We start from the raw sequence: 46,868 nt of genomic DNA, 5'->3' as shown, positions 1-46,868 counted from the left end.
TGCTGAAATGCACAAGCAAAACGGAAACCGCCGGCACCCCGCACCAAAAGAAACCGCCGAAACTCAAAAGCCAAGCTCGCCCCAAGTCAGAAACGAGTTTTGCAACACAATCTCTATGATAGTGGACATGCCAGGGTTTTCGCTGCACGTCGGCCCAGGCCCAAGCAGATGCTCCGTCGAACGCACCTTTCGGTTGCAATACACCCGTATTGAGTGCATAATCAAACGATCCAAACTAGAAGCGCCACCCTTGAGCGCGTGCAAGCTGCCTGTTTCGTGACGAGGTAACCTGTACGCATGGGGACCGCATGCCCGTTCTCGACGAGGACATGGTCATGAGATTGTCGCCAAGCTTTGTCGCACCATCGGCCGTCGCTGTCTTGTCAACTGTCTTGCTGTGCGGCCCGGCAGCGTCGCAAACCGCAACGGGCTCCGGCGCCCAGATTCCTCCCGTCACCGTCGAAGCGCCGAAGCCGGTGGCAAGGCCACATGGGCCGAACCCGGCGGCAAGCACAGTGGCATCTCGCCGGAGATCGCCGACCGCTCAAACGTCATCGTCAACCGCTCGAACGCCATCGGCTGCGCCAAATTCAATATTGGGGAGGCTTGCCACGCTGGAGAAAGCCAGCAGCAGTTGCAACGGTGGTTGCGAAACAAGCTTCAAATCCGGGAACGCCCCTTGGGTTGGATGTAGCGAGTCGGGGGGGTATTTTTCAACTTTCTCGGCGACGTGCAGAGACACACTCACCTACACATCCTACGCGGATTGCAAGGAGACCAAAGTGTTCTTGGGCTGGGACAATAATAGAGCCTGGTGGTATTGCACCAGCCTGCTCGCCGGCGGGAAGTTTCAGGTCGCCGAACTCAAGCGATCAAGACGTTCGCGCTAGCCCAAACCTCCCGCACGCTTTCTGTTTCAGTTGAACTTAGGCCCTGATCTCGGCCCACGCTTGCCGAAGGTAGCCTCGCCTCGCCCGCCGGTTGCTGCGCGCGTGCGGCCAGCGGCCACGTCGCCGCTGCCGCGCGACCCAGCGTGATGAACTCGCGCCGCTTCATTTCAAAATCCTGCCCTGATGCTCTTAACGGCAGCGCAGGCAATTTTTTGGCACGGGTCCAAGCGATCAGATGCCCGCTCTGGGGCCATAAGCTGCCTCTCCGTGACCGTCCCTTTTTGCCGCGTCGGGACATTTCTTGCGGATCGTCTGTCAGGGTATAACAGTGCGACGTGGACCTGAGTTGAACCCCTGCAGAGGGTGATTGCGATGGCGTTGACGGCTCTTGATCTCGGCCTCCGCGGTGCGGTGGTCGCGCTATTCCTCGTGGTCTGCACAGTCCTGCTGCTGCGCTACACGACGGTTCACCGTGCAGCGAGCCTGGGTGCCGCCATGGGCGTGGCCGGTGCGGCCTACGCAATTTCGACGGCTCCCTTCTTTCCCACCTGGTCGTTCGGCTGGAGTTCGCCCTTCGTTGCGCTCGCCATGAGTAGCCCTGTCATCCTTTGGCTGTGGGCGCGCATGATCTTCGACGAGCATTTCACGTTGCGTCCCTGGCATGCGGCCATTTGGGCGATCCAGGCCAGCCTCGGCGTTGTGGCTTACAACGGCTGGACCGCCTGGCCCGGCGTTGCAGCAACAAGCGGGCGGCTGCTGGCGGCATTGTCCATCGGGTTCGCCCTCCTGGCGGTCGGCCAGACGGCGAAGGGATGGGGCAAGGCAATGACGACCGCGCACGGCCGGCTGCTGGTCGCGCTGGTGATCGGCATCAGCGGTCAGATCGTGCTGAGCGCCGGCGCAGGGCTTGCCGCCATTCCGACGCGCTCCATCAGCCTGACCGTCGCGTGTGGCCTTGGCGTCTCCGCGCTGATGTCGATCTGGATGATGCTGTTCGATCCGCCCGAGAGTCAGGCGGCCGTTGCCGGCGCGCATGCCGGGAGCGGTGACGCCAGCCGGGTCTCCAGATCGCTCGTGCGCGTCAGTCCGTCGGCGCCGGACCGCGCCTCGCTCAATCGCCTGGAATACTTGATGACGACCGAGCGGACCTACCGGAAGGAAGGGCTGACCATTGGCCTCTTGGCTGCCAGGCTCGGGATGCCGGAATACCGGCTGCGAACGCTCATCAATGATGGACTCGGCCACCGCAACTTCAATGCCTTCCTCAACCGCTATCGGCTCGACGAAGCCAAGGCCGCGCTCGCCGACCTCGGCCAGGCCGAGGTACCGGTACTGACCATCGCGCTCGATGCCGGATTCCAGTCGCTTGCGCCGTTCAACCGCGCGTTCAAGGCCGATACCGGATTGACGCCAACCGAATTCCGGCGAAGGGCTGCGATCGAGGCGCAAAACCGGGGCGTCGAGCCACCAACCGCGCCTTCGAGCTGATATTCGATCCTCGATTTCATAATTCGACAAGCCTGCCGCTGCGCGTTCCGGATAATTTTCCCGTGACGACACGGCTTCGGGACCTCCAATGAGAGACTTTGTCAATGCGGCGCGGCTGCTGCTGCTCGATCTCGCGTCAACCCTTGCTTTTCTTCTGCTGTTCCTGCTGACGCACAACACGATGCTCTCGGTCTGCCTAGGCGTCACATTCGGCGCTGCGCAGATCGGCATCCAGCTCGTCAGCAGGAGGCGGATCGACGTCATGGAGTGGCTGAGCCTGTTCCTGGTCGTCGCTGCCGGCAGCGCGACGCTGTTGACCAATGACCCGCACTTTGTGCTGATCAAACCGAGCATCATCTACGCGATCGTCGGCGTCGTAATGCTCAAGCCTGGCTGGCTAAATCGCTACCTGCCCGACACCGCAAGGACCGTGGTGCCCGACGTCGCGGTCATGGTCGGCTACGCATGGGCGGCCCTGATGTTCGTCTCCGCCGCCGTGAATGGATTCGTCGCACTGACCTGCGACCTCGCGACATGGGCCGTGGCGATGCCAATCTACGGCATCGTGAGCAAGCTGGTTGTGTTCGTCGGCGGATTTGCCGCTATGCGCATCATCGCCCGGCGGCGCATCACAGCCATGCCGGCCACTGAACGCGACGCGCTGCTGGCCGCTGCGGGGCGATGACCTGAACGCCGCCTGCTGATGAAACCAAACGCGAGATTTGAAACCAATAAACTGGATACGCCATGGACAAGTTGATCTTGCTTGTTGGTCTGCTTTGCTATGTGACCAAGGCGGTGGTGGTTGTGAGCGGCCACTTCTCGTCGGCCACAACACCGCGGGAGGTCCGATTTGGCATCATCGCCTCCTATTTCGGTGTCGGGGCGTTCATTTACCTGATGCTGCGGGACAACCACGCGATCGGTACGCTCGTTGCCGCGCTTTCGATCTTCGTGGCGGGCCTCGCGCTCTTCCTCTGGGCGGCAAAGACGAGCCGATCAAAACGTCTGAAACTCGCATTCGACCCGGAAGCGCCTGGAATTGTTTTGCGAACCGGTCCTTATCGCTACATCAGGCATCCGTTCTATGCGTCCTACCTCCTGTTTTGGCTCGGATGCGTTGTCGCCACTTTGCACCCTATCATGCTGCTATTTCTGGTCGCGTTCAGCGCAATCAACATAACCGCCGCCTATCGCGAGGAGCGCTCGTTCGAAACGTCACCTCTCGCCCAGGAGTATATGAACTATCGCAAGACCGCCGGAATGCTTTGGCCAAAGCTTGGAGCGGCGGAGCGGCACCCGGCGAAGAATCCGCAATGTAAAATCAGGATGTGCCTTCTGCCGCAAGGCCATTGCCTTCTCGTGCATTTTCCATCTGCCCCGTCGGCCGGTAAGCCGAGATCAGACCTATGTAAGCTTGAAAGTCCGTGCCGGTCATATTCAACGAGCGGCTACACTGCTCGATGGCCTGCTCATATTGACGGAGGTGCAGGTGTGCAACGCAGAGAAGCCGCGCCGTGATGTTACCCTGCAGGGCGGCCAGATGTGTTCGCTCGCCGTCGAACCGATCTGACCAGACGTCGCGCGCGGTCTGAAGATCGGTCAGCGATACGTTGATCCGCACCTGGTCTCCATTGCGTCTCACCGCGCCGTGCACGGCCCAGCGGATGCCGAGATCCGTCCCGAGCTGCTTCAGGTCGACCGCCTTGTTCCTGTAGGTAAAGGCGGTCTCGCGTCCAACAACGAAAATGGCGGGCGTTCGCGCAAGACCGGTCGTCAACTCTGTCGTGACGGCGTCGGCAAAGTGGTCCTGCTCCGGATCGTTGTTGAGGTTGGCGAAGGGCAACACGACCAGAGAGAGACGAGGCGCGATCTCGGGCCTGACAGTCGGTTGTGCCTGGATCCTTTGAGCTTCCCGAACGACGTCGGTACGGATCGTCTTCCAGACATTCCAATAGCCGATAAGGCCGCCTGCAATTGCGCCAATAGTGGCAACCCACGCCAGCGCCGCGCCGACGAGCTTTATGCGCCCTCTGTGGCGACCCAGCCAGTCATCGAATCGCCGTTTGCCAACGACTCTTTCAGCGGCATCTGGAATCGAAACCGTCGCCCTGCCCGCCTCGCATGCAAGCTTCGACGGTTCTGCGAGGGCGCCTGAGATCACCGCAGCGCCTGGACGCTGATCCTCATCGTGTACAGCGGCAACGAAACGAAAACCCCTTCGCGGAAATGTCTTGATAAGACGTTGTTGGTCGCCGGAGTCGCCGATCGCGCGTCGGGCGGCGTTCAGCCGCGTCGTCAGCGCCGCATCGGATACGATCCGGCCGTTCCAAATCGCGTTGACGAGATCGTCCTTGCTGACGACGCGATCCCTGCTGCGGATCAGATATTCGAGCAGATCGAGAACCTGTGGCGTCGTCGGTACAACATCGGACCCGCGTCGCAACTCGCGCCGGTCGGTGTCCAACGCACAGTCCACGAAGAAATAGCGCATGGCACCATTCCCCAGGGCTAGCCCTCTGTCCCCGGAGAGCGCGGCAACGATCGTCCTGCGAGAATAAGCCCTCGGTAAGGAAAATGTAAGCCGAATATCAAGCGCGCCCGGTGATGGTGTGGCAGCGTCGTGCCGGTCGATCAATCAGCGGAGTTGCCGCGATGAGCTCAACCTACGACACGATTGGATTGCCACGGACCGTCGCACCGGTCAGAACCATCGGATTTTTTGAGAGATTTCGGGTTGTGTTTCGAAAATGGCGCGAGCATCGAAAGGTACACGCGACCTTGTCCGGTCTCAGTGACTGGGAGCTACAGGATATCGGCACCACGCGCAGCGAGATCGACTATGTCGCCTCACACCGGGATACCGACCCCCGGGGGATCCCATCCGGCGAATAGAACCAAAATCTGCGACCAGAGGAGTCGTCGGCAGCTATTGCAAGCCGCACAAATCCGACACGGTGATGATCGCTGCGCAGCAGAATTGACGCTGGCGAGAGCGTAGCGGGTCACGAACCTGGCGCCGCCTGTCGCCAGAGTTCGTGATCCGCAAACAAGCCCACTACCGGCGTACGCCAACGCGATTGACGCCCCCGTTCAAATTAGTTGCGCTCGCCGTGCCAGCCCGGACGGCAGCGCGTGCCACGGGACGCGGCCGGAGCACGACGCCGGCCCTGGCAACGCAACTGGGGGGATAACCAATGTATTGGCAATATACGACCGCCCCGGCGGGTGTCGGATTGAGTGTGATACCCGCAACTCCCAGGAGGAGGCTGGCCGCGATTCCTGCAACTGTCACTGACTTGATCGAGAGGTGCTTGCTCCGGAACATGGTGATCCTCCTCATCGCGCTGACGAACAATTAGGTGATGGGGCCGCGTCAGTGGCGGCTGACGACAACGTGAGCGCCGGAGGCAAGGTGATATTGACGTAGATCAACGGTGGATGGGGCGACGGGCCCGGCGAAGTGCACCTGATCGGGCGGTTGAAGCAGGTCTCGACATCGTCACGGACCGCCCTGCCCTCGTGGCGGGCATGGCGGTCTCGCCCTACCAAGTGGGCGAACGGCCAGCGGCGGACCACCCGATCTCGTCGCGAAGATAGATCTCCGCCTGTTCGAGCAGATGATCGATTGAACCGCTGGCCGTATCGAGCACCAAACGGTCTCGATCCCACGGCTCGTAATGTCGGCTGACTATGTCGTTCCAGGTTGGCAGTTTGAGGCCAACGATGTCAGACGTACGACCTTCTACCCGCTGCAGGTGCAAGGCCACGTTGCTGCAAATCACTTCGATCTCGGCGATGCGTGCCGATCTTTGCAGAGCAGTTTGCCGCCAGCCGTCGCGGCTTGCCAGTACCGGATTTACGCAGTCCGCGACAACCACACCGCCGAGCTTGAGATTTTCAGCTGTCAAGGCGTTGGCTATGGCGTAGCCCATCGGACCGACTTCATGGCCCTCCGCGCGCAAGGTCTGTTCAATGGCGTCGACACGGAGATACGTAGCCGCGAGCCGTCTGGACAGCTCCCGAGATAGTGTAGTCTTCCCGGTGCCGGGAAGACCGCCGAAGACTATGAGCATAGCTGGTCGGTCAATCATGCCTCATCGTCCCTCCATGCTATCGGCCGACGCCCAACCGCGATACCGCTGGACGCCGACGGGCGCCTCTGCTCACTCCTTCTTCGTCCGATAATCCCCGAACGTCGTGTCGCGCTGGTCGAGTTGGGCTTTCACGCTAGCGCCATCGCGGCGGAAACCGGCCATGTAGGCCTTGCTCGCCTCGGTCGTGAAGGCCAGAGCCTGTATCTCGGTGCCGGCGCGGATGGCGGCGCGGGCACCCATGATCTCCATCGCACGGTGCACGCTGCGCTTGTTGAGCTGCTGCAGCTCGACCGGCACCTTGGCAGCGCGCTCGGCGAAATCGAGCGTCTTCTCGTCCAGCTCCGCGAGTGGGAAGGATCGCGTCGCATAACCCCATTCGGCGGCTTCGCGGCCGGACATCGCATCGCCTGTCAGCATCAATTCCATCGCGCGGCGCATGCCGACCAGCCAGGGATGATACTGCATGTCGGGCGGGCTCATCAGCCGCACCGGCGGATAGCCGATCTGCGTGTCGTCGGCGACGTAGACGACGTCGCAGGCGGTGGCGAGCTCGGTGCCCCCGGCGAGGCAGTAGCCGTGCACCTGCGCGATCACGGGCTTGGCGAGATCCCAGATCTTAAACCAGCCTTCGACCACGTGGCGCGACCATTGGCCCGGTCCGGACGCCGAGTGATAGGGCTGGTCGACGCGATTGTCGGCGGAGAGATCATAGCCTGCCGAAAAGCACGAGCCTGCGCCACGCAGAATCGAAATCGAAACGTCGGGATCGCGATCAGCCTGCTCGAGCACCTCGAAGATTTCACTGCGCAAGCGATTGTTCAGCGCATTGCGCTTCTCCGGACGGTTCAAGGTGATGCGCCGGACGCGCGGACGCGGGTCGTCGACGATGATGTGCTGGTAGCTCATGCAGTCCTCCCGATCTCGAGGCATTTTTGCCCTTGCCAGGGTCATGCCCGAGTTCAGGAGGGTTGTCATCGGCGGCTAACGCAGATCACCCCGCCGGCACCCGCGAGGGTGGAAGCTCGGCCGGCCGAGAGCGCGCATTCGCAGAACGCGGACCGGGTGCCCCATTTGGCCTAAACTGCATAGTGCCTCGGATGTAGATCCTCCGCGCCACTCGCTCTCCGTGTTGTGACTAGACAGGCCGGAGATTTGGGCGTGCACATGCCGCTTGGTCACGATGAACGGATCGATTGGCAAGTCACGCAAATCTGTTGCCGAGACACACGGTCTGCCAGATCGCTTCACTTGCCCAATCCCGAACTACAATTTCTGATGCGGCCAGTCGCCAGACATAATGCGGCTAGCGTGACCAAGCCGCAGCATCGGAGCCAAGGAGACAACTCACCTCACAACCAAAAGCAAAATGGAGAGATCGCATGGCAACCAATCTCATCGCTGTTGTGATGCAGTTCCTGACCCCTGACATGATCGCAAAAATCGCTTCTGCGCTAGGCGTTGATCGCAATCTCGCGCAAAAGGCAATTGGAGGCGCCGTCCCCGCTCTGCTTGCAGGTCTCGCGGATGTGGCCTCCACTCCCAACGGGGCGCGCCAACTCTCCAACACGTTGGCGCAGCAGCAGCCTGGATCGCTGGAGAATTTCAAGAGCCTCATCGGCGGTTCCGGTCAGAACACGCTCGTGGAAACCGGATCGAGCCTGTTGTCCGGCCTGTTCGGCGGCGGAGCAACGGACGCGATAGCGCAGTCGATCGGCAAGTTCGCAGGATTCGACGGGGGGGTCCAGCAAGTCGCTACTCGGTATGCTCGCCCCCGTAGTTCTCGGGACGTTGAGTCAACACCAGCGCAGTGCGGGCCTCGATGCAAGCGGGCTGGCCTCGCTCCTCGGCTCGCAAAAAAATCAGATCACCGCGGCTATTCCCTCCGGCCTAGCCGATCAGTTGAGCGCTGCCGGCCTCATCGACAGCGCAGCGGGAACCGTTCGCAGCGGTGCCGCAGCCGCTTCGGCTGCCGGAAGCCGAGTTGCCGACGCCTCGGAGCGTACAATTGCCGGAGCCAGTCGGGCAGCTCAGGCCGCATCGAGCGCAGCATCGTCGCAATGGCCGTATTGGTTGGCCGCCCTGGTCGTATTGGGTGGAGTTCTCTGGTATGCCACCGGGCGCCAGGCCAACGAAACCGTGGCCGACTTGCCGCGTCCTGCCGCAGTGCAGTCCCCGACCGGAACCGTGGGTCTGGCGCCGCCAGATCTGACGATTGGAGGAGTGAATCTGGCGAGCCAGGTCAACTCGTCGATGAGCACCTTGCGATCCGTGCTGCCAACCATCACGGATGCCACCTCCGCCCAGGCCGCCCTTCCCAAGCTTCGGGAAGCAGCGACCCAATTAAATGACGTCGGCGACCTCGCGACGAAGCTCAGCCCCGAAGGCAAGAGCGCTCTTGCCAAGTTGATCGCGGCAGCAACGCCGACCATCAACCAGATGTGCGACAAGGTGCTGGCGGTCCCCGGAGTTGGCGACATCGCGAAGCCAACGATCGATGAGCTTCGCGGAAAGCTCGATACGCTCTCACGCGCCTGATCGTGAGATGCTGTTGGCGCGGTCTGCCCGAGGCGGACCGCGCCAAAAGACAACAGCAGCGTCCGCACTTGCGGCCAACTGACAACTCTCACCCTGCCATTACGCCGCCGCGCTTGATCAGCTCCTTGCCGACGGCGGCGAGATGCACCTGATCGGGGCCGTCGCCAATGCGGATGAAGCGGGCGTAGACATAGGCGCGGGCGAGGAACGTGTCCTGCGAGACGCCGGCGGCGCCGTGGATCTGGATGGCGCGGTCGATGACGCGGGCGGCCATGCTGGGCACGACGATCTTCGCCGCCGCGATCAGGTCGCGCGCGGCCTTGTTGCCTTCGCGGTCCATCTTGTCGGCGGCTTGCAGCGTGAGCAGCCGCGCCTGCGCGATCTCGCAGAAGGAATTTGCGATGTCCTCGCGCACCGAGCCCTGCTCGGCAAGCGGCTTGCCGAAGGCGACGCGCGAGACCGACCGCTGGCACATCAACTCCAGCGCGCGCTGAGCGCAGCCGATCAGGCGCATGCAATGGTGGATGCGACCCGGACCGAGCCTACCTTGCGCGATCTCGAAGCCACGGCCCTCACCAAGCAGAACGTTTTCGGCGGGCACGCGGACGTTCTCGTAGACGATCTCGGGGTGGCCAACCGGCGCATCATCGTAACCATAAGTGAGCATGTCGCGGACGATGCGGACGCCCGGCGTGTTTCTGGGCACCAGGATCATGGATTGCTGGCGATGGCGGTCGGGATCGTCGGGCGCGGTCTTGCCCATCACGATCAGGATCTCGCAATCCTCGTTCATCGCGCCGGAGGTGAACCATTTCCGGCCGTTGATGACGTAGTCGCTGCCGTCGCGCCTGATCGCGCACTGGATGTTGGTGGCATCGCTGGAGGCGACCTGCGGCTCCGTCATCGAGAAGCCGGAACGGATGCGCCCCTCCAAAAGCGGCTTCAGCCAGCGCTCCTGCTGCGCTTTCGTGCCGTAATTGGCGAGCACCTCCATGTTGCCGACGTCGGGCGCCGAGCAGTTGAAGACCTCGGGCGCCCAGAGGATGCGGCCCATGATCTCCTTCACGGGCGCATATTCGAGATTCGAAAGACCCGGGCCGTGCTCGCCCGACAGGAACAGGTTCCAGAGCCCCTGCTCCCGCGCGATCCGCTTCAGGTCCTGCAGCACCTGAGGCGTCTTGTAGCGCGCAGCTTCCGGCTTGACCTGCTCGTAATATAGCTCCTCGACCGGCTCGACATGCGTCCGCATGAACTGGCGGACGCGCTCCTGGAGCTCCAGCGAACGCGCGGAGTGTTGAAAGTCCATGGTGTTCTCCTGTTCGCCAAGGGTGATCTCACTTGGCCTTCCGCGGTAGGTGGAGCGCACGCCTCGCCCTTCGAGACGACCGCTTCGCAGTCTCCTCAGGGTGAGGCTGAGCGGTATTCGCGCCTGTTGAACCTGCCCCCGCGGACTCCGCCCTCATCCTGAGGAGCCCGCGAAAGCGGGCGTCTCGAAGGATGCGCCGTCAGAGACCGCTTCTCAACCTCGATAGCCAGTCTGCGTCTCACGTCCCGCGCAGGAGCTCGCTCGCCACGATCCAGTCGTTGCCGTCGAACTGGAGCATATAGCCGTCCTTGATGGGGCGGAAATCCTGCGGCGTGGTGTTGAGCGTGATGCCGGGCATCAGCAGCGACAGCGGCACGTTCTTCAGGTTGGTTGCCTGCGACATGATGTTTTCGCGCGTAAGATTGTCCTTGCACTGCTTGAGCAGGACGACCAGCGCCTCGGCGACGGTGTAGCCATAGAGGCCGGCGACATTGTTGACGTCGGCGTTGGGCAGCCGCCTCTTCATGAAGTCGATATAGGCCGACATCGCCGGATCATCCTTCGGCTCGGCCACGAACGGCTTGAGCGAGCCGAGCGACAGCACGCCTTTGCCGGCATCGAGGCCCGCAGGAACCATCACGGTTGCCTTGTTGGCGCAGCCGCTGGCGAGGAAGCGCGTCGCCTGCCAGCCGACCTCATGCGCCTTGCGGATCGCCTGCGCGCAGGCGCGCGGCGTCACCGAATAGATCATGAAGACGTCGGCCTTGGTGTTGGCGAGCGTCAGCACCTGGGAATCGACCGTGGGGTCGGTGACCTCGAAGCTCGACGCCATCGCGATCGCCTTGTCGGCCTCAGTGCCGAGCGCCTCCTTGACGCCGCGCAGATATTCCTTGCCGGCGTCGTCGTTCTGATAAAGCACCGCAAAGCGCGCATTCGGGTTCTTGGCGCGAGCATAGGCAACGTCGATGGCGGCCTCGCTGGTGTAGTTCGGCGCCCAGGGCAGCGCCATCGACCAGGGCATGTTGGCGGGATCGTTCCACTTCGAGGCCGAGCTGATCAGGAAGAGCTGCGGCACCTTGTTGCTGTTGAGATATTTTGCGATCGCCGAGCTCGGCGCGGTGCCCATGGTCGCAAAAATGAAGGCGACGCCGTCGCCCTCGACCAGCCGCCGCGCCGCTTCCATGGTCTTCGGCGGCGAGAACGCGTCGTCCAGCGACAGCAGATTGAGCTTGCGGCCGTTGACCCCGCCCTTCTCGTTGACCTCGTCGAAATAGGCCGCGATCACCCTGCCGGTGATGCCGAGCGGCGAGGCAGGGCCGCTATAGGGCATGGTGTTGCCGATCTTGATCTCGGTGTCGCTGACGCCGGGACCGTAGGATTTTTGCGCGGAAACGCGCGTGGACAAACAGGCAGCGGCCAACGCTGCGGCCAGGGCCAAAGCGGCTTTCATGATTTCTCCCCGATGATTATCGTCGCGCGACGTCATGAGGCGAACGCGCGGCGCGCTGCTTCTTGTCAGCGCGTCAGCTCAGCGGAGTTCCGCAAGATGGTCTTGCGTCGAGTTGCTGGTTCATTCGACGCTTCGCTGCGAACCCGTGTACGAGCGCCGCAGCAGGGCGAACACGCTGCCGCCGGTCGCAGCGCCCAGCAGATAGACCACGATGGTCTGGACGGCGAGCGGGAGGCTGAGATTCATCCTGAAGAACGAGATCGTGACAGTCTCGAAATTCTGCGCGGCGAAGATGATCGTCGCCGCGGCAAATAGCACGATGACGGCCAGATAAAGCCAACGCATGAGTGATCCCCTTCCGGGCGAGCCCTAATGGCGTCGCCGCAGGCTGAAGCCCAGGCTGACCCAACCGACTCCCGCCATGACCAGGTCGATGCCGAGGAACAGGCCGAGGATGTAGACGCTGTTTACCGGCCAGCGTGCCACGATCAGCAAACCGAGCAGCAGCGTGATGGCGCCTGACAGCGCCACCCACACCCACGGGCTTTCACGCGTCATGCTGAAGGCCAGGAACAGCCGGACCACGCCCGAGGCGATCAGCGCGGCCCCCAGAAAGAGCGTCAGCAGGACTGCCGCGAGCAGCGGGTTCTCGAAGGTCAGGAAGCCGGCGACGACGTAGAGCACGCCGAGCAAGGCCCAAATCAGGAACTTGCCCCAGCTTTTCAGCTGGAATGCGCCGATGATTTCGAAAATGCCAGCGACGATCATCATCGCGCCGACCACGATCACGCTCGCCACCGTCGCCATCACCACGCTGCCGAGCGCAATGAAGCCGGCGATGAGGTAGACGACGCCAAGGGCGACGATCCAGCCCCATTTGCCACGCACCGCGGCGATGCCGGAGCCGAGGCCAAGATGTTGAGGGGTATCCGAAGCACTTGTCATGACGCCACTCCTGCATGTGAAGCCCGGAGGCACAATTCAGGATAGCACGGGCGTGCGCCGGGACAATAGCCAGCAGAGCAGCCCCCGCCGGCAGCAACATTGACGCAAATCAAGAGAAAATGCGTCTCAGACCCGTGATCGCTCCATCTCGAGCTCGGCCTTGAGATTGTCGAGATCGCGATAAATCGAAGCAATCGCGAGCACACGGCCGCCCTTGCGGTATTTCAGCAGGCAATCCTTTCCGGAAATGCTGCCGTCGATCGCGATGTCGTCAAAGCTCTCGGCATGGCCGACATAGTTGATCGGAACGTCGTAGTGCTGGGACCAGAAGAACGGCACGGCGTCGAACCGCTCCTGCCGTCCCAGCATGTTGCGCGCGGCGGCCTGCCCCTGGCGCTCCGCCACCACCCAGTGCTCGACGCGGATGTTTTGGCCCGAATGCGGGTCGGGCCAGCGTGCGATGTCGCCGGCAGCGAAGATGCCCGATGCACTGGTCTCGAGATATTCATTCACGCTCACGCCGCGATCGATCGCAAGCCCTACCTGCTCGGCGAGCGCAAGGCGCGGCTTGACGCCGATGCCGACCACGACGAGGTCCGCATCGATCACACGCCCGCTCTTCAGCGTCGCGCGCGTGCCTTCGAGCTTCTCGACCGTGTCCTTGAGGTGAAAGTTGACGCCGTTCTCTTCGTGCAACGCGCGAATGAAGTCGCCCATCTCCGATCCGAGAACGCGCTGCATCGGCCGTTCCTCCGGCGCGACCACGTGCACCTCGAGCTTGCGCGCCCGCAAGGAGGCCGCAACTTCGAGGCCGATGAAGCTGGCACCGATCACCAGCGCGCGCTTCGCACTGCCGGCCGCCTTGATGATCGCACGGCTGTCGGCGACGGAGCGCAAGGTGTGGACATGCGGCTGGTCGGCACCGGGGATCTGCAGTTTGACCGGCTCGGCGCCGGTCGCGAGCAGCAACCGGTCGAACGGCAGCTTGGCGCCGTTGCCCAGCGTCACGCTCCGCGCCTCCGGATCGATCGCGAACACATTCGTGTTGAGCCTGAGGTCGATGCCCGCGTCCTGATAGTAGTCCTCCCCCCCGCAGCGGCAGCCAATCCTCCGGCGCGTTACCGGCGAGATAGTCCTTGGAGAGATTGGGCCGGTCGACCGGCATCGCACCGTCATTGCTGAGCATGGTGATGGCGCCGGAAAAACCCTCGCGCCGGAGCATCTCGGCCGCAGCGAAACCGGCGGCGCCGCCGCCGACAATCACGAATTTTTCGGGCGTTGGCGCGCTCCGATGAGATGCTGATGGCTTCGGCGCTTCACGCTTGCGCTCGACGACGATCCGGTCCCGATCAAGCGTGACCTCCCAGACCGCAAGCGCGTTCAGCGCCGGCGGGCGGGCCGCCTCGCCGGTGCGCAAAGAAAAGCAGGCGTGGTGCCAGGGACAGCGGATGGTGTCGTCGACCACCAGCCCATCCGCGAGCGGGCCGTGGTAGTGGCTGCAAGCGGGCTCGATCGCGAAGATCTCGTTGCCGGCATGCACCAGCAGAACATCCTCCTCGCCGACATGACCGAGGAGCTTGCCGTCCCTGAACTCGGTCAGCGACACGCCCTTGGTCAGGTCGGGGCCGCTCGGTTTGCTTTCCTGGCTCATGGACATCTCCCTGGCAGCTTAACGTGCAGCTAAGGATTTGGACGACGGGACGCGCGAAAAGTTCCTGCGATTGCGAAAATCAGGACCGTCCGGCCGCTTTGCGTATGTCGAGCACGGCTTGCGCCCATTCGGCGGGCCGCTCCTGCGGCAGATTGTGGCCGGCGCCGGTGAACACGCGCCGCTCGAAAAAAACCTCGAACTTGCGCGCATGATGGGAGGTGCCGGGGTTGACGCCGTCGCTGTCGCCGTCGATCGCGATGGTCGGGACGCGGATTGGCGGTTGCGCGGCAAGCTTCGCCTCGATCGCGGCATAGGCGGGATCGCCCGCAACCAGCGCGTAACGATGGCGGTAGGAGTGGATGACGACATCGACGAAATCAGGATTGTCGAACGACACCGCGCTCTTCTCGAACGTCGCGTCGTCGAAGGTCCATTTCGGCGACCACATCGCCCAGAGCTGGCGCGCGAAACCGCGCCGATTGCTTTCCAGCGCGCGGCGGCCGCGCTCGTTGTGGAAGAGATATTGATACCAGAGCGCTGCCTCCTCCGACGGTGAAGCCGGCTCCATGGCGCGGGCGATGTTCTGGATGTTGTAGGAATTGCCGGAGACGAGCCCGATCACGCGCTCGGGATTGAGCACCGAGACCACGCAGGCCGCGCGCCCGCCCCAGTCGTAGCCGCCGACGACCGCACGCTCGATGCCGAGCGCATCCATGAAGACCAGGAGATCGGCGCCAAGCGCCGCCTGCTCGCCGGAACGCAGCGTCCCTGGGAAACGAAATCGCGTCGCCCCGTAGCCACGCAGCCAGGGCACCAGCACCCGCGCACCCGCCCGTGCGATGATCGGCGCGGCCTCGGCATAGGCGTTCACATCATAGGGGAAGCCGTGGCCCATGATGCAGGGCCAGCCGTCCGGCGCGCCGAATTCGAGATAGCCGATGTCGAGGATATCAGTGGTGACGGCTTTTTGTTGCATGACATAGTCACGAATTTGCGCACCATCGTAGCACGACCCTATCCGGCTGCTACTTTTGCGGGCCCGACAGCGGGATGTCGCGTTCGGCACGGAACACGTTGCTGTAGAGATTGGCAATCCATTGCCGGCCGATCTCGGTCTTGTTGAGATAGCCGATCTCGGTCTGGATGTGCGGTGCGACGCTGTTCCAGTAGAACTGCGGATAGCGGTTCACGATGTCGGCGGGCGAGTCGTAGCCGAGCTGGCGGTTGATGCCGACCTCCTCGAACTCGTAGTAGAGCGCATTGGCCTTGCGCAGATAGTTGGGATCGCCGAGTTGGCCGATGAAGTCGGCGGCGCGCAGGATCGAGGCTTCGCAATCGTACTCCTGCCCTTCGAGGGCCGGAAAGCGCGTCCCCTCGATAGCGCGGGCGACGCGCTCGCTGTCGATACCGCGGATTGGCGGCAGCCGCCGCCTCACGAAAAGTATCGAGCGATCAACATGATACATCATCAGGCTGGCATCCGAAGCGCCGCGCGGCAGCGACACCTTGGTCCCGGCCTCGTCGATCACGAAGCCGTCTTCGTCATCCTCCGGAAACAGACCGCGGACATAGCCGATGTCGTGCGCAAGACACGCGATCAGGACATGGATGTAGTCCTCCGCCGCAAGGTGCGCGTGAAGATTGCGTCCCATGAGGATCGCCTGGGCGGCCAGCGTCACCAGCATCGTATGCTCGATGTTGTGATAGAGCGCGTCGCTGTTGCCGATGCATTCCATCGCGGTGCGCGTCGAGCCTTCCAGCACCCTGGCATAGGACTCGTCGAACCTGCGACGCATGAACGAGCCCAGCAACTTCTCCAAGGATTCAGCCGCCAGCCTCGGTAACGTCAACATGGATGCAGCCCCGCTTGTCGGTGGTTTCCCACGGCAGCTCCCGACCCTATCATTCTCGCCCTCGACGCACGCGCCAGCATAGCCCATCTTGGGCCGAGTGACCAAACCCCGGGACGAAAATACGTAAATATGTTGCAGTCCCGCTTCGCAACATCACGGTTGCGGTCACGGCCCGTTACTCCTTGGGAGCGGGCGATGCGCGGGGCCAGCCGGGCCAATGGCCGACCATAGAATTCCTTTACAGGGAGAGCCGTGCCAAGCGGGCATCGTTCACACAAAACGGCGCTGAAACTATTCCACCAGCAGCACGTCGACGGCCACGCCGAACTTCTGTTTCGGCGAGCCGACGATGATGCCGTCGACCGGCGAGACGTCGGAAAGACAAGGCGGCGGGATGAAATTGGTCAAGCGACGACTTCTCGTCTGATCCTCGATGTCGTCGCGCACAAGCACCGCCCTGACCTGTCGCCTACCAAGCCCCAACGGCAATCAAAACGATGGTGCTCAAGAACAATACACAAAGGATGGTCGCAGGAAGGGTAAGCCAATCGGGGATCATCGTCGCCTCCCGAACGGTTGTCTCAGAGCTTATAAGCCTCAGGATTGACCTCCACTATGAACCGGCTAACACTTTGCAACCACGCTGCATTTTCAATCTTGAGAGATGAGAGCCATATCATGCCCTCCTAGCGCGAAAGCTGACTCAAGATCGTGATGCGCGGGGCGGACAAGGAAGATCGAGTGACGCCCGGCTAAGCCGCTCCGCGCTAAGGCCGTCAATGATTACTCCGCCGCGCCAGTTCTATAGAACGGCAATTGTCGTCGAACCTACACGCAGGAAAGGCAACATCATTATCTCGCGCGGCCGCGGCGCGATCCAGAATACGCTTGCGACCAATAGGGATTGTCCAAGCACATGGCCGGAAGTCCCGACGCCGACGCTCGACACTGATCCCATGATGTAAACTTGCACTCGAAATATGTGCTGCCACCCCAGACCCATCTTTGCAGGCAAACCGGATATCTGGGATCGTAGGTTTGCGCCGTGGCGGGCACGATTACGGACATTGCCGCACCGCCAAGCAATAGCAAAGGTAGCAGTTTGCGCATCGCTCGCCTCATTTTCGATCGACCATCTTTCCTGATAGACGCACCAACAGGCAAGTCGGTCAAGGCAGGCCAGCGTGCCGATGGGTTTGAAGACATCAGCAGAAAGGGGCACCTGATGACCAGAAGGATCAAATGGTGGGCGGTGATCGGCATCGCGATGTTCATCATCGGCGCGCTGCTTGTGATCCACTACTCGCTGAGGATCGCCGCCCTGATGGGGTTCGCCCACTAAATGAGACAGCGCACCGGAAAGCGATCAGCTATGTCGCGGTGCCGACAGCTAGCGATATCAGCGCGGAGTCAAGGCCGCTAACCAGCTTGCCGATTTCATCGGCGGTCGATCATGCAGGCGCGTGTCGCCCGGATCGGGGAACGGTTGGGAAGGTTGCGCCGGGCTGTTAGCCGCCGGACGGAAGCAAAAACGTATCCACGGACGCAGCTAATCGGTTCGCCGCTTGCACGGCAGCCGGCGTGGACTGCTTTTCGGAAGGCAGCGGGCCGACAGAACTGACTGCCAGCCCAGTACCAGCGGCGAGAACTGCTATCACAATCGCGGTGAGATATTTGGTCCTCATGGCAATGCTCGCCTTTATCGGACCCTCCCCACAAACTAACCGGGCACTCTCAGAAATGGTTCCCTAACGCTGCGGCCGATGTCTTGCGAAATTGCCGCCATGGCGCCCCCCGGGGTTCCTCGTTCCGAATGGAACATCTGCGTCGAGATCAGAAATCTTGGAGGCGGAGGTCTCCCCATCGGCTGTGCAGTGCACAGAGCGTGCTCCTTTCAGAACATTCCGAGCAGGATGAAAAACCCGATCTCGATCAGAAAGGCGGTGCTCATGATGGTGACAGTCAGAAATACGTCGCTCGCTGATATCGGGTCCATGACCAGCCTCGCGCTTTGCGAAGCCCCTACGCTAATCATCTAGGTCGGAAAATGTTTCGGCTTCAAGCGGCAGAACGCGTGTAGTGCGACCGCAGACCTTAGCGTAATTCGAGTTCCCATATCGCCAGAGCCGAAATTTGTGCGGCGTCTTTGACGCCGGATTGGGGTCGTCGCGGTCCTTGACGCAGAGCGTATGGAGCGCTTGCTCGTAAGCAGCTGTGATGCGGCTAGCCTCTTCTGGCCCGATCGTGCAGCCTTGCAATAATCGATAAATAGCCATTTCTTAGGCCCCGCCCATGCGCGGACAATTGTACTATGGGAACCTGTTCACGGCCGGAGAAATTGCGGCCCTTAGGCTGCCGGTCTCAAACGCCTCACGGGTCGCGAGCCCCACGGTAAATTCACATATGATAGAAAGATTTCGGCTCCACCGGATCGGGCAAGTCCGATGCGCGTTGTGATAGCGGTGGCAGGTAAGCCGTGCGCACGCAAGGAGGCTGTGCACCAAGCCGGAGGTGGCAGTCATGACGCCCCCCTTTCCGCCCCAAGACCCTCACCTGATCGAAGCTTTAGAACCAAAGCATTGCCGGGCGATCTGCGGGGTGATCGGTAAAGAGCTTCGGCATAGCCTCACGCGCGACGCCTCACCCGTACCGACGCGCTTGCGAAAATTGGTCGATCGACTTGCCGAACTGGAAGGTGACGCGCCTCTAATCATTCCCGACTGCGAAGACGAACGAGCTGCCCGGGAACGCCCGAAGCGGGGGCTGAGGCTTTGGTGGTTCCACCGGGGCCCATAAACCGGCGCGGGGCACCGCCCGGCATCCGCATATTCGGCACCAGCCGCGGAGGTCTTACGCGGCCGATGTCAGCCGCTGCAGGAACTGCGTCACCTCGCGCCTGAGCGTCTCGACCTCGCCATGGACGCGTTCGGAGGCGCTGTTGACGCGGCTCGCGACGCGCCCCGTGTCAGCGGCGGCTTCGCTGATGCCGGTGACGTTGGAGGAGACCTGCGAGGTGCCGGCGGAGGCTTCCTGCACGTTGCGGGCGATCTCGCGGGTTGCGAGCCCCTGCTGCTCGATCGAAGTCGCGATCGATGCGGTGATCCCGTTGATCTCGGTGATGGTCTGCGCGATCGCCTCGACGGCCGCGACCGAATTCGTCGTCGATTGCTGCATCTCGCCGACCTTGGCGCTGATCTCCTCGGTCGCCTTCGCGGTCTGGTTGGCGAGGCTCTTGACCTCGGACGCCACGACCGCAAAGCCGCGGCCGGCCTCACCCGCGCGGGCCGCCTCGATGGTGGCGTTGAGCGCCAGCAGGTTGGTCTGCTCGGCGATCTCGCTGATCAGCTTGACGACGTCGCCGATCCGGAGCGCCGCGTCGGCAAGCGTGCGGATCTCGCTGCCGGCGCGATTGGCCTCGTTCACCGCGCGGCCCGTGCTTGCAGTCGAGCCGGTCACCTGGCGGCCGATATCGGCAATCGAGGATGCGAGCTGCTCGGCGGCGCTGGCGACGGTCGCGACATTGCGCGAGGCCTGGTCGGAGGCGCTGAGCACGCCGGAGGTCTGCCGGCTGGTCTTCTCCGCCGCTGCCGCCATCTGGCCGGCGTCGGACTCAAGATCGGTCGCCGCGCCCATGAGGGTGCCCGCAACCTCGTCGAGATGCGTGCCGAACTGCTTTGCGAGACCGGCAATCTCGACGACGCGGCGGCCGAGGCTGTCGGTGCCGGAATTGATGACGGTGGACGAACGCCGGAACGAGCCGGGCAATCCGCGCGCCAGGATCTTGCGGAAATGCTTGCCGCGGCTTGCATAGTCCATCGAGGCCGAAGCCTCGCGCACGAAGGCGTCGGTGATGTCTAGCATGTCGTTGACCGACTTCTGGATCGACCCGATCCGCCCGGCCTGCCGATTGCTCAGGATGCGCGCTTCGAGATCGCCATGCGCGGCCTTGCGGCACACATCGGCCACCTCGTCGACGGCTACTGCCGTGCGATGCTGGCACCAGGCAGCGTAACCGAGCAGCACGACCGTCACGCCCTGCAACACCGCGCCGGAAATTCCCGTGACGCCGGTGAGCGAGAGAACGAACGCAACGATAGCAAGAACACACGCGAGCGCGGTCGCTCCCTGCGCCTTAGAGAGAGAGCACAAATTCATCGTAACCGACACCCTGTTGCTTGAGCCGTCCCACCATCGCATCGAAGCTCGCACGCATGCCATCCTTGGCATTGGCATGCCGCGCCTCTTCCGCGCACAGCGTCTTGTAGATCGGCTTGATGCGCTCGATCTGCACGGCTTCGGGCTTGCGACGGTTGGAGTGGTAGCCGACGATATTGCCGCGCTCGTCGAGCGTCGGCGTGACATGGGCAAGCACCCAGTAATGGCTGCCGTCCTTCGCCAGATTGACGACGTAGGCGAAGATCTCCTGCTTGGACTGCAGGGTGTCCCACAGCAGCTTGAAGACGCAGCGCGGCATGTCGGGATGGCGGATCATGCTGTGGGGCGCGCCCATCAGCTCAGCGTAGGAATATTTGGCCATGCGGACGAAGACGTCGTTGGCGTAAGTGATGCGGCCCTTGAGATCGGTCTTCGACACGATCAACTCCTCTTCGCCGAGGAAATTTTCCACGCCGTTTGGCCGTATCGCATGCGTCATCGTTGACGAATCCTCACGAAGGGCTGCGCCCTCGAAGGAGTGGCCCGCATCGATAATGGATTACAACGTGAATCATTAATCATGCGTGACCGCGGGACCCGCACGATCACCTGACGCCTCCGTAGGATTACCTACGGGTCCCGTTCGTCCTGCATATTTCGGCAGCGAGGTGCGCTGCGCGCCATCACATCGTCGCGCCGAGCACCCAGGGCGCGAACTCCGCGCCGCCGAAATCGAAGCTCTCGCTCTTGGTCGGTTGGCCGGAGGCCGTCTTCAGGATCAGATCGAAAATGCGCTGGCCGCACTGCTCGACGCTCTCCTCGCCTTCGAGGATGGTGCCGCAATTGACGTCCATGTCGTCTTCCATGCGCTTGTACATGGGCGTGTTGGTGGCGAGCTTGATCGACGGCGCCGGCTTGCAGCCGAACACGCTGCCGCGGCCCGTGGTGAAGCAGACGAGATTGGCGCCGCCGGCGACCTGGCCGGTCGCAGCGACCGGATCGTAGCCAGGCGTGTCCATGAACACGAAGCCGCGCTTCGTCACCGGCTCGGCGTAGCGCAGCACGTCGACGAGATTGGTGGTGCCGGCCTTCGCCATCGCGCCGAGCGACTTTTCCAGGATGGTGGTGAGGCCGCCGGCCTTGTTGCCGGGGCTCGGATTGGCGTTCATCTCGGCGCCTTCGCGCTCGGTATATTCCTCCCACCAGCGCATGAGATCGACGAGCTTCTCGCCGACCTCGCGGCTGACGGCGCGGCGCGTCAGCAGATGCTCGGCACCATAGGTCTCCGGCGTTTCCGACAGGATCACGGTGCCGCCGTGGCGCACGATGAGGTCGCTGGCAGCACCGAGCGCCGGATTGGCGGACACGCCGGAATAGCCGTCCGAGCCACCGCATTGCAGCGCGACCGTCAGTTCGCTCGCCGGCACGGATTCGCGCTTGACCTTGTTCGCGTCCGCCAGCGCCTCGCGCACGAAGGCAACACCCGCCTCCACCGTCTTGCGGGTGCCGCCGACCTCCTGGATGTCCATCGCGCGCAGGCGGCCGGCGAGCTTCTGCTCCTCCATGAGGCCTCCGATCTGGTTCACCTCACAGCCGAGACCGAGCACGATGACATGCGAGAAATTGACGTGCCGCGCATAGCCGCCGAGCGTGCGGCGGAGCAGCGCGAGCGGTTCGTTCTGCGTCATGCCGCAGCCGGTCTTGTGGGTCAGCGCGACCACACCGTCGACATTGGGGAATTCGGCCAGCGGATTGTCGCCGGTGAAGGGATTCTTCTTGAAGACGTCGGCGACGAGACTAGCGACATGCGCGCTGCAATTCACCGAGGTGAGGATGCCGATATAGTTGCGCGTGGCGACGCGGCCGTCCGGGCGGCGGATGCCCTCGAAGGTCGCCGGCAGATCGAAGTTCGGCGTCGGCTTGACGTCGGCGCAATAGGCATAATCCTTGGAGAAGTCGCCCATGCCGCAGTTCTGCGTGTGCACGTGCTGGCCCGGCGCGATCGGCACTGTCGCAAAGCCGATGATCTGGCCGTAACGCTTCACCGGCTCGCCCACGGCGATCGGCTTGATCGCGACCTTGTGGCCGGAGGGAATGCGATCGACCGTCGTTACGCCGTCGGCAACCACCGTTCCCGGCGGCAGGCTCGCGCGCGCGATCAGCACGCCATCATCGGGATGCAGGCGGATGACTGGGCTGATGGTCATGGGTATCTCCTTGGGTCTTCAAACTATCGTGCCCCGGACGCAGCGCAGCGTGAAACGATGCGCTGCTGAGCCGGGGCCCACGTGTGACGTCATTTGTTCCGCGAGCGACTGGGTCCCGGCTCTGCGGTGCACTGCTACGCACTGCACCGCGTCCGGGACACGAGAGATCAGGCTTTCCCGGCCGAATCCTTGCGGGTCTGGTTGACCTGCATCTTGGCGTAGGTCGCCATCAGGCCGACCTCGTTCGACAGCGTCACCAGCTTGAAGCCCATGTTGATGGCGCGCGCCGCGCCTTCGGCGCCGCTGCAATGGATGCCCGGGTTGAGGCCGCGCTTGCCGCACTCCTTGATGATCTTCTCGTAGATCGCAAGGATTTCGGGCTCGCTGCGATCGAGCTTGGGCTCGAGGCCGTAGGAGAAGCCGAGATCGGACGGGCCGATATAGACTCCGTCGATGCCCTCGACGTCGAGGATCGCTTCCATGTTCTCGACCGCGGTCCTGGTCTCCATCATCGGCAGCAGCACGATCTCGTCGTTGGCCGTCTTCTGGTAGGAGCCCGCGGTGCCGTACATGCCGGCGCGGATCGGGCCGTTGGAGCGCACGCCCTTCGGCGGGTACTTGGAATAGGAGACGAGGTTCCGGGCTTCCTGCGGCGTGTTGACCATCGGGCAGATCACGCCATAGGCGCCGCCATCGAGCACCTTGCCGATGATGCCGGGCTCATTCCAGGGCACGCGGACCATCGGGGTCACCGGATGCTTGTCCATGGCCTGGAAGCACTGCACCATCGACAGATAGTCCTGCACGCCATGCTGCATGTCGACGGTGACGCTGTCGAAGCCGCATTGCGCGACCATCTCGGCCGAGAAGCCCGAGGGAATCGCCAGCCACGCGTTGACCACGGCCTTGCCCGACTTCCAGATTTCCTTGACCTTGTTCGCCACGTTGCCTTCCTTCTTTGTTGTTTGGACCGTCGCTGCCACGCCGAGCGCCACGACGGGACAACCCCGTTGTTACCGCCAACCGGATCGCCGCGCTACGCTCGCAATGACGCAAGAGCTATGCAGTCGCCCTCTGGATGCTGACTTCACTGACGCCGACCTCGCGGGCGGTGTTCACTATCGCCGCCCAGGTGTCATCCGGCAAGGGGATGCCGTTCCTGGTGAGTTCGGCCCGGGTTTTCCGCTCGGGATCGCCCGGAATCAGCACCTGATCGACCCCGGCCGCCTGAGAGGAATCCGCGTGACCGAACACCTCGGCGACGAAATCGATGAGGTTCTGGACCTGGATCGCGACCATGGACGGGTTCCCCGGTCAAGCACTCGCCTTGGCATGGCCGCCGAGATAGGCGGCGCGGATGGCCTCGTTGCCCCAGAGCTCGTCGGGCTTGCCACCGAGCACGATACGGCCGGTCTCCAGGACGTAGCCATAATCGGCCACGGACAGGCCCATGCGCGCATTCTGCTCGACGAGCAAGACCGTCGTGTTGCGGCGGATCTCGGAAATGATCTTGAACACGGCCTGCACGATGACAGGCGCAAGGCCGAGCGAGGGCTCATCCAGCAGCAGCAGCCGCGGCTTGGCCATCAGCCCGCGAGCGACCGCCACCATCTGCAACTGACCGCCTGACAGCGTCCAGCCGAGCGCGTTGGTGAATTTCCTGATGTCCGGGAAGAGGTCGAACATCGCGTCCGCCTCGCGCGAGATCTCGGAGGTCGATGCGCGGCGATTGGACGCGCCGAGCATGATGTTCTCTTTCACGGTGAGACCCGGGAAGACGCGGCGGCCCTCCGGCACATGCGAGATGCCCATGCGGACGATGGCTTCCGGGCCGAGACCTGCGATGGACTTGCCGTCGAACAGGATGTCGCCGGAGGTCGGCTTGGCAAGGCCCGAGATGGCACGCAGCGTCGTCGACTTGCCGGCGCCGTTGGCCCCTAGCAGCGTCACCACCTGTCCCTGCTCCACGGTGCAGGTGACGCCGCGCAGCGCCTCGATCTCGCCGTAGCGCACCACGAGATTGCGGATTTCGAGCAACGGCATCATTCGCTCCCGAGATAGGCGGAGACGACGTCGGGATGACGCAGCACGGCCATGGATTCGCCGTCCGCGATGCGGCGTCCGAAGTTGAGCACGGTGATGTGCTGGGCCGCTTCCGAGACCAGCGTCATGTCGTGATCGATGATCAGGATCGTGAGTCCCTGCGCTGCGATGCGCTTGAGCAGCTCGTGCAGCTCGAGCTTCTCGGTCGAGTTGAGGCCGGCCGCAGGCTCGTCGAGCAGTAGCAGCGTCGGGTTCGAGGCGAGCGCGCGGGCAATCTCGATCAGGCGCTGATGGCCGTAGGAGAAGCTCGAGATCAGCTCGTTGGCGCGGCTGCCGAGGCCGACGAAGGTCAGCGCCTCCATCGCACGCTCGGTCAGGGCGTCATCGCCCTTCCCGACCATGGTGTTGCCGGGCCGCTCCGCGCCGATCTCGACGTTCTCCAACGCCGTCATCGAACGGAACAGGCGGATGTTCTGGAACGTGCGCCCCAAGCCCGCAGCCGTGCGCTGATGCGGCGGCATGTGGGTGATGTCGGTGCCGTCGAGCACGATCTTGCCCGCCGTCGCCTCGTAGAGGCCCGAGAGCACGTTGAGCGTGGTGGTCTTGCCCGAGCCGTTTGGCCCGATCAGCGCATGCACGCCGCCGCGCTTCACCGCGATGTCGACGCCATCGACGGCCTTGAGACCACCGAAATGCTTCGACAGGCCGGTGACTTCCAGCACGGTGTCGCCGCCAACCGTCGCCGGCTTCAACAGCAAGGCGCTCGCTGCCGGCGGAGCCTTGGTCTTGGCGCGCCAGCGCGTGAACGCGTCGGCGACAAAGCCCCAGATGCCGTCGGGCATGAAGCGGATGATCAGGATCACGAACAGGCCGTAGATCGCCAGGTAAAGGCCCGGCACGCTCTTGAGGAAGCGCAGCCATTCCGGGATCAGGATGAGCAGACCCGTGCCGATCGCCGAGCCGATCGGCGAGGCAACGCCGCCGAGCAGCGACATGGTCAGGAACACGATCGATTCCGCGAAGGAGAACTGATCGGGACTGACATAGGCGAAGCCGCCGGCGAACAGGCCACCCGCGAGCCCGCCGAGGAGTGCGCAGAGCGCGAAGGCGTAGATCTTGGTGCGGAAGACGTCGATGCCGTTGACGCCGGCCGCAAGCTCGTTGTCGCGCACGGCGCGCATGGCGCGGCCGAGCTTGGTGTCGGCGAGATGCCAGACCAGATAGCCGACGATCGCCAGCATCGCGACGCAGAAGGCGAGATAGCTCTGCGACGACTGGAACAGCTCGGGACGCTTGATGTTGGGGACGCCGTCGGGGCCGTGCGTCAGCCAGATCGCGTTGATCATCACGAGCGTGACGATCTGCTGGAACGAGATCGTTACCATCGCGAGGTAGTGCCCGCCGAGCCGCAAGGTCGACATGCCGAGGAAGGCACCGGCCAGCAGCGAGATCAAGCAGCCGCCGAGGAGGCACAGCCAGAAGCTGACATGCAGGTCCGTCGTCCCGATGCCGACCGCATAAGCGCCGAGACCGAAGAACGCGGCCTGCGCCAAATTGATCTGGCCGCACAGGCCGAGCACCACCGAGAGCCCGAACACTGCGATCGAGAACGTGGTGGCCTGGAGCAGGATGTTGTGAACGTATCCATCGAAGCGCATGGTCGCCGCGAGCGCAACCAGGATCGCCGCACCGATGAAGTACGGCAGGTGCCGGACGAACAGCGGCTTCGAGTGGATGGCGGGCGCCGGGATCGGCATGTTGTCGCTGGGGGCGCTCATGCCTTCTCCGCCACGCGTTCGCCGAAGATGCCCTGCGGCCGGAAGATCAGGAAGGCGATCAGAACCAGGAACGCGAAGCCGTCCTTGTACGGGACCGAGATATAGGCCGCGCCGAATGTCTCGATCACGCCGAGCGCGAGACCGCCGATGATGGCGCCCGCGACGTCACCGAACCCGCCGATGATCGTCGCCGCAAATGCCTTCAGCGCGATGGTCGAGCCCATCTGGATCGAGACGAACAGCACGGGCGCGACGAGGATGCCGGCGAGGCCGCCGAGTACCGCCGAATAGATGAAGGTGATCATGATCATCGTCGACACGGAAATGCCGAGCAGCGAGGCCATTTCCTTGTCCTGCGAGGTCGCCTGCAGTTTCTTGCCGAGCAGCGTCTTCTCGAAGAACCAGAAATTGAAGATCACGAGGCAGATCGTGACGCCGATGATCAGGAGATACTGGCTGTCGAGATAGATCGGACCGAGCTGGATGCCTGGCGTTTCGAACCAGCCCTCCAGCACCTGCGGCTGCGGACCGTAGATTGCGAGCACGGAATTGGCGAGCAGGATCGAGGCGCCGATGGTCGCGATGATCACCGGCAGATAGGTGCGGTGGCGCAGCGGGTAGTAGACGCCGAGATTGAAGATGACGCCGAGCAACGCCATTCCGGCCAGCGCGACCAGAAATGCCGCCCAGTACGGCAAACCGAATTCGATTGCGACGACCATCAGATAGGCCGCGACCATGGAGAATTCGCCCTGGGCGAAATTCACCACATTGGTGGCACGGAAGATCAGCACGAAGCCCAGCGCGACGAGCGCGTAGACGGCGCCGATACCGATGCCGGTAAACAGCAGTTGCAGGACGAGATCCATCACAAGCGTTCCGTTGGAGGTCGAATATTTCACTGCCAGCGGGAGCAGAGTGGCTGTCGTGTTCACAGCATCTTGTTAAAGGCCGCGCGGGAGGTGGTAGGGCTCTCTCCCCCCTTGCGGGGGAGAGTTGGAGAGAGGGGTAAGCCACAATCACCGCCCGTGCGGCTTACCCCTCTCCCCCGCAAGGGGGGGGAGGGAACCCATCCGTTCGTGCGTCCCTGCCCCGGTCAGTCGTTGAACTCGATGTGCTTGTCGAAGACGATTTTGCCCTTGTCGTTCTTCACGATGTTGTAGCCGTGGAGGCCGTCGCCGTTCTGGTCGAAGTTATATTCGCCCTCGGCACCCGCGAACTTCCTGGTTGCCAGGATGGCTTCGCGAATCTTACTGGGATCGGTGGAGCCGGCCTTGTTGATCGCGGCGGACAGGACGCTGACCGCATCGAAGGTCCAGGAGCTCTGGTTGTCGGGCGCAACCTTGACCGCGTCGCGGTAGATCTTGCCGAACGCCTTCGAGCCCTCGCTGGAATCCTCCGCATAGTCGGCGACGCCATACGTATTGTAGAGCGCGGGACCTGCGAGCTTGAGCGCGGTGACGTTGACGATCGAGGGCGAGCCGACCCAGGGAATGTTGACGCCGAGCTGGCGCAGCTGGCGCGCAAAGATGCCGAGGTCGTTCTCGAAGGTGAAATAGGAACCCAGGATGTCTGCGCCCGACTGCTTGATCGCGAGCACGACCGGCGTGAAGTCCTGGCTCTGGTTGGCATACCCCTGATCGAGCACCGGCGGAGCACCGAGCTTGGTCAGCCCTTCCGTCAGCGCCTTGCCACCTGCGGTGCCGAACGCATCGGTCGAGTGCAGCACGGCCCACTTCTTCTTTTCGAGCGTCTTGACGCCGTACTCGGCGATCACGCGACCGGAATAGCTGTCGTTGGGGCGGAAGCGGAACAGCCAGGGATTGCCCATGTGGGTGAGGTTCGGGTCGGTGCCGCCGATCATCACGGGCTTGCCGAGCTTGATCACATCAGGCGCCATCGCGTGCACCTGGGTCGAGCGGATCGAGCCGAGGAACCCGACGATGTCGGACTGCGCGGCGAGCTTGGAGAAGGCGAGCACGATGCCGGGGTTGGTGGTCTGATCGTCCTCGACGATCAACTCGCCCTGCTTTCCCAGGATACCGCCGGCCTTGTTGACGGCTTCGAGCGCGAGCTTGGCGCCCTTGATGGCATAACCGCCGGATTCAGCGGCAGGGCCCGTGACGGGCGCGCACATGCCGATCTTGATGGTGGCGCCTTGCGCGTTCGCGCTCTTGATGAGGTATGGCGCGGCAATGCCGGCAGCAATTCCGGCAGCGAAGTCGCGTCTCGTCAGTCTCATACATTCCTCCCTGGGGCCGGGCATCCTTGTCGGCCCTTCTTTGTTTGCTTTGTTACTGAATACAGAGCCGGATGCTACTTACGGATTCTCCCGGCGTGAGTAAATTGATATTGCAGCAGCATCCACTAAGTGCGGAGACCTCACGCCAGAGGTGCTCAACACCCGCGGCGGCGATCTATTCTCGGCTATTTTTTCCCGGCTTTTCGTGGATTTCGCGTCGCTCGCGCTGCCGATGCACCATGCAATGACGACAGTCATGCGTAACGATCAAGTCATCATGCAAATTTGCCGTTACGCATCGTCCGCGATCTCGTCACTCGCGTCGACGGAAGCGAGACACAACTCCAATTGTCCAAGCATCTCCTGCAACTCGGCGAGCTTGCGTGCGCCAAAGCGTCGCGTGATCTCCGCATAGATCGCTTCCGAGGACGGCGCGACCGAGGCCATCAGCTTCACGCCCTCTTTCGAGATCGAGACCATGCTGCGGCGCTGGTCGGCCTGCGCGGTCTTGCGCTCGATCAAATTGCGCGCCTCGAGATCGCGCAAGATGCGCGACAGGCTCGGTCCGAGGAGAAATGCCGTGCGCGCAAGCTCCGTGACTTCCGCGGCCTCGATCGCCGCCAGCGCGCGGAGGATGCGCCATTGCTGCTCGGTCAAACCGTGCTCGCGCAGCTTCGGACGAAACTGCCGCATCACCGCCTCGCGCGCCCGCAAGAGCGACATCGGCAGCGAGCGCGAGAAGTCGCGCATTGGCACTCGCCGTGCGGCGGGCGCACGTCCGTTCGCGGGATCAGCCGGTCTCTTCGTCATGACGCCCTTTCAGACCGCAAATGTTTGCAGTGCAGCAAGCCAAATTGTGTTTGACGCATTAACTTAACATGTTAAGTATCTTCAGGCACCACGATTTGTAAGATCACAAATGGCGCTCTCCAACGACGATATCCAAGCCTGCGCGAACCGTCTGCACCAGGCGGAGAAGACCCGCACGCAGATCCGGCAGCTCTCGCAGGATTTTCCCGACATCACCATCGCCGATGCCTACGCGATTCAGAAGGCCTGGGTCGACGTCAAGATCGCTGAGGGGCGCACCGTCAAAGGCCACAAGATCGGCCTGACCTCGAAGGCGATGCAGAGCGCGCTCAATATCGACGAGCCGGATTCCGGCGTGCTGCTCGACGACATGTTCTTCGCCGACGGCGGTCTGGTCCCGACTGAGCGCTTCATCGCCACCCGCGTCGAAGCCGAACTCGCTTTCGTCATGAGCAAACGGCTGGCTGGGCCCCACTGCACGATGTTCGACGTGCTCAATGCCACCGACTTCGTCGTGCCGGCGCTGGAAATCTTGGATACCCGCATCGAACGCGTCGATCCCAAAACCAAGGCCACGCGAAAGATCTTCGACACCATCGCCGACAATGCGGCGAATGCCGGCATCGTGCTTGGCGGTCGGCCGATCCGTCCCTTGGAGGCTGACCTGCGCTGGATCGGCGCGCTCTGTTTCAGGAACGGCCAGCTCGAGGAAACCGGCCTCGCCGCCGGCGTGCTCAATCATCCCGCCACTGCGGTGGCCTGGCTGGCCAACAAGATCGCACCGCTCGGCCTTGCGCTGGAGCCCGGCCAGGTCGTGCTCGCCGGCTCCTTCATCCGTCCGATCGAGACCCGCAAGGGCGACACAATTCAGGCCGACTATGGCGCCTATGGCTCGGTGAGCTGCTACTTCGCCTGACGAATAAACCAGGGAGTGAAACCGCGATGCCGCATTTCACGATCGAATATTCGGCCAATCTCGATAGCCGCCTCGACATCGGCACGGTGTGCGAGGTGGTGCGCAAGGCGGCAGTCGAGACCGGCATCTTCCCGCTCGGCGGCATCCGCGTCCGCGCTGTCAGGTGCGAGCACTATGCGATCGCCGACGCGCGGCACGACTACGGCTTTCTCGACATGGTGCTGCGCATCGGCGAGGGCCGCGACCTTCCGACGCGCAAGAAGGCAGGCGAGCATGTCTTCCAGGCGCTCTCCAAACATCTCGATCCCGTCTTCGCCGCCAGCAAGTTCGCCTTGTCGTTCGACATGCAGATCAATGACAAGGACACGAGCTGGAAGCGCAACAACATCCACGACGCCCTGAAAGTGGAGGCTACCCATGGATAAGCCCACGCCGAAAGCCGATGTGTTCCAGGCCAACCGCGACCGCGTTGCGCCGCTGTTGAAGGAGCTGCGCGCCGACGGCATCGGCCACATGATCGACGGCAAGATCGTTGCCTCGATCTCCGGCGAGACCTTCGAGACGAAGTCGCCTGTCGACGGCGCGACGCTCGCGACCGTCGCGCGCGGCAATGCCGAGGACATCGACGCCGCTGCAACCGCCGCCAGCCTCGCCTTCAAGGCCTGGCGCGACATGGGGCCTGCGATGCGGCGCAAGCTGCTGCACCGCGTCGCCGACGCGATCGAGGACAATGCCGACGACATCGCCGTGCTCGAATGCATCGACACCGGCCAGGCCTATCGCTTCATGGCCAAGGCCGCGATCCGCGCCGCCGAAAACTTCCGCTTCTTCGCCGACAAATGCGCTGAAGCGCGCGATGGCCTCAACACGCCAAGCGATGAGCACTGGAACATCTCCACCCGCGTCCCGATCGGCCCGGTCGGCGTGATCACGCCGTGGAACACGCCGTTCATGCTTTCGACCTGGAAGATCGCCCCTGCCCTCGCTGCCGGCTGCACCGTCGTGCACAAGCCGGCCGAATGGTCGCCGGTGACGGCTGCCATTCTGGCAAGGCTCGTCAAGGAAGCCGGCGTTCCCGACGGTGTGCTCAACACCGTTCATGGTTTCGGTGAAGAGGCCGGCAAGGCGCTGACCGAGCACCCCGCCATCAAGGCGATCGGCTTCGTCGGCGAGAGCGCGACAGGCTCGGCGATCATGACGCAGGGGGCACCGACCTTGAAGCGCGTGCATTTCGAGCTCGGCGGCAAGAACCCGGTGATCGTGTTCGACGACGCCGATCTCGACCGCGCGCTCGATGCCGTCGTGTTCATGATCTACTCGCTCAACGGCGAACGCTGTACGTCCTCGAGCCGCCTGCTGATCCAGCAAAACATCGCCGAGAAATTCATCGAGAAGCTGACCGCGCGCGTGAAGGCGCTGAAGGTCGGTCATCCCCTCGATCCCGCGACCGAGATCGGCCCGCTGATCCACGAGCGGCACCTGGCAAAGGTCAGCTCCTATTTCGACGTCGCGCGCCAGGACGGCGCGACCATCGCGGTCGGCGGCAAGGCCTATGACGGGCCGGGCGGCGGACATTATGTCGAGCCGACGCTGGTGACCGGCGCAAGCGGCAAGATGCGCGTGGCGCAGGAAGAGGTGTTCGGCCCCTTCCTCACCGTGCTGCCATTCCGTGACGAGGCGGACGCGGTCGAGATCGCAAACGACATCCGCTATGGCCTCACCGGCTATGTCTGGACCAACGACATGGGCCGCGCGCTGCGCGTAGCTGACGCGTTAGAGGCCGGCATGATCTGGCTGAACTCGGAAAACGTCCGCCACCTGCCGACCCCGTTCGGCGGCATGAAGGCATCAGGCATCGGCCGCGACGGCGGCGACTATTCGTTCGACTTCTACATGGAAACCAAGCATGTCTCGCTGGCGCGGGGCACGCACAAGATCCAGAAACTGGGAATTTAATTGTCATTCCCGGGCGCGCGGAGCGCGAGCCCGGAATCCATAACCACCAGCCGGGGTTATGGATCCCGGGCCTGTCCCTTCGGGACATCCCGGGATGACGAGCCTAGAGGGAGCCCCAATGCCGGTACCGCAACACGTCTTCGATCCGCCCTTCAACATCATCCGTTCGAGCCACGTCGTGCTTGACGTGACCGATCTGAAGCTCAGCCGCGAGTTCTACGAGACCACCGTCGGCCTGCATGTCGAGGACGCCGACGACAACGCCGTGTACCTGCGCGCCGCGGAGGAGCATCAGCATCACTCGCTGGTGCTGCGCAAGGCCGCAGTGCCGGCCTGCGCCCGGCTCGGCTTCAAGGTCGGCAACGACGGAGATCTCGACAAGGCCGCGGTGTTTCTCTCCGAGAACGGCCTCGCCTATGCCTTCGTCGACCAGCCCTTCCAGGGCCGCACGCTGCAATTCACCGATCCCTTCGGCTTCCAGATCGAACTCTACGCGTCGATGGACCGGCGGCCGCATCTGCTTCGCCGCTTCGACCTCTACAAGGGCTGCCACCCGCAGCGGCTCGATCATTTCAATGTCTTCGCCGCCGAGGTGCAGGACACGGTCGACTTCTATGCGCGGCTCGGCTTCCGTCTCACCGAATATGCTGAGGAGGACGGGCCGAACGGACGCATCGCGGCGGCCTGGATGCATCGCAAGGGCAACGTCCACGACTTCGCCATCACCAACGGCAAGGGCCCTCGGCTGCATCACTTCGCCTACTGGACGCCGACGGCGATGAACATCATCCATCTCTGCGACGTGATGGCCTCCTCGGGTTTCCTGAAGAACATCGAGCGCGGCCCCGGACGCCACGGCATCTCGAACGCGTTCTTCCTCTACGTGCGCGATCCTGATGGACACCGTCTCGAGCTCTACACCAGCGACTATTTCACCGGCGATCACGACCATGAGCCGCTGCGCTGGTCGCTGCGCGATCCACGCCGCCAGACGCTGTGGGGTGCACCGGCGCCGCGGTCCTGGTTCGAGCAGGGCTCGCCTTTCACGGGCCAGGCCGTGCGCGAGCCGAAATTCGTGGCCGACGTGCTGGTGGCGGACTGAGCGATGTCTCTCCCTCGTCTCGCGACCTATTCCGTCAAGGGTGAGGTCCGCTACGGTGCCGTCGTCGACGGCGGCATCGTCGATCTCTCTGCCCGCCACGCCAGGGACTATCCGACGCTGCGCGAGGTGATCGCGGCCGGCAAGCTCGGAAGCCTTTCCGAAGAAGCCGCCGGCCGCGCGCCGGACCATGCGATCAGCGACCTCACCTGGCTGCCGCCGGTGCCCGCGCCGGAAAAGATCATCTGCATCGGCGTCAACTACCCAGACCGCAACGCCGAGTACAAGGATGGCCAGGACGCGCCGAAATATCCGAGCATGTTCATGCGCTCGCCTCGCTCCTTCGTCGGGCACGACACGCCACTGGTGCGCCCGCGCGCATCAGTGCAGCTCGACTACGAGGGCGAGATCGTGCTGGTGATCGGCAAGTCCGGCCGGCACATCCCGGAAAGCACAGCGCTCGATCACATCGCAGCGCTGACCCTTTGCAACGAAGGCTCGGTGCGCGACTGGCTGCGCCACGCCAAGTTCAACGTCACGCAGGGCAAGAATTTTGATTCCAGCGGCAGCCTGGGACCGTGGCTCGTTCCCTACACAAGGGAATCGCAGATCGCCGACATCCGCCTCACCACGCATGTCAACGGCGAGCTGCGGCAAGATGACCGGACCAGCCGGTTGATATTCCCGTTCCGCTACCTCATCAGCTACATCTCGACCTTCGCAACACTCGTCCCCGGCGACATCATCGTCACGGGCACGCCGACCGGAGCCGGTGCGCGGTTCGATCCGCCGCGGTACCTGAAGCCGGGCGATGTCATCGAGATCGAGGCCGAAGGCATCGGCAGCTTGCGCAACGGCGTCGTCGACGAAGCCTAAGACAACAATTGAAGTGGAATGATTCAATGACCACCCTCACCGGCGGCGAAGCGATTGTAAGCGGGCTTGTCGCCCACGGCGTCGATACCGTGTTCGGCCTCCCCGGCGCACAGGTCTATGGCCTGTTCGACGCCTTCCACCAGGCCCAGCTCAAGGTCATCGGCGCGCGGCACGAGCAGGCCTGCGGCTACATGGCGTTCGGCTATGCGCGCTCCAGCGGCAAGCCTGGCGTGTTCAGCGTGGTGCCCGGTCCCGGCGTACTCAACGCCAGCGCAGCGCTGCTCACGGCTTTCGGCGGCAACGAGCCGGTGCTGTGCGTCACAGGCCAGGTGCCGACGCAGTTCCTGGGCAAGGGACGCGGCCATCTCCACGAGATGCCGGATCAGCTCGCGACCTTGCGCACCTATGTGAAATGGGCCGATCGCATCGAATATCCCGGCAACGCGCCGACGGTCGTGGCGCGCGCCTTCCAGGAGATGACGTCCGGTCGTCGCGGGCCCGCGTCGGTCGAAATGCCCTGGGATGTCTTCACCCAGCGCGCCGACACGGCCGCCGCCCAGGTGCTAGAGCCACTGCCCGCGCCGCAGCCCGATCCTGACATGGTCAAACAAGCGGCCGCGCTCATCAAGAATAGCAAGGCACCGATGATCTTCGTCGGCAGCGGCGCGATCGAGGCGCGCGAGGAGATCCTTGAGCTCGCCGAGATGATCGATGCTCCCGTTGTGGCCTTCCGCAGCGGCCGCGGCATCGTCTCCAACGCGCATGAACTCGGCCTGACCATGGCCGCGGCCTACAAGCTCTGGCCGAACACCGATCTCATGATCGGTATCGGCTCGCGGCTGGAGCTGCCGACCATGTCGCGCTGGCCGTATCGCCCCGATGGCCTGAAGAGCATCCGCATCGACATCGATCCGGTCGAGATGCGACGCTTCATCTCCGACACCGCGATCATCGGCGATGCCAAGGCCGCGACCGCCGATCTCGCCGCCGCCGTGCGCAAGGCCGGTTACAGCAAGACCGCCGGACGCCGCGCGGCGATCCGCGAGGCCACTGCGGTCGCCCAACAAGAGATCCAGCGCATCCAGCCACAGATGGCGTATCTCAACATCCTGCGCGAGGTCCTGCCGGCCAACGCGATCGTGACAGATGAATTGTCGCAGTTCGGCTTCGCCTCCTGGTATGGCTTCCCGATCTACGAGCCGCGCACTTTCATCACCTCGGGCTATCAGGGCACGCTCGGCTCGGGCTTCCCGACCGCGCTCGGCGCAAAGGTGGCGAACCCCGACAAGCCGGTGGTGGCGATCACCGGCGACGGCGGTTTCATGTTCGGCGTGCAGGAGCTCGCCACCGCCGTGCAGTTCAACATCGGCGTGGTGACGCTGGTGTTCAACAACAATGCCTATGGCAATGTCCGCCGCGACCAGCGCGAACGCTTTGACGGCCGCGTGGTGGCGTCGGATCTCGTCAATCCGGATTTCGTCAAGCTTGCGGAGTCCTTCGGCGTTGCGGCTGCGCGCGTCACTGCACCCGATCGGTTCAAGGCGGCGATGGAGAAGGCGCTCGCGCATGGCGGGCCGTATCTGATCTCGGTCGAGGTGACGCGGGATTCCGAAGTCAGTCCCTGGGCGTTCATTCACCCGCCGAAGCCGTAGTTTTTGTCATTCCGGGGCGCGCGTAGCGCGAGCTATGATGCGCAATTGCGCATCTGAGAATCCATAACCATGATCGGGAATATGGATCCGGGCCTGCGCCTTACGGCGCATTCCGGAATGACGAGAAGGGTCAGCGCGTCTGTCGGAACGTCAGATTGATCCGTTTCCGCCCGAGCAGCGCGTGCTCGCCGTCGGCGAGCGGCGCGACGCCGTGATAGGCGAGCCGGGAAGGCCCGCCCCAGACCACGACATCGCCATGGACGAGCCGGAAGCGGCGCGGCTTGTCGCTTCGCGCCAGGCCGCCGAACAGGAACGTCGCGGGCAGTCCGAGCGAGACCGAGACGATCGGCGCTGAATAGTCCAGCTCGTCCTTGTCCTGATGCAGCGACAGCCGCGTGCCGGGCTCGTAGCGATTGACGAGGCACGCATCGGGCGCAAAGCCGGTGAAACCGCCCTGCTCCGCCGCGCGCCGGGCCAGATCGCGGAACACGGGCGGCATCGCGGGCCACGGCGCACCGGATCGCGGATCGATGGGATCATAGCGATAGCCGGTGTGATCGGTCATCCAGCCACGCTCGCCGCAATTGGTCATGGCCACCGACATCTGGTAGCCGCCGGGTGTGGTCATGCGGCGGAACGGCGATTGCGCCACGATGGCGCGCACGGCGGCGATCAGATCGTTCTCGATCGGCTTGACGAAGCCGCGCAGCAGCACGGCGCCATCGGCGATGTCCTCGCGCGACGGCTGCGCCTCGGCGACAGTGTCGAACAGATCACCGGTCAATCGCAGAGCTCATTTAGCGTCATGAAAGATCATACCCAACGTGTGGCGCTGGCCGGACCTGATCCGGCTGACACCATGGCGCAGATTAACGCGGTAGGTGCCGCGTGTCCCCTGAACCGGGCGATGGTGCACAGCGAAGGCGACTGCGTCGCCCTGCTTTAGCGGCACGACCTCGGCGCGGGATTGCATGCGCGGGCGCTGCTCGGTCAGCACGAACTCGCCGCCGGTGAAATCGCGCCCCGGCTCGGACAGAAGGATCGCGACCTGGAGCGGAAACACGTGCTCGCCATAGAGGTCCTGGTGCAGGCAATTGTAGTCGCCGGCCTCGTATTGCAGCAACAGCGGCGTCGGCCGCCCCTGGCCTGCCTCGTGGCAACGCTTCAGGAACGCCGCGTGCCCATGGGGATAGCGGATGTCGATCCCCATCGCCTCGTTCCAGCGATTGGCGACACCCTGGAGATGCTCGTACAGCGCTGGACGCAACTGCGCGATCAGGTCGGGCAGCGGATAGGAGAAGTATTTGTACTCGCCGCGGCCAAAACCATGGCGGCCCATGACGATGCGGCTGCGGAAGTTTGCGTCGTCCGGATAGAGTTCGGCGACGGCGCGAGATTGATCCGGCGTCAGCAGCCCTTTGAGGACGGCGCAGCCCTGGGAGTCGAGTTCGCTGCTGATTTGAGGCCAGTCGAGGGCTTCGACGTGGGAGGCGAGGTCGACCGCGTCATTGACAGCAGCGGGAGCACGTTTCGCGATTGCCATAGCATCATCCTATCCACGTCCGTCATTCCGGGGGCGACGAAGTCGCGAGCCCGGAATGACGGAGGTGGGTGTCGCAGATCGCGGCGGCTACAACCACCCGATTTCCGTGCGGGAACCTAGCCCAGCACCGGCAGCGTCACCACGTCATAGGCGTGCTTGATCGTCCGCTTCAGCACGGGGTCCTCAAGCTCGAACTCGAAGCGGTCGGCGGGGCGGATGCCGCCCTTGGCGGCGAATGTGCCGCCGAACATGGCGCAGCCGTCGGGCAGCTTCTTGTCCGGAAAACCGCGCGCGATGAGATCGTCGACCGGCAGCATCGCGTCCAGCGTGCCTTCCTGGTAGAGCACGCGCTCGCCCTTGATCCAGGCGTAGGAGCGCAGGATCATCTTGTCCCAATGGCCGATCACGTCCTCGAGCTCCCACAGCGTCGAAGCAATCGGCTTGTCGCACATCTGCTTGGAGACGGTGACGTTGTAGGCCTCGACCTTGCGGTCGGTATGGTCGGAACCGCAGCCGACGAAGATGCGGCCCTGCCAGCCGATCAGCACGAACTCGACCTCGCCGCTGGAATCGCCGCCGCAGCACTCGATGCTGTCTTCGGTGGTCAGCCGCCGCGCCGAGGCGCGATAGTAGATCGGTGTCGAGGCCGGCCGGGCGATGCCGACGGCCTCGAGCTCCGCGATGTGCTTGTCGCGCGCGACGGGATCGCGGCCGGTCCAGCCTGCGATGACCGCCTGATTGATCGCCAGCGTCAGCGGCGTTGTGGTGTCTTGGGCATCGACGGTGAAAGCAAGGTCAAACACGGATGACGGCCTCCATGCCGGCAGCAAGTTCGAAAATACGACGATCGGATCCGCCCGCACCCGCGAGCATGAGGCCGACGGGAACATCGCCTTCGCGATGCGCAGGGAGTGAGATGGCGCAGCCGTCGATCATGTTGATCAGGCTGCAATTGCGCAAGGCGCGGACGTTCTCGTGAGCGAATGCCTTGTCATCGGCGAGGTCGGCGATTTTCGGAGGCGTGTTGGGCGTGGTCGGCATAACCAGCGCGTCATAAGGCGCGATCCGCGCGTTGACGCGGGCGATCAGCGAGCGGCGCTCGTTGAGGAGATCGATGTAGTCGGCCGCGCTCTGCGCCTCACCGCGCATGATGCGCACGGCGACTCTGGGATCGTAGACGTCGCCCTTTGACGTGATGAGGTAGCGATGCCACGCAAAGCTCTCGGCCGCAGCAAAGCCGCCCTTGGCATTCATCGGGCCGATGTCGTGGAATTCCGCCATCTCGATGCGCTCGATGATCGCGCCGTGGTCGGCGAGCGTCTTCAGCGCACGCTCGAACGTCTCGGCCACGGCTGCGTCGAGATCGTCAAGCGCGATCGTGGTCGGCACCGCCAGCCGCATGCCCTTCACAGGCCGCGGCTTTAGCGGAACGATCGGCTCATTCGCGAGCACTGCATCGAGTATGGCACAGCAACTGACCGATCGCGCCAGCGGCCCGATGCTGTCGAGCGAGAACGACAGCGGCACCGAGCCGTCGAGCGGCACGCGCCGCTGCGTCGGCTTGTAGCCGACAATGCCGTTGAAGGCGGCCGGGATGCGGCAGGAGCCGCCGGTGTCGGTGCCGAGCGCGCCGTGGGCCATCCCGTCGAGCACGGAGACTGCGGCGCCCGAGGACGAGCCGCCGGGCACGTGGCCCGCGGCCCGGTTCCAGATGCCCTTCGGCGTGCCATAATGCGGATTGATGCCGATGCCGGAATAGGCGAACTCGGTCATGTTGGTCCGGCCAATCACGACGAAACCGGCCTTGCGCAGCCGCGCGACAGTGACGGCATCATGCTCGGCCGGCGGAGAGTCGTCGAGCGCGCGGGAGCCGGCGCGGGTCACCTGGCCCTTGATATCGAAGAGATCCTTGATCGAGATCGGAATACCAGCATAGCGCGACGGCGCGGCCTTGGCCTTGCGCAAGCCGTCCATCGCATCCGCAGCCGCGAGTGCGGCGTCCTTGTCGACGTGGATGAAGGTGCGCTGGCCCTCGCCGGCGGGATCGGCGATCTTGGCGATACACGCCTCGGCCAGCTTACGGGAGGTGGCGCGGCCGCTTTCGAGGTCGTCGGCGAGCTTCGCCAGTGTCGGAAAATTGGGCATGTCTGTCTCACGGAATATTGGCGCGCGCAATCTATAGCGCTGCCTCAGTTCGACACAAGCATTGTGCGCATGATGGCATGCATGTGCATTGCTGGACCGTTGACGCGCCATGGTCGATTGTCGCATCAAGATCGAAACAGGCGGGCGAGAAGCCTGCCACTTGGCAAGTTGGCTCTGGGAGGACCTGCAGACATGGCCGAACCGCAGCGCGCGCGACCAAAACCTACGCCGGAAACCCAGCATTTCTGGGATGGCACCAAAGCGGGCGAATTGCGCCTGCAGCGCTGCGACGCGTGCGCACATGTCTACTTCCCGCCGCGCCCGTTCTGCCCGTCCTGCGCCTCGCGCAAGGTCAGCACGTTCAAGGCGAGTGGCAAGGGCTTCCTCTACAGCTACGTGATCAACCACCGTCCCGCCGCGCCCGGCTTCACGCCGCCTTACGCGATCGCGGTGGTCGAGCTGGACGAGGGGCCGCGGATGATGAGCAACATCATCGACTGCCCGCAGACCCCGGAAGCGCTCGAGCTCGACATGAAGCTCGAGGTCGCCTTCCAGGAGCTCGACGACAAGATCCCCCTCCCCGTGTTCCGTCCGGCGCAGGGGTAATCCATGCGCAGAAACCAGGTTGCCGTCGTCGGCGCGGCCGAGACCACCGAGCTCGGCGTCATCCCCAATATGTCGCAGCTCCAGCTTCACGCGGATGCGGCGCTCAATGCCATCGCCGATGCCGGGCTGAAGCTGTCCGATATCGACGGCTTCGCCACCGCGGTCGAAACGCCGCAGCAGGTCTGCCACTATCTCGGCATCAAGCCGACCTGGGTGGACGGCACCTCGGTCGGCGGCTGCTCCTTCATGCTGCACGTTCGCCATGCCGCCGCGGCGATCGAGGCCGGACTGTGCAAGACCGTGCTGATCACCCACGCCGAGAGCGGCAAGTCGATGATCGGCAAGCTGCCGCGTTCGATCCCCGCCGACAGCCTGCAAGGCCAGTTCGAGGCGCCCTACGGCGTCTACGGGCCGCCCAGCATGTTCCCGATCCCCGTGCTGCGCTTCATGAAGACCTACGGCATCACGCACGAGCAGCTGGCCTCGGTTGCCGTGGTGCAGCGCGAATGGGCGGCGAAGAATCCGCGCGCGATGATGAAGGACCCGATCACGGTCGCCGACGTGCTGAACTCGCGCATGATCGCCTATCCGTTCCGCCTGCTGCAGTGCTGCCTCGTCACCGACGGCGGAGGCGCACTGATCCTGACCTCAGCCGACCGCGCCAAGGACTTTCCCCGCAAGCCCGTCTACATCATGGGCACCGGCGAAAGCGTGGAGACCCCGATGGTCAGCCAGATGGAGACGTTCAACTCCTCGCGCGCTTTCAAGACCGCAGGGCCCCTGGCCTTCAAGGAGGCCGGCATCGCGCACAAGGACGTCGACCATCTCATGATCTACGATGCCTTTGCGCATCTGCCGTTGTTCGGCCTCGGCGACCTCGGCTTCATGCCGCATGAGGAGACCGGCAAGTTCATCGCCGACGGCAACACGCGGCCCGGCGGCAAGCTGCCGCTCAACACCAACGGCGGCGGATTGAGCTACATGCATTCCGGCATGTACGGCATGTACGCGCTTCAGGAAAGCGTGCGCCAGATGCGCGGCATCGCGCCGGCACAGGTAGCCAACGCGAAGATTTCGGTGTGCCACGGCGTCGGCGGCATGTTCGCCGCGTCAGGCACGATCGTGTTCACGAACGAGAGGTAGAGACTTGTCATTCGGGGATGCGCCGAAGGCGCAGGCCCGGAATCCATAACCACGATCGGGAGTATGGATTCTCAGATGCGCAATTGCGCATCATAGCTCGCGCCAAGAGGCGCGCCCCGGAATGACGGCGGAATTTGGAACGGATAGCGGAGAACCCAAATGACAAAATCACTGCAGGACAAGGTCATCATCGTCACCGGCGCAGGCCGCGGCATCGGGCGCGAGATCGCGCTGCTCTGCGCGGCGGAGGGCGCCAAGGTCGTCGTCAACGATCCCGGCGGCGCCGCCGACGGCGCCGGTTCGAGCGCCACGCCCGCTGAGGAAGTCGTCGAGGAGATCAAGAAGCGCGGCGGCACCGCAGTCGCCAATTTCGAGTCGGTGGCGGAAGCGATCCCCGCAAGCAAGATCGTGAAGACCGCGACCGATCATTTCGGCCGGCTCGACGGCGTCGTCAACAATGCCGGCATCCTGCGCGACATGATCTTCCACAAGATGAGTGTGGAAGCTTTCGAGGCCGTCATCAAAGTCCATTTGATGGGCTCGTTCTACGTTTCGCACGCTGCGGCGCGGATTTTCCGCGAGCAGGAGAGCGGCTCCTTCGTGCACTTCACCTCGACCTCGGGCCTGATCGGCAACTTTGGCCAGGCCAACTACGCGGCCGCCAAGCTCGGCATCGTCGGCCTGTCGAAGTCGATCGCGCTCGACATGGGCCGCTTCAACGTCCGCTCCAACTGCGTCTCGCCGTTCGCCTGGACCCGCATGATCGGCACCATCCCGACCGAGACCGAAGCCGAAAAAGCGCGTGTCGAGAAGATCAAGCAGATGGGACCGGAAAAGATCGCGCCGATCTGCGCCTATCTGCTCTCCGATGCCGCCAAGGACGTCAGCGGGCAGATCTTCGGCGCGCGCATGAATGAGCTGTTCCTGTTCAGCCAAAATCGCCCGCTGCGCTCCGTGCACCGAAGCGAAGGCTGGACGCCGCAATCGATCGCGGAACACGGCATGCCCGCACTGAAGGGCTCGTTCTACAAGCTCGACCGATCCGCCGACATCTTCCCCTGGGATCCCGTCTAAACGGCTTTCCGGCTAGTGTTGCGCTGCGATCTCTGGTTGCTCACCAGAGATCGCCCGCATTACGCCCGATTGCGGGCGAATGGTTTCCTTCCAACAAAAAATGGGAGGTGACTATGACAAAATTACTGACCATTTCTACCGATACTGACAAGCCTTGCCTCGGGCGCCGCACCCTTCTGAAGGGCGCGGCGGCTGCAGTAGCCGCGACGGGCGTCTCAATGAACGCAGCCCTGGCGGCCTCCGTCGCGCCATTCGGCCAGACCGGCACTCCGACGAGGTCGACGGCGCCATTACCCTTGGGACCACTTCCCGGTAGCCGCTACCCGGACTCCCACCTGGAATCCGCCAGGAAGGGAGGACCGCCAACGTTCGGCCCCCCCGGTTTCCCCGCCTTCGCGGGCACCATGGCAGTTGAGCGCGTCGCAACCGGCATGCGCTGGGCCGAGGGTCCCGTCTACTTCGCGGCCGGCCGATACGTGCTGTTCAGCGACATTCCCAACAACCGCATCATGCGCTTCTCGGAAGATGACGGTCACCTGAGCGTATACCGGCAGCCATCGATGAACTCGAACGGCAACACCATCGATCGCGAAGGGCGCCTGATCACTTGCGAACATTCCGGCCGACGCGTCACCCGCACCGAACTCGACGGCTCGGTCACCATCATTGCCGACAAGTTTAACGGCAAGAAGCTAAATTCGCCGAATGATGCGATCGTCACCTCCGATGGCGCGATCTGGTTTACCGATCCGGTCTACGGCATCGGCGGCTTTTATGAGGGCGTCAAGGCCGATCCTGAGCAGGAAAAGCACAACGTCTACCGGGTGGATCCGAAATCCGGAGACATCAAGGTTGTTGTCGACGATTTCGTGGAGCCCAACGGCATTGCGGCTTCGCCCGACGAGAAGAAGCTCTATGTCATCGACACCGGCTTTACGGACGGGCCGGAGAACCCGTCGCATATCCGCGTGTTCGACCTTGATGTCGCGGGCGGAAAGATATCGAACGGCAAGGTCTTTGCGGAAATGCCAAAGCCCAGCATTACCGACGGATTGCGAACTGACACAGCCGGGCGTGTTTGGTGCTCCGTCGGTTGGGGCGATCCGAATGAAGACGGCGTGCGGTGCTACAGTCCGGAGGGTGAGCTGCTCGGCAAGATTCACATTCCGGAAACCGTCGCCAACCTCTGCTTCGGCGGCCAGCAGCGAAATCGACTGTACATCTGCGGCTCGAGTTCGCTCTACGCCGTCTACACGAGTGTACAGGGCGCAATGAAGCCATGAGCGAATAGCGAGTGGGGAGTAGCGAATAGTTGGCGGCACGCCCTTCTGTTCGCTACTCGTCCCCTCAACCCGTATTCCTCAACCCCGCCGAGATGCCGTTGATGGTGAGCTGAATCCCGCGCAGCACCTGCTCGTCCGGGTTCTGCGCGCGGTACTCTTTGAGCAGCTCGACCTGAACGTGGTTGAGCGGATCCAGATACGGGAAGCGGTGGCGTACCGAACGCTCGAGCAGCGGGTTGCCCTGGAGCAGCCGATCCTGGCCCATGATGTCCAGCAGCGTCTCGATACAGGAATGCCATTCGCGGCGGATACGGCCGAAGATTTTTTCGCGCAGAGCTTCGTCCGGCACGAGCTCGGCATAGCGCGAGGCGATCGCGATCGAGCTTTTGGCGAGCACCATGTCCATGTTCGAGAGCAACATGCGGAAGAACGGCCATTCCCTGTAAAGCTCTTTCAGGAACGGCATGCCCTTGTCTGGATGTGCAGCGATCCATTGCTCCACCGCGCTACCAAAACCATACCAGCCCGGCAACATCAGGCGGCACTGCGCCCAGGAAAACACCCAGGGAATCGCGCGAAGGTCCTCGATCGCGCGGGTCTTCTTGCGCGAGGCCGGACGGCTGCCGATATTCAGCGTCGCGATCTCATTGATGACCGTCGAGGCCCAGAAGTAATCGACGAAGCCGTCGGTCTCGTAGACGAGGCCGCGATAGGCCTTGAAGGCGAGGTTCGACAATTCGTCCATCGCGGTCAGATATTCGCGGCGCGGCGCGCTCTGGCGCGGATGCAGGAGGCTCGCCTCCAGCGTCGCGGCCGCAAGGATCTCGAGATTGTTGCGGCCGACTTCGGCGTTGGAGTATTTCGACGAGATGATCTCGCCCTGCTCGGTGATGCGGATCTGGCCGTTCACGGCCCCGCCGGGCTGCGCGATGATGGCATCATAGCTCGGACCGCCGCCGCGGCCGACGGAGCCGCCGCGGCCGTGGAACAGGCGTAGCCGCACGCCGTGACGCTCGAACACTTCGACGAGTCCGATCTCGGCCTTGTAGAGCTCCCAGCCGGAGGTGACGAAGCCGCCATCCTTGTTGCTGTCGGAATAGCCCAGCATGACTTCCTGCACGCTGCCGCGGCTGTCGACGAGGCGGCGATAATCGTGCAGCGACAGCATGCGGTCCATGATGCCGGAAGATGCCTGCAGATCCTCGATGGTCTCGAACAGCGGCACGATGTTGATGGAGCTGCGCCCGGAGGGATGGACGAGGCCGACTTCCTTCAACAGCACCGCGACCTCGAGCATGTCGGACATGCCCTTGCACATCGAGATGATACATTGGGGGGATGGCATCCGAGCCGAACCTCGCATGCGCCTCCGCGGCGGCATGGAAGACGTTGAGCTCGCCCATCGTCTCGTCGCTGTATTTGACGAACGGGGAGACCAGCGCGCGCGGGCTGCGCAATTCGTTGGTGAGCAGCGAGATGCGCGCCTCCTCGCCGAGCGCGAGATAGGACATGCCCGGATTGGCGGCATCCATCAACTCGGCGATGGTCCGCTCGTGCACGGCCGAATTCTGGCGGATGTCGAGCCGCGCCAGGTGGAAGCCGAAACAGTCCACCGCGCGGCGGAGCTGCCGCAACCGGCCGCGGGCGATGACGCGGGCGTTGTTGGAGATCAGCGAGCGGTACAGCACGTCGAGATCGGCCTGCAGCTCCTTGACGGTCTCGTAAGGCCTGCCCTTGCCGACGGGTCGGCGCGTGATCTCGACCTCGAGCTTTTCGGCCGTCGCCGTCAGGCGCGCATAGATGCCGGAGACCGCGAGGCGGTAAGGCTCGCCGCTCCGGTGCGGCGAGGTATCCGGCGAGCGCTCAGCCAGGTTACGCAGCTCCTCGGAGACGTCGGCGAGATGGGCCGCGATCGACAGTTCCGAGCCGAGCACGTGCAGCTCTTCGAGGTAGAACTGCATCACCCGGCTCGACTGCAGCCGCAGCGTGCCGCGCATCACGTCGGCGGTGACGAAGGGATTGCCGTCGCGATCGCCGCCGATCCAGCTTCCCATGCGCAGGAACGAGGCGAGTTCGCCGGCGGCCTGCTCGCCGCCCTCCTCCAGCCGGTCCTCCAGCACGTTGACCAGCCGCGGTACCTCGCGCAGGAACGTGTAGTCATAGAACGACAGGCCGTTGGCGACTTCGTCGAGCACGGTGAGCTTTGTCCGGCGCAGGAGATTGGTCTGCCATAGCGTCAGCACCTCGCGGCGAAGCTGCTCGTCGCTGGCTGCCGCCTCGTCCGCGGTCAGCGCGACGCGTTCGCGGCGGTCGAGCAGGCTAGCGACCTCCATCTCGCGGTCCATGGTGCTCTTGCGGCGCACCTCGGTCGGGTGCGCGGTCAGGACCGGGCTGACAAGCGCGGTCTTGAAGAAGCTGCGCAGCGCATCGGAGCTGATCCCCGCGTCCCTGGCGTGGGCAAGCGTTTCCGCCAGCACGCCGGAGCCGCCACGCGCCCCGGTCTCCTTGCCGGTGGCGCGGGCGCGCATCTGGCGGATGTTGTTCTGGTCCTCGGCGATGTTGGCGAGGTGGGAGAAATAGCTGAAGGCACGGACGATCCGCACCGTGTCCGAGGTCGACATGCTGTCGAGGATCTGTTCGAGCTCGCGACGGGCAAGCCGGTCCTCGTCGCGGTGGAACCGGATCGAGGTCTGCCGGATGCGCTCGACCAGGTCGAACACGTCGGCGCCTTCCTGGTCGCGCACTGTGTCGCCCAGGATACGCCCGAGCAGGCGGATATCGTCCCGCAGCCGCGCATCCGCTTCCAGCGCCTGAACGTCTTCAGGGCGGTTGGGGTGCTGCTCAGCGGCATCGGACGGTACGGTCTGGAGGGACATGGCTCGCTCCCAAAGCTGCCCGGATCGTCCGAGTGTGCAAGTTTTTTGCCGCAGCGCAAGATGAACTTGGACGCAGCGCACACTGACCTTCGGCTCGGCCTTCCCTGCGCTGTCGCGCTGGCGAACGCCGCGAGGTTATCGCCCCTCTTCGGCGCTAGTGTCCTGAACCAGAAGTTCGCAGCATTGGGTCGTGTTTTGCGGGGGCATTGTAACGACAGAAGCGCTCGATGGAAGCAAGGATGTCGTCGG

The 46,868-nt window shown here is 63.5% G+C and carries 40 protein-coding genes and 6 pseudogenes; 17 read left to right on the top strand and 29 right to left on the bottom strand.

Translation table 11 applies throughout. The features are described from left to right. Nucleotides 1-544: 544 nt before the first annotated feature. On the bottom strand, nucleotides 545-748 hold the full coding sequence (locus AC629_RS47095) for a hypothetical protein (RefSeq protein WP_168195585.1): 204 nt from the start codon (nucleotides 746-748) through the stop codon (nucleotides 545-547). Between the two features lie 514 nt (nucleotides 749-1,262). Between AC629_RS47095 and AC629_RS25320 the strand changes: the two genes are divergently transcribed. The 3 genes and pseudogenes from AC629_RS25320 to AC629_RS50700 form a co-directional block, all read left to right on the top strand. Further along, the gene (locus tag AC629_RS25320; protein ID WP_084807652.1) at nucleotides 1,263-2,378 is read left to right on the top strand and encodes an AraC family transcriptional regulator; all 1,116 of its coding nucleotides are present in this window, start codon (nucleotides 1,263-1,265) and stop codon (nucleotides 2,376-2,378) included. Nucleotides 2,379-2,466: 88 nt separating this feature from the next. After that, on the top strand, nucleotides 2,467-3,063 hold the full coding sequence (locus AC629_RS25315) for an inner membrane-spanning protein YciB (protein ID WP_084807651.1): 597 nt from the start codon (nucleotides 2,467-2,469) through the stop codon (nucleotides 3,061-3,063). A 62-nt stretch (nucleotides 3,064-3,125) separates the two neighbouring features. Continuing rightward, a pseudogene (locus tag AC629_RS50700) lies at nucleotides 3,126-3,572 on the top strand (methyltransferase family protein); the annotation flags it as partial. A 130-nt stretch (nucleotides 3,573-3,702) separates the two neighbouring features. On the opposite strand, the gene AC629_RS50695 reads toward AC629_RS50700, so the two are convergent. Then, on the bottom strand, nucleotides 3,703-4,872 hold the full coding sequence (locus AC629_RS50695) for a winged helix-turn-helix domain-containing protein (protein ID WP_084807649.1): 1,170 nt from the start codon (nucleotides 4,870-4,872) through the stop codon (nucleotides 3,703-3,705). Nucleotides 4,873-4,985: 113 nt separating this feature from the next. On the opposite strand from AC629_RS50695, the gene AC629_RS49930 reads away from it, so the two are divergent. After that, nucleotides 4,986-5,273, top strand: coding sequence for a DUF1127 domain-containing protein (locus tag AC629_RS49930; protein ID WP_349531244.1), 288 nt, complete (start codon nucleotides 4,986-4,988; stop codon nucleotides 5,271-5,273). A gap of 163 nt (nucleotides 5,274-5,436) precedes the next feature. Here AC629_RS49930 and AC629_RS48970 read toward each other — a convergent pair whose 3' ends face one another. The 3 genes from AC629_RS48970 to AC629_RS25285 form a co-directional block, all read right to left on the bottom strand. Then, nucleotides 5,437-5,706 (bottom strand): hypothetical protein, encoded by a 270-nt coding sequence (locus AC629_RS48970; protein WP_084807655.1) that lies wholly within the window; start codon nucleotides 5,704-5,706, stop codon nucleotides 5,437-5,439. A gap of 217 nt (nucleotides 5,707-5,923) precedes the next feature. Further along, entirely contained in the window at nucleotides 5,924-6,472 is a 549-nt protein-coding gene (locus AC629_RS25290) for a P-loop nucleotide/nucleoside kinase family protein (RefSeq protein ID WP_210419112.1), read from the bottom strand. Nucleotides 6,473-6,544: 72 nt separating this feature from the next. Continuing rightward, nucleotides 6,545-7,381 (bottom strand): enoyl-CoA hydratase-related protein, encoded by an 837-nt coding sequence (locus AC629_RS25285; RefSeq protein WP_084807646.1) that lies wholly within the window; start codon nucleotides 7,379-7,381, stop codon nucleotides 6,545-6,547. A gap of 473 nt (nucleotides 7,382-7,854) precedes the next feature. Here AC629_RS25285 and AC629_RS48965 point away from each other — a divergent pair. Next, nucleotides 7,855-8,154 (top strand): annotated as a pseudogene (locus AC629_RS48965) (DUF937 domain-containing protein); the annotation flags it as partial. 391 nt (nucleotides 8,155-8,545) lie between these two features. After that, nucleotides 8,546-9,010, top strand: a complete 465-nt coding sequence (locus AC629_RS48960) for a hypothetical protein (RefSeq protein WP_245331994.1) — start codon at nucleotides 8,546-8,548, stop codon at nucleotides 9,008-9,010. Nucleotides 9,011-9,098: 88 nt separating this feature from the next. Here the strand turns inward: AC629_RS48960 and AC629_RS25275 are convergent, their stop codons facing one another. The 9 genes and pseudogenes from AC629_RS25275 to AC629_RS25240 form a co-directional block, all read right to left on the bottom strand. Continuing rightward, nucleotides 9,099-10,316: an acyl-CoA dehydrogenase family protein gene (locus AC629_RS25275; RefSeq protein ID WP_084807645.1), complete on the bottom strand. Its 1,218-nt coding sequence runs from the start codon at nucleotides 10,314-10,316 to the stop codon at nucleotides 9,099-9,101. A gap of 238 nt (nucleotides 10,317-10,554) precedes the next feature. Beyond that, entirely contained in the window at nucleotides 10,555-11,766 is a 1,212-nt protein-coding gene (locus AC629_RS25270) for an ABC transporter substrate-binding protein (RefSeq protein ID WP_084807644.1), read from the bottom strand. A 120-nt stretch (nucleotides 11,767-11,886) separates the two neighbouring features. Beyond that, complete coding sequence (locus tag AC629_RS25265) at nucleotides 11,887-12,111, bottom strand: LapA family protein (RefSeq protein ID WP_084807643.1); 225 nt, start codon at nucleotides 12,109-12,111, stop codon at nucleotides 11,887-11,889. A gap of 24 nt (nucleotides 12,112-12,135) precedes the next feature. Beyond that, nucleotides 12,136-12,711, bottom strand: coding sequence for an HdeD family acid-resistance protein (locus AC629_RS25260; protein WP_084807642.1), 576 nt, complete (start codon nucleotides 12,709-12,711; stop codon nucleotides 12,136-12,138). A gap of 126 nt (nucleotides 12,712-12,837) precedes the next feature. After that, a pseudogene (locus tag AC629_RS25255) lies at nucleotides 12,838-14,362 on the bottom strand (FAD-dependent oxidoreductase). A gap of 79 nt (nucleotides 14,363-14,441) precedes the next feature. Further along, on the bottom strand, nucleotides 14,442-15,338 hold the full coding sequence (locus AC629_RS25250; RefSeq protein ID WP_084807641.1) for an alpha/beta fold hydrolase: 897 nt from the start codon (nucleotides 15,336-15,338) through the stop codon (nucleotides 14,442-14,444). A 49-nt stretch (nucleotides 15,339-15,387) separates the two neighbouring features. After that, a complete protein-coding gene (locus AC629_RS25245; RefSeq protein ID WP_084807640.1) occupies nucleotides 15,388-16,215 on the bottom strand; it encodes an HD domain-containing protein in 828 nt (275 codons plus the stop codon). Between the two features lie 291 nt (nucleotides 16,216-16,506). Next, nucleotides 16,507-16,593, bottom strand: a pseudogene (locus AC629_RS45600) (transglutaminase family protein); the annotation flags it as partial. A 474-nt stretch (nucleotides 16,594-17,067) separates the two neighbouring features. Next, the gene (locus AC629_RS25240; protein WP_349531243.1) at nucleotides 17,068-17,283 is read right to left on the bottom strand and encodes a DUF3551 domain-containing protein; all 216 of its coding nucleotides are present in this window, start codon (nucleotides 17,281-17,283) and stop codon (nucleotides 17,068-17,070) included. Here AC629_RS25240 and AC629_RS47090 point away from each other — a divergent pair. Next, on the top strand, nucleotides 17,261-17,557 hold the full coding sequence (locus tag AC629_RS47090; protein ID WP_168195584.1) for a hypothetical protein: 297 nt from the start codon (nucleotides 17,261-17,263) through the stop codon (nucleotides 17,555-17,557). The two genes, AC629_RS25240 and AC629_RS47090, sit on opposite strands and share 23 nt — an antisense overlap. A 1,508-nt stretch (nucleotides 17,558-19,065) precedes the next feature. Here the strand turns inward: AC629_RS47090 and AC629_RS25225 are convergent. From AC629_RS25225 to hpaR, 10 genes and pseudogenes are all read right to left on the bottom strand, one after another. Next, entirely contained in the window at nucleotides 19,066-20,370 is a 1,305-nt protein-coding gene (locus AC629_RS25225; RefSeq protein WP_084807637.1) for a methyl-accepting chemotaxis protein, read from the bottom strand. Then, the gene (locus AC629_RS25220) at nucleotides 20,348-20,869 is read right to left on the bottom strand and encodes a PAS domain-containing protein (RefSeq protein ID WP_084807636.1); all 522 of its coding nucleotides are present in this window, start codon (nucleotides 20,867-20,869) and stop codon (nucleotides 20,348-20,350) included. The genes AC629_RS25225 and AC629_RS25220 overlap by 23 nt, the downstream gene beginning before the upstream one ends. A 184-nt stretch (nucleotides 20,870-21,053) precedes the next feature. Further along, the gene (locus AC629_RS25215) at nucleotides 21,054-22,577 is read right to left on the bottom strand and encodes a UxaA family hydrolase (protein ID WP_074119755.1); all 1,524 of its coding nucleotides are present in this window, start codon (nucleotides 22,575-22,577) and stop codon (nucleotides 21,054-21,056) included. Between the two features lie 167 nt (nucleotides 22,578-22,744). After that, on the bottom strand, nucleotides 22,745-23,521 hold the full coding sequence (locus AC629_RS25210; protein ID WP_074119756.1) for an HpcH/HpaI aldolase family protein: 777 nt from the start codon (nucleotides 23,519-23,521) through the stop codon (nucleotides 22,745-22,747). A 115-nt stretch (nucleotides 23,522-23,636) separates the two neighbouring features. Beyond that, nucleotides 23,637-23,801, bottom strand: a pseudogene (locus tag AC629_RS25205) (malate dehydrogenase); the annotation flags it as partial. A 90-nt stretch (nucleotides 23,802-23,891) separates the two neighbouring features. Continuing rightward, nucleotides 23,892-24,620, bottom strand: a complete 729-nt coding sequence (locus AC629_RS25200) for an ABC transporter ATP-binding protein (RefSeq protein WP_084807654.1) — start codon at nucleotides 24,618-24,620, stop codon at nucleotides 23,892-23,894. Beyond that, a complete protein-coding gene (locus tag AC629_RS25195) occupies nucleotides 24,620-26,398 on the bottom strand; it encodes a branched-chain amino acid ABC transporter ATP-binding protein/permease (protein WP_084807635.1) in 1,779 nt (592 codons plus the stop codon). The genes AC629_RS25200 and AC629_RS25195 overlap by 1 nt, the downstream gene beginning before the upstream one ends. After that, nucleotides 26,395-27,267, bottom strand: a complete 873-nt coding sequence (locus tag AC629_RS25190; protein ID WP_084807653.1) for a branched-chain amino acid ABC transporter permease — start codon at nucleotides 27,265-27,267, stop codon at nucleotides 26,395-26,397. Before AC629_RS25190 ends, AC629_RS25195 begins: the two co-directional genes overlap by 4 nt. Nucleotides 27,268-27,494: 227 nt before the next feature. Next, complete coding sequence (locus tag AC629_RS25185; RefSeq protein ID WP_084807634.1) at nucleotides 27,495-28,640, bottom strand: ABC transporter substrate-binding protein; 1,146 nt, start codon at nucleotides 28,638-28,640, stop codon at nucleotides 27,495-27,497. A 291-nt stretch (nucleotides 28,641-28,931) separates the two neighbouring features. Next, complete coding sequence (gene hpaR, locus AC629_RS25180; RefSeq protein WP_084807633.1) at nucleotides 28,932-29,450, bottom strand: homoprotocatechuate degradation operon regulator HpaR; 519 nt, start codon at nucleotides 29,448-29,450, stop codon at nucleotides 28,932-28,934. Nucleotides 29,451-29,559: 109 nt separating this feature from the next. On the opposite strand from hpaR, the gene hpaH reads away from it, so the two are divergent. The 6 genes from hpaH to AC629_RS25150 all read left to right on the top strand — a co-directional run bounded on the left by hpaH (nucleotide 29,560) and on the right by AC629_RS25150 (nucleotide 35,949). After that, on the top strand, nucleotides 29,560-30,366 hold the full coding sequence (gene hpaH / locus AC629_RS25175) for a 2-oxo-hept-4-ene-1,7-dioate hydratase (RefSeq protein WP_084807632.1): 807 nt from the start codon (nucleotides 29,560-29,562) through the stop codon (nucleotides 30,364-30,366). 26 nt (nucleotides 30,367-30,392) lie between these two features. After that, nucleotides 30,393-30,791 carry a 5-carboxymethyl-2-hydroxymuconate Delta-isomerase gene (locus tag AC629_RS25170; RefSeq protein ID WP_084807631.1) on the top strand — a complete coding sequence of 133 codons (399 nt, stop codon included), beginning with the start codon at nucleotides 30,393-30,395 and terminating at the stop codon, nucleotides 30,789-30,791. Continuing rightward, nucleotides 30,784-32,322 carry a 5-carboxymethyl-2-hydroxymuconate semialdehyde dehydrogenase gene (gene hpaE / locus AC629_RS25165; RefSeq protein ID WP_084807630.1) on the top strand — a complete coding sequence of 513 codons (1,539 nt, stop codon included), beginning with the start codon at nucleotides 30,784-30,786 and terminating at the stop codon, nucleotides 32,320-32,322. Before AC629_RS25170 ends, hpaE begins: the two co-directional genes overlap by 8 nt. A gap of 118 nt (nucleotides 32,323-32,440) precedes the next feature. After that, on the top strand, nucleotides 32,441-33,424 hold the full coding sequence (gene hpaD, locus AC629_RS25160; protein WP_084807629.1) for a 3,4-dihydroxyphenylacetate 2,3-dioxygenase: 984 nt from the start codon (nucleotides 32,441-32,443) through the stop codon (nucleotides 33,422-33,424). A 3-nt stretch (nucleotides 33,425-33,427) separates the two neighbouring features. Continuing rightward, on the top strand, nucleotides 33,428-34,297 hold the full coding sequence (locus AC629_RS25155) for a fumarylacetoacetate hydrolase family protein (RefSeq protein ID WP_084807628.1): 870 nt from the start codon (nucleotides 33,428-33,430) through the stop codon (nucleotides 34,295-34,297). 26 nt (nucleotides 34,298-34,323) lie between these two features. Beyond that, nucleotides 34,324-35,949, top strand: coding sequence for a thiamine pyrophosphate-dependent enzyme (locus AC629_RS25150; RefSeq protein WP_084807627.1), 1,626 nt, complete (start codon nucleotides 34,324-34,326; stop codon nucleotides 35,947-35,949). Nucleotides 35,950-36,079: 130 nt separating this feature from the next. On the opposite strand, the gene alkB is transcribed toward AC629_RS25150, so the two are convergent. The 4 genes from alkB to AC629_RS25130 all read right to left on the bottom strand — a co-directional run bounded on the left by alkB (nucleotide 36,080) and on the right by AC629_RS25130 (nucleotide 39,637). Beyond that, a complete protein-coding gene (gene alkB, locus AC629_RS25145) occupies nucleotides 36,080-36,733 on the bottom strand; it encodes a DNA oxidative demethylase AlkB (protein WP_084807626.1) in 654 nt (217 codons plus the stop codon). A gap of 9 nt (nucleotides 36,734-36,742) precedes the next feature. Further along, nucleotides 36,743-37,492, bottom strand: coding sequence for a 2OG-Fe(II) oxygenase (locus AC629_RS25140; RefSeq protein WP_084807625.1), 750 nt, complete (start codon nucleotides 37,490-37,492; stop codon nucleotides 36,743-36,745). Nucleotides 37,493-37,608: 116 nt separating this feature from the next. Beyond that, nucleotides 37,609-38,295, bottom strand: a complete 687-nt coding sequence (locus AC629_RS25135) for a DUF2848 domain-containing protein (RefSeq protein WP_084807624.1) — start codon at nucleotides 38,293-38,295, stop codon at nucleotides 37,609-37,611. Continuing rightward, entirely contained in the window at nucleotides 38,288-39,637 is a 1,350-nt protein-coding gene (locus AC629_RS25130; RefSeq protein WP_084807623.1) for an amidase, read from the bottom strand. Before AC629_RS25130 ends, AC629_RS25135 begins: the two co-directional genes overlap by 8 nt. A 192-nt stretch (nucleotides 39,638-39,829) precedes the next feature. On the opposite strand from AC629_RS25130, the gene AC629_RS25125 reads away from it, so the two are divergent. The 4 genes from AC629_RS25125 (at nucleotide 39,830) to AC629_RS25110 (ending at nucleotide 43,743) form a co-directional block, all read left to right on the top strand. Further along, the gene (locus AC629_RS25125) at nucleotides 39,830-40,243 is read left to right on the top strand and encodes a Zn-ribbon domain-containing OB-fold protein (protein WP_084807622.1); all 414 of its coding nucleotides are present in this window, start codon (nucleotides 39,830-39,832) and stop codon (nucleotides 40,241-40,243) included. A 3-nt stretch (nucleotides 40,244-40,246) separates the two neighbouring features. Then, a complete protein-coding gene (locus tag AC629_RS25120) occupies nucleotides 40,247-41,386 on the top strand; it encodes a thiolase C-terminal domain-containing protein (protein WP_084807621.1) in 1,140 nt (379 codons plus the stop codon). Between the two features lie 159 nt (nucleotides 41,387-41,545). Continuing rightward, entirely contained in the window at nucleotides 41,546-42,460 is a 915-nt protein-coding gene (locus AC629_RS25115) for an SDR family oxidoreductase (RefSeq protein WP_084807620.1), read from the top strand. A 113-nt stretch (nucleotides 42,461-42,573) separates the two neighbouring features. Then, on the top strand, nucleotides 42,574-43,743 hold the full coding sequence (locus AC629_RS25110) for an SMP-30/gluconolactonase/LRE family protein (RefSeq protein WP_143199422.1): 1,170 nt from the start codon (nucleotides 42,574-42,576) through the stop codon (nucleotides 43,741-43,743). Nucleotides 43,744-43,807: 64 nt separating this feature from the next. Here the strand turns inward: AC629_RS25110 and ppc are convergent. Continuing rightward, a pseudogene (gene ppc / locus AC629_RS25105) lies at nucleotides 43,808-46,619 on the bottom strand (phosphoenolpyruvate carboxylase). Between the last annotated feature and the right edge of the window lie 249 nt (nucleotides 46,620-46,868).

It is taken from the genome of Bradyrhizobium sp. NAS80.1 (assembly GCF_001908205.1).
Taxonomy (GTDB): Bacteria; Pseudomonadota; Alphaproteobacteria; order Rhizobiales; family Xanthobacteraceae; genus Bradyrhizobium.
The sequence above is the reverse complement of the archived record's forward strand: the minus strand, read 5'-3'. Positions and strand labels throughout refer to the sequence as shown.

Excerpts from the sequence above, each read along its gene's own strand:
- AC629_RS25320 (WP_084807652.1), top strand. The coding sequence starts at position 1,263 with ATGGCGTTGACGGCTCTTGATCTCGGCCTCCGCGGTGCGGTGGTCGCG.
- AC629_RS25315 (WP_084807651.1), top strand. The coding sequence starts at position 2,467 with ATGAGAGACTTTGTCAATGCGGCGCGGCTGCTGCTGCTCGATCTCGCG.
- AC629_RS50695 (WP_084807649.1), bottom strand. The coding sequence starts at position 4,872 with ATGCGCTATTTCTTCGTGGACTGTGCGTTGGACACCGACCGGCGCGAG.
- AC629_RS49930 (WP_349531244.1), top strand. The coding sequence starts at position 4,986 with ATGGTGTGGCAGCGTCGTGCCGGTCGATCAATCAGCGGAGTTGCCGCG.
- AC629_RS48970 (WP_084807655.1), bottom strand. The coding sequence starts at position 5,706 with ATGTTCCGGAGCAAGCACCTCTCGATCAAGTCAGTGACAGTTGCAGGA.
- AC629_RS25290 (WP_210419112.1), bottom strand. The coding sequence starts at position 6,472 with ATGATTGACCGACCAGCTATGCTCATAGTCTTCGGCGGTCTTCCCGGC.
- AC629_RS25285 (WP_084807646.1), bottom strand. The coding sequence starts at position 7,381 with ATGAGCTACCAGCACATCATCGTCGACGACCCGCGTCCGCGCGTCCGG.
- AC629_RS25275 (WP_084807645.1), bottom strand. The coding sequence starts at position 10,316 with ATGGACTTTCAACACTCCGCGCGTTCGCTGGAGCTCCAGGAGCGCGTC.
- AC629_RS25270 (WP_084807644.1), bottom strand. The coding sequence starts at position 11,766 with ATGAAAGCCGCTTTGGCCCTGGCCGCAGCGTTGGCCGCTGCCTGTTTG.
- AC629_RS25265 (WP_084807643.1), bottom strand. The coding sequence starts at position 12,111 with ATGCGTTGGCTTTATCTGGCCGTCATCGTGCTATTTGCCGCGGCGACG.
- AC629_RS25260 (WP_084807642.1), bottom strand. The coding sequence starts at position 12,711 with ATGACAAGTGCTTCGGATACCCCTCAACATCTTGGCCTCGGCTCCGGC.
- AC629_RS25250 (WP_084807641.1), bottom strand. The coding sequence starts at position 15,338 with ATGCAACAAAAAGCCGTCACCACTGATATCCTCGACATCGGCTATCTC.
- AC629_RS25245 (WP_084807640.1), bottom strand. The coding sequence starts at position 16,215 with ATGTTGACGTTACCGAGGCTGGCGGCTGAATCCTTGGAGAAGTTGCTG.
- AC629_RS25240 (WP_349531243.1), bottom strand. The coding sequence starts at position 17,283 with ATGTCCGTAATCGTGCCCGCCACGGCGCAAACCTACGATCCCAGATAT.
- AC629_RS25225 (WP_084807637.1), bottom strand. The coding sequence starts at position 20,370 with ATGAATTTGTGCTCTCTCTCTAAGGCGCAGGGAGCGACCGCGCTCGCG.
- AC629_RS25220 (WP_084807636.1), bottom strand. The coding sequence starts at position 20,869 with ATGACGCATGCGATACGGCCAAACGGCGTGGAAAATTTCCTCGGCGAA.
- AC629_RS25215 (WP_074119755.1), bottom strand. The coding sequence starts at position 22,577 with ATGACCATCAGCCCAGTCATCCGCCTGCATCCCGATGATGGCGTGCTG.
- AC629_RS25200 (WP_084807654.1), bottom strand. The coding sequence starts at position 24,620 with ATGCCGTTGCTCGAAATCCGCAATCTCGTGGTGCGCTACGGCGAGATC.
- AC629_RS25195 (WP_084807635.1), bottom strand. The coding sequence starts at position 26,398 with ATGAGCGCCCCCAGCGACAACATGCCGATCCCGGCGCCCGCCATCCAC.
- AC629_RS25190 (WP_084807653.1), bottom strand. The coding sequence starts at position 27,267 with ATGGATCTCGTCCTGCAACTGCTGTTTACCGGCATCGGTATCGGCGCC.
- AC629_RS25185 (WP_084807634.1), bottom strand. The coding sequence starts at position 28,640 with ATGAGACTGACGAGACGCGACTTCGCTGCCGGAATTGCTGCCGGCATT.
- hpaR (WP_084807633.1), bottom strand. The coding sequence starts at position 29,450 with ATGACGAAGAGACCGGCTGATCCCGCGAACGGACGTGCGCCCGCCGCA.
- hpaH (WP_084807632.1), top strand. The coding sequence starts at position 29,560 with ATGGCGCTCTCCAACGACGATATCCAAGCCTGCGCGAACCGTCTGCAC.
- AC629_RS25170 (WP_084807631.1), top strand. The coding sequence starts at position 30,393 with ATGCCGCATTTCACGATCGAATATTCGGCCAATCTCGATAGCCGCCTC.
- hpaE (WP_084807630.1), top strand. The coding sequence starts at position 30,784 with ATGGATAAGCCCACGCCGAAAGCCGATGTGTTCCAGGCCAACCGCGAC.
- hpaD (WP_084807629.1), top strand. The coding sequence starts at position 32,441 with ATGCCGGTACCGCAACACGTCTTCGATCCGCCCTTCAACATCATCCGT.
- AC629_RS25155 (WP_084807628.1), top strand. The coding sequence starts at position 33,428 with ATGTCTCTCCCTCGTCTCGCGACCTATTCCGTCAAGGGTGAGGTCCGC.
- AC629_RS25150 (WP_084807627.1), top strand. The coding sequence starts at position 34,324 with ATGACCACCCTCACCGGCGGCGAAGCGATTGTAAGCGGGCTTGTCGCC.
- AC629_RS25140 (WP_084807625.1), bottom strand. The coding sequence starts at position 37,492 with ATGGCAATCGCGAAACGTGCTCCCGCTGCTGTCAATGACGCGGTCGAC.
- AC629_RS25130 (WP_084807623.1), bottom strand. The coding sequence starts at position 39,637 with ATGCCCAATTTTCCGACACTGGCGAAGCTCGCCGACGACCTCGAAAGC.
- AC629_RS25125 (WP_084807622.1), top strand. The coding sequence starts at position 39,830 with ATGGCCGAACCGCAGCGCGCGCGACCAAAACCTACGCCGGAAACCCAG.
- AC629_RS25120 (WP_084807621.1), top strand. The coding sequence starts at position 40,247 with ATGCGCAGAAACCAGGTTGCCGTCGTCGGCGCGGCCGAGACCACCGAG.
- AC629_RS25115 (WP_084807620.1), top strand. The coding sequence starts at position 41,546 with ATGACAAAATCACTGCAGGACAAGGTCATCATCGTCACCGGCGCAGGC.
- AC629_RS25110 (WP_143199422.1), top strand. The coding sequence starts at position 42,574 with ATGACAAAATTACTGACCATTTCTACCGATACTGACAAGCCTTGCCTC.